Source organism: Halogranum amylolyticum, from assembly GCF_900110465.1.
GTDB classification, from domain to species: domain Archaea; phylum Halobacteriota; class Halobacteria; order Halobacteriales; family Haloferacaceae; genus Halogranum; species Halogranum amylolyticum.
Genome location: NZ_FODV01000023.1, coordinates 1 through 57,671, shown reverse-complemented (window position 1 = coordinate 57,671; position 57,671 = coordinate 1). Strand labels below are relative to the sequence as shown.

At 65.5% G+C, this 57,671-nt stretch carries 45 protein-coding genes and 4 pseudogenes (1 of these 49 running past the window's edge); 31 read left to right on the top strand and 18 right to left on the bottom strand.

The features are described from left to right. The 6 genes from BSG17_RS22220 to BSG17_RS22195 all read left to right on the top strand — a co-directional run. Positions 1 to 882, top strand: the 3' end of a protein-coding gene (locus tag BSG17_RS22220; protein WP_244531669.1) for a VWA domain-containing protein. Its footprint begins 1,524 nt before the window's first position; only the last 882 of its 2,406 coding nucleotides appear in the window; its start codon lies beyond the left edge, outside the window; the stop codon is at positions 880 to 882. After that, entirely contained in the window at positions 879 to 1,517 is a 639-nt protein-coding gene (locus BSG17_RS22215) for a hypothetical protein (RefSeq protein ID WP_089827581.1), read from the top strand. The genes BSG17_RS22220 and BSG17_RS22215 overlap by 4 nt, the downstream gene beginning before the upstream one ends. Next, positions 1,514 to 2,386, top strand: coding sequence for a DUF7502 family protein (locus BSG17_RS22210; protein WP_089827580.1), 873 nt, complete (start codon positions 1,514 to 1,516; stop codon positions 2,384 to 2,386). Before BSG17_RS22215 ends, BSG17_RS22210 begins: the two co-directional genes overlap by 4 nt. Before the next feature lie 140 nt (positions 2,387 to 2,526). Next, the gene (locus BSG17_RS22205; RefSeq protein ID WP_244531671.1) at positions 2,527 to 3,420 is read left to right on the top strand and encodes an AAA family ATPase; all 894 of its coding nucleotides are present in this window, start codon (positions 2,527 to 2,529) and stop codon (positions 3,418 to 3,420) included. A gap of 76 nt (positions 3,421 to 3,496) precedes the next feature. Then, entirely contained in the window at positions 3,497 to 4,354 is an 858-nt protein-coding gene (locus tag BSG17_RS22200; RefSeq protein ID WP_089827578.1) for a DUF58 domain-containing protein, read from the top strand. A 105-nt stretch (positions 4,355 to 4,459) separates the two neighbouring features. After that, positions 4,460 to 4,879, top strand: coding sequence for a DUF7344 domain-containing protein (locus tag BSG17_RS22195; protein WP_089827577.1), 420 nt, complete (start codon positions 4,460 to 4,462; stop codon positions 4,877 to 4,879). A gap of 102 nt (positions 4,880 to 4,981) precedes the next feature. Here BSG17_RS22195 and BSG17_RS22190 read toward each other — a convergent pair whose 3' ends face one another. Both BSG17_RS22190 and BSG17_RS22185 read right to left on the bottom strand, forming a co-directional pair. Beyond that, the gene (locus BSG17_RS22190) at positions 4,982 to 7,465 is read right to left on the bottom strand and encodes an efflux RND transporter permease subunit (RefSeq protein ID WP_089827576.1); all 2,484 of its coding nucleotides are present in this window, start codon (positions 7,463 to 7,465) and stop codon (positions 4,982 to 4,984) included. Further along, complete coding sequence (locus BSG17_RS22185) at positions 7,465 to 9,093, bottom strand: COG1361 S-layer family protein (protein WP_089827575.1); 1,629 nt, start codon at positions 9,091 to 9,093, stop codon at positions 7,465 to 7,467. The genes BSG17_RS22190 and BSG17_RS22185 overlap by 1 nt, the downstream gene beginning before the upstream one ends. A gap of 755 nt (positions 9,094 to 9,848) precedes the next feature. Here BSG17_RS22185 and BSG17_RS22180 point away from each other — a divergent pair. Continuing rightward, positions 9,849 to 10,124, top strand: coding sequence for a DUF7123 family protein (locus BSG17_RS22180; protein WP_394327982.1), 276 nt, complete (start codon positions 9,849 to 9,851; stop codon positions 10,122 to 10,124). A gap of 539 nt (positions 10,125 to 10,663) precedes the next feature. Here the strand turns inward: BSG17_RS22180 and BSG17_RS22175 are convergent. The 3 genes from BSG17_RS22175 to BSG17_RS28990 form a co-directional block, all read right to left on the bottom strand. Further along, a complete protein-coding gene (locus BSG17_RS22175) occupies positions 10,664 to 10,861 on the bottom strand; it encodes a DUF7576 family protein (protein ID WP_089827573.1) in 198 nt (65 codons plus the stop codon). Between the two features lie 301 nt (positions 10,862 to 11,162). Beyond that, positions 11,163 to 15,512, bottom strand: coding sequence for a PAS domain S-box protein (locus BSG17_RS22170; protein ID WP_170864916.1), 4,350 nt, complete (start codon positions 15,510 to 15,512; stop codon positions 11,163 to 11,165). A 277-nt stretch (positions 15,513 to 15,789) separates the two neighbouring features. Continuing rightward, positions 15,790 to 15,945 (bottom strand): DUF7563 family protein, encoded by a 156-nt coding sequence (locus BSG17_RS28990; protein ID WP_449271723.1) that lies wholly within the window; start codon positions 15,943 to 15,945, stop codon positions 15,790 to 15,792. A 199-nt stretch (positions 15,946 to 16,144) separates the two neighbouring features. Here BSG17_RS28990 and BSG17_RS22165 point away from each other — a divergent pair, with 199 nt between their 5' ends. From BSG17_RS22165 to BSG17_RS22155, 3 genes are all read left to right on the top strand, one after another. After that, positions 16,145 to 17,722, top strand: coding sequence for an ATPase domain-containing protein (locus BSG17_RS22165; RefSeq protein WP_089827571.1), 1,578 nt, complete (start codon positions 16,145 to 16,147; stop codon positions 17,720 to 17,722). A 116-nt stretch (positions 17,723 to 17,838) separates the two neighbouring features. Further along, entirely contained in the window at positions 17,839 to 19,809 is a 1,971-nt protein-coding gene (locus BSG17_RS22160) for a bacterio-opsin activator domain-containing protein (RefSeq protein WP_089827570.1), read from the top strand. A 49-nt stretch (positions 19,810 to 19,858) separates the two neighbouring features. Further along, positions 19,859 to 20,131 (top strand): ATP-binding protein, encoded by a 273-nt coding sequence (locus tag BSG17_RS22155; RefSeq protein WP_089827569.1) that lies wholly within the window; start codon positions 19,859 to 19,861, stop codon positions 20,129 to 20,131. Positions 20,132 to 20,228: 97 nt separating this feature from the next. On the opposite strand, the gene BSG17_RS22150 is transcribed toward BSG17_RS22155, so the two are convergent. The 5 genes from BSG17_RS22150 to BSG17_RS22135 all read right to left on the bottom strand — a co-directional run bounded on the left by BSG17_RS22150 (position 20,229) and on the right by BSG17_RS22135 (position 26,652). Next, the gene (locus tag BSG17_RS22150; RefSeq protein WP_089827568.1) at positions 20,229 to 21,857 is read right to left on the bottom strand and encodes an alkaline phosphatase family protein; all 1,629 of its coding nucleotides are present in this window, start codon (positions 21,855 to 21,857) and stop codon (positions 20,229 to 20,231) included. After that, entirely contained in the window at positions 21,854 to 21,976 is a 123-nt protein-coding gene (locus tag BSG17_RS28400; protein WP_280141211.1) for a hypothetical protein, read from the bottom strand. Before BSG17_RS28400 ends, BSG17_RS22150 begins: the two co-directional genes overlap by 4 nt. A 79-nt stretch (positions 21,977 to 22,055) precedes the next feature. Beyond that, a complete protein-coding gene (locus tag BSG17_RS22145; protein WP_089827567.1) occupies positions 22,056 to 24,041 on the bottom strand; it encodes a glycosyltransferase family 39 protein in 1,986 nt (661 codons plus the stop codon). Positions 24,042 to 24,075: 34 nt separating this feature from the next. Further along, positions 24,076 to 25,167 carry a glycosyltransferase family 2 protein gene (locus BSG17_RS22140; protein WP_089827566.1) on the bottom strand — a complete coding sequence of 364 codons (1,092 nt, stop codon included), beginning with the start codon at positions 25,165 to 25,167 and terminating at the stop codon, positions 24,076 to 24,078. Between the two features lie 177 nt (positions 25,168 to 25,344). Beyond that, positions 25,345 to 26,652, bottom strand: coding sequence for a hypothetical protein (locus tag BSG17_RS22135; RefSeq protein WP_089827565.1), 1,308 nt, complete (start codon positions 26,650 to 26,652; stop codon positions 25,345 to 25,347). A gap of 198 nt (positions 26,653 to 26,850) precedes the next feature. On the opposite strand from BSG17_RS22135, the gene BSG17_RS22130 reads away from it, so the two are divergent. Continuing rightward, positions 26,851 to 27,747, top strand: a complete 897-nt coding sequence (locus BSG17_RS22130; protein ID WP_244531668.1) for a winged helix-turn-helix transcriptional regulator — start codon at positions 26,851 to 26,853, stop codon at positions 27,745 to 27,747. 28 nt (positions 27,748 to 27,775) lie between these two features. Here the strand turns inward: BSG17_RS22130 and BSG17_RS28075 are convergent, their stop codons facing one another. Further along, complete coding sequence (locus tag BSG17_RS28075; protein WP_244531667.1) at positions 27,776 to 28,426, bottom strand: hypothetical protein; 651 nt, start codon at positions 28,424 to 28,426, stop codon at positions 27,776 to 27,778. Between BSG17_RS28075 and BSG17_RS28780 the strand changes: the two are divergent. From BSG17_RS28780 to BSG17_RS22120, 3 genes and pseudogenes are all read left to right on the top strand, one after another. Next, a pseudogene (locus tag BSG17_RS28780) lies at positions 28,331 to 28,531 on the top strand (response regulator); the annotation flags it as partial. The gene BSG17_RS28075 and the pseudogene BSG17_RS28780 sit on opposite strands and share 96 nt — an antisense overlap. Before the next feature lie 581 nt (positions 28,532 to 29,112). Beyond that, positions 29,113 to 29,295: an ATP-binding protein gene (locus tag BSG17_RS28775; protein ID WP_394327983.1), complete on the top strand. Its 183-nt coding sequence runs from the start codon at positions 29,113 to 29,115 to the stop codon at positions 29,293 to 29,295. 114 nt (positions 29,296 to 29,409) lie between these two features. Beyond that, a complete protein-coding gene (locus BSG17_RS22120; RefSeq protein WP_089827585.1) occupies positions 29,410 to 30,669 on the top strand; it encodes a glycosyltransferase family 4 protein in 1,260 nt (419 codons plus the stop codon). Positions 30,670 to 30,794: 125 nt separating this feature from the next. Here BSG17_RS22120 and BSG17_RS22115 read toward each other — a convergent pair whose 3' ends face one another. The 4 genes from BSG17_RS22115 to BSG17_RS22100 all read right to left on the bottom strand — a co-directional run bounded on the left by BSG17_RS22115 (position 30,795) and on the right by BSG17_RS22100 (position 35,689). Then, positions 30,795 to 32,318 (bottom strand): right-handed parallel beta-helix repeat-containing protein, encoded by a 1,524-nt coding sequence (locus BSG17_RS22115; RefSeq protein ID WP_089827564.1) that lies wholly within the window; start codon positions 32,316 to 32,318, stop codon positions 30,795 to 30,797. Positions 32,319 to 32,516: 198 nt separating this feature from the next. After that, positions 32,517 to 33,974: a pectate lyase family protein gene (locus tag BSG17_RS22110; protein ID WP_089827563.1), complete on the bottom strand. Its 1,458-nt coding sequence runs from the start codon at positions 33,972 to 33,974 to the stop codon at positions 32,517 to 32,519. A gap of 140 nt (positions 33,975 to 34,114) precedes the next feature. Beyond that, on the bottom strand, positions 34,115 to 34,690 hold the full coding sequence (locus tag BSG17_RS22105; RefSeq protein ID WP_089827562.1) for a metal-dependent hydrolase: 576 nt from the start codon (positions 34,688 to 34,690) through the stop codon (positions 34,115 to 34,117). Further along, on the bottom strand, positions 34,691 to 35,689 hold the full coding sequence (locus BSG17_RS22100) for a DUF1616 domain-containing protein (protein ID WP_089827561.1): 999 nt from the start codon (positions 35,687 to 35,689) through the stop codon (positions 34,691 to 34,693). A 324-nt stretch (positions 35,690 to 36,013) separates the two neighbouring features. Between BSG17_RS22100 and BSG17_RS22095 the strand changes: the two genes are divergently transcribed. The 17 genes and pseudogenes from BSG17_RS22095 to BSG17_RS28770 form a co-directional block, all read left to right on the top strand. Further along, positions 36,014 to 37,150, top strand: a complete 1,137-nt coding sequence (locus BSG17_RS22095) for a DegT/DnrJ/EryC1/StrS family aminotransferase (protein ID WP_089827560.1) — start codon at positions 36,014 to 36,016, stop codon at positions 37,148 to 37,150. Beyond that, on the top strand, positions 37,143 to 38,138 hold the full coding sequence (locus tag BSG17_RS22090) for a Gfo/Idh/MocA family protein (protein ID WP_089827559.1): 996 nt from the start codon (positions 37,143 to 37,145) through the stop codon (positions 38,136 to 38,138). The genes BSG17_RS22095 and BSG17_RS22090 overlap by 8 nt, the downstream gene beginning before the upstream one ends. A 246-nt stretch (positions 38,139 to 38,384) precedes the next feature. Next, positions 38,385 to 40,094, top strand: a complete 1,710-nt coding sequence (locus tag BSG17_RS22085; protein WP_089827558.1) for a glucosamine inositolphosphorylceramide transferase family protein — start codon at positions 38,385 to 38,387, stop codon at positions 40,092 to 40,094. Between the two features lie 59 nt (positions 40,095 to 40,153). After that, a complete protein-coding gene (locus BSG17_RS22080; protein ID WP_089827557.1) occupies positions 40,154 to 40,561 on the top strand; it encodes a DUF7522 family protein in 408 nt (135 codons plus the stop codon). Between the two features lie 158 nt (positions 40,562 to 40,719). Continuing rightward, positions 40,720 to 40,881 carry a hypothetical protein gene (locus BSG17_RS27310; protein WP_170864915.1) on the top strand — a complete coding sequence of 54 codons (162 nt, stop codon included), beginning with the start codon at positions 40,720 to 40,722 and terminating at the stop codon, positions 40,879 to 40,881. Position 40,882: 1 nt separating this feature from the next. Continuing rightward, positions 40,883 to 41,467, top strand: a complete 585-nt coding sequence (locus BSG17_RS22075) for an acyltransferase (RefSeq protein WP_089827556.1) — start codon at positions 40,883 to 40,885, stop codon at positions 41,465 to 41,467. Further along, complete coding sequence (locus BSG17_RS22070; RefSeq protein ID WP_089827555.1) at positions 41,464 to 42,852, top strand: nucleotide sugar dehydrogenase; 1,389 nt, start codon at positions 41,464 to 41,466, stop codon at positions 42,850 to 42,852. The genes BSG17_RS22075 and BSG17_RS22070 overlap by 4 nt, the downstream gene beginning before the upstream one ends. Next, the gene (locus tag BSG17_RS22065) at positions 42,845 to 44,167 is read left to right on the top strand and encodes a nucleotide sugar dehydrogenase (RefSeq protein ID WP_211609281.1); all 1,323 of its coding nucleotides are present in this window, start codon (positions 42,845 to 42,847) and stop codon (positions 44,165 to 44,167) included. Before BSG17_RS22070 ends, BSG17_RS22065 begins: the two co-directional genes overlap by 8 nt. Before the next feature lie 87 nt (positions 44,168 to 44,254). Beyond that, positions 44,255 to 45,286: a DUF354 domain-containing protein gene (locus BSG17_RS22060; protein ID WP_089827553.1), complete on the top strand. Its 1,032-nt coding sequence runs from the start codon at positions 44,255 to 44,257 to the stop codon at positions 45,284 to 45,286. Next, complete coding sequence (locus BSG17_RS22055) at positions 45,283 to 46,233, top strand: glycosyltransferase (RefSeq protein ID WP_089827552.1); 951 nt, start codon at positions 45,283 to 45,285, stop codon at positions 46,231 to 46,233. The genes BSG17_RS22060 and BSG17_RS22055 overlap by 4 nt, the downstream gene beginning before the upstream one ends. 163 nt (positions 46,234 to 46,396) lie before the next feature. Continuing rightward, positions 46,397 to 47,026, top strand: a complete 630-nt coding sequence (locus BSG17_RS22050) for a DUF7344 domain-containing protein (protein WP_394327981.1) — start codon at positions 46,397 to 46,399, stop codon at positions 47,024 to 47,026. Positions 47,027 to 47,341: 315 nt separating this feature from the next. Beyond that, a pseudogene (locus tag BSG17_RS22045) lies at positions 47,342 to 47,626 on the top strand (DUF7563 family protein); the annotation flags it as partial. 441 nt (positions 47,627 to 48,067) lie between these two features. Beyond that, entirely contained in the window at positions 48,068 to 49,876 is a 1,809-nt protein-coding gene (gene glmS / locus BSG17_RS22040) for a glutamine--fructose-6-phosphate transaminase (isomerizing) (protein WP_089827550.1), read from the top strand. Positions 49,877 to 49,909: 33 nt separating this feature from the next. Next, positions 49,910 to 51,601, top strand: coding sequence for an asparagine synthase-related protein (locus BSG17_RS22035; protein WP_089827549.1), 1,692 nt, complete (start codon positions 49,910 to 49,912; stop codon positions 51,599 to 51,601). A 59-nt stretch (positions 51,602 to 51,660) separates the two neighbouring features. Beyond that, on the top strand, positions 51,661 to 53,001 hold the full coding sequence (locus BSG17_RS22030) for a CapA family protein (protein WP_089827548.1): 1,341 nt from the start codon (positions 51,661 to 51,663) through the stop codon (positions 52,999 to 53,001). Positions 53,002 to 53,543: 542 nt separating this feature from the next. Then, positions 53,544 to 54,179 carry an AAA family ATPase gene (locus BSG17_RS28065; protein ID WP_244531666.1) on the top strand — a complete coding sequence of 212 codons (636 nt, stop codon included), beginning with the start codon at positions 53,544 to 53,546 and terminating at the stop codon, positions 54,177 to 54,179. Next, positions 54,176 to 54,274, top strand: a pseudogene (locus BSG17_RS28770) (hypothetical protein); the annotation flags it as partial. The gene BSG17_RS28065 and the pseudogene BSG17_RS28770, both read left to right, overlap by 4 nt. Positions 54,275 to 54,495: 221 nt before the next feature. Here BSG17_RS28770 and BSG17_RS28060 read toward each other — a convergent pair. The 3 genes and pseudogenes from BSG17_RS28060 to BSG17_RS27305 all read right to left on the bottom strand — a co-directional run. Further along, entirely contained in the window at positions 54,496 to 56,040 is a 1,545-nt protein-coding gene (locus BSG17_RS28060; protein ID WP_089827547.1) for a helix-turn-helix transcriptional regulator, read from the bottom strand. A gap of 133 nt (positions 56,041 to 56,173) precedes the next feature. Then, positions 56,174 to 56,803 (bottom strand): DUF7344 domain-containing protein, encoded by a 630-nt coding sequence (locus BSG17_RS22015; RefSeq protein ID WP_089827546.1) that lies wholly within the window; start codon positions 56,801 to 56,803, stop codon positions 56,174 to 56,176. A gap of 220 nt (positions 56,804 to 57,023) precedes the next feature. After that, positions 57,024 to 57,671 (bottom strand): annotated as a pseudogene (locus tag BSG17_RS27305) (hypothetical protein); the annotation flags it as partial.

Sequence of the window (57,671 nt, the reverse complement as noted above, 5' to 3'; positions counted from 1 at the left end):
CGAGTCGTCACCGTCGGCGTCGGCAGCGTCGTCGACGAGTCGCTGCTCCGCATCGTCGCCGAGACGACCGGTGGGACGTACGTCCGTGCCGACGAGACGAACCGACTCCGCCTCCTGTTCCAGGACGACTCCAGACCGTTCTCTGCGGACGTGCTCACCGTCGTCGACGACACCCACTTCGTCACGTCGGGCGTGACGCTGCAGTCGAACCCCACAGAGAGCCACGACGTCAGCGTCCGTCCGGGAGCGGACTACCTCGTCGCGTCCGGCTCCGGCGACCCGGCCGTCGCCACCTGGCGCTACGGGCTCGGGCGCGTGCTGACGGTGACGGCCTACGGGAGCGACGGGACGCTCGACGGACTGTTGGCCCGGCCGGACTCGCTGCTCCTGACGAAGGGCGTCAACTGGGCCGTCGGCGACCCCGAGCGGAAGGCGACGAACGTGCTCGACGTGCCGGACACTCGCGTCGGCGAGGCGGTCACGGCCACCTACGTCGGCGACGACCGCCCGACGTCGCCGGAGGTTCGGTTCGTCCGCGTGGGCGAGACGCGCTACGAGGCGACGGTCGTCCCCACCGAACCGGGGTTCGAGACGCTGCTCGACGCCGAGTACGCGGTCGACTACCCGGCGGAGTACGCCGCCTTCGGCCCGTCGCCGACGCTCGCGAGCGCGACCGAGACCACCGGCGGCCGGACGTTCGCCCCCGACGAGGGGCGGGCCATCGCGAACTTCGCCAAGCAACGGGCGACGAAGGTTCGGGTCGTCCGCGAGTCGCTCGCGTGGGCCTTCCTGACCGTCGCGCTCGTGGTCTACCTCCTCGACGTGGCAGTGCGTCGACTCAAGCTATACTACCGTGGCGCACCTACTGGAGGGGGACGATGACGTATATCGGCCGGACGATCAACCTTACGTTCGTGTTCCTCGTCGTTCTCGCCGTCGCAGGAACCGCCGGCGCGACGATGTACTATCAGCAGTCCGTCGACGACCTCGTCGAGCGCAACGAGCGACTGGAGGCGGAGAACGAGGCACTCCGGGAAGATCTGGCCGCCAGAGAGGACGAGATCAGCGGCGTGAGCGGTCAGCTCGCCGAGCTGAACGAGAGTCTCGAGACCCGACAGAGCGACATCCAGCAGGTCGGCGAGGAGCTCAGGGAGACCGAGGGAACGCTCGAGGAGACCCGCACGGAGTTGGAGTCGACGCGGGCCGAACTCGTCCGCGTGCGCTCGCAGGTGTCGGCGCTCGAGCGACGCGTCTCCGACCTCGAACGCCAGCGGCTCGAACTCGAACGCGAGAACAGCGACCTCGAGGACGTCAACGACGCGCTCTCGGACCGGAACGGCGATCTCGAGCGACAGAACGAGCTGCTCGACCGCGAGGTCGACCAGCTGGAGGGCGAGGTGAGTGCGCTCGAACAACAGAACGAGGACCTGCGCGACCGCATCCGCCAACTGGAGGACGCGCTCGCGGCCGCCCGTAGCGGGACGAGCCGACTCGCTGACGCGGAGGTGTCGCCGTGAGCGCCGGGAGCGACGGAGACGAGGGGACGGGACGGACGCGGTGGGGGAAACGGAAGGGACGCGACAGCGCGACCCGCATCGCCGCCGCGATCCGGCAGGTGCGCCGCGAGGGGCAGAAGGCGGCGTTCGTCCACGCCGTCACCGAGGCGGCGCTCGCCGGACTCGCTGTCAACCTCTTCGTAGGGACGCTCGGGCCGGTCGTCGATCGGGACGTCCGACTCGCCGTCGTCGCGGTCACGACCGTCGTCGCGTTCGTGCTGGGCGTCCGCCTGCGCACTCGACGGCCGGTCGTCGAACGGTTCGAACGGGCGAACCCCGCGGTCGACGAGGCGCTGCGGACGGCCCGCGACGTCCGGGTCCGCGACGAGCGCGGCCCGATGGCGCGGGCGCTGTACGACGACGTGCTGGCCCGACTGCGCGACACGTCGAGCGCGAAACTGGTCGACAGTCGTCGACTGGCCGTCGTCCTCGTGCTCCTGCTCGTCCTGTCGCTCGTGACCGCGCAGGTGACGATCGAAGGGCTCGACATCGACGACTTCGACGTCGACGCCCGGTTCGGCGGCGGTGGGGGCGACGGCGGACGCGGCGGGCCGACGTCCGAGGGCGGCGACGGCGGCGAGACGCTCCGCGACGGGTCGCTCGTGCTCGGCGAACCGGAGGACGTCGAGGCCGGCAGCGAGGAGTTGCCAGTCTCCGTCGACGTCGGCGGCGGTGCAGACGGCGTCGAGGAACGCGTCTACAACACCGGCGGCTTCGCCGGCGACACCGCAGTCGAGTCCCAGCGGGCGGGTTTCGCGCCGGACGAGGTGTTGGAGGACGCGGAGCTCATCCGCGAGTACAACCTGCGGATACGGGAGGAAGAAGCGTGACCGACGAGACCAGAGAGAACGGCGGCGAGACAGAGGTAGAGACCACGGGACGAGCGGGGACGGAGACCGAGGACGGGACAGAGCGGGAAGCGGCGGCCGAGGAGTTCGACCTCGAGACCGTCGCCCGGACGCTCGACCGGGTGCGCACGGAGGTCGGCAAGCGCATCGTCGGACAGGAGGCGGTGATAGAGCAACTGCTCGCCAGTCTGCTGTGTGACGGCAACGCTCTGCTGGAGTCGAACCCCGGGCTGGGCAAGACGCTCATGGTGCGGACGCTCGCGTCGGTGACGGATCTCTCCTTCTCGCGCATCCAGAACACGCCGGACCTGATGCCCTCCGACATCACGGGGACGGAGCTCATTCGCGAGACGGATCGAGGCCGAGAGTTCGTCTTCGAGCGCGGGCCGGTGTTCGCCAACGTCGTGTTGGCCGACGAGATCAACCGCGCGACGCCGAAGACGCAGGCGGCGCTGCTCGAGGCGATGCAGGAGAAGCAGGTGACCGTCGGCGGCGAGACGTACCAACTGCCGCGACCGTTCTTCCTCTTGGCGACGCAGAACCCCATCGACCAGGAGGGCACCTACCCGCTGCCGGAGGCACAGTCCGACCGCTTCCTGATGAAGATCCTCCTCGACTATCCGGCCCTCGACGAGGAGGAGGAGATCGTCAACCGCTACACGCGGAGTCTGAACCCGTCGATCCCCGTCGAGACGGTGCTGTCGGCGAGCGAGTTGCAGCGCGTCCAGGAGCTCACCCGACAGGTGCCCATCGCCGACGACCTCCAACTGTCGGCCATCGAGCTCGTCCGGCGGACCCGCGACGCCGAACACGTCGACTTCGGGGCGAGTCCGCGGGCGAGCATGGGGCTCGTCGTCGCCGCGAAGGCGCGCGCGCTGCTTGACGGGCGGACACACGTCAAGCGCGAGGACGTCGAGGCGATGGCCGCCCCGGTGCTCAGACACCGCCTCATCCTCGACTTCCGCGCCGAGCGGCAGGGGACGACGGCCGACGACGTCGTCGCCGAGTTGCTGTGAGCGAATCGAGCCCAGCGGGGACGAACGGGGGCGACGAGAGGAGACGGATGGAGACGACGGAAGGAGACGACCCGCCATGATCACCCCGGAGTTCCTCGACGAGATCGAGGCGTTCGCGACCGCCCGAAAGCGCCGCATCAGCAGCATCTTCCAGGGCGAGCAGGTCGCCCAGACGGTCGGCGAGGGGTTGACGTTCAAAGACTACCGCCCGTACGCGCCGGGCGACGACACGCGCCTCATCGACTGGAAGGTGTATGCCCGCACCGACGACCTGTTCATCAAGCAGTACGAGGCCGAGCGCAACCTGACGGTCCACGTCCTCTTAGACGAGAGCGCGTCGATGGCGTTCGGCGAGGGCGAGACGAACAAGTACGAGTACGGCGCGAAACTCGGGCTCGGCTTCGCCTACCTGACCGCAGCGGAAGGCAACGACTTCCGCTTCGCCGCCTTCGGCGAGACCGCGGAGCGACTCGACAGCGGGCGGTCGAACCGGGGGACGGTGCTCGAACTCATCGAACTGCTCAACGAGCGGACGCCGACTTCGAGTACCGACTTCGTGCGGTCGTTCGAGGAGTACGCCGCCACCATCCACACGAAGTCGTTGGTGCTCGTCGCCAGCGACTGTCTGACCGACCCTGCCACCTTCGGCGAGGCGCTGGACGCGCTGGCGGACCACCATCTCGTCGTCGCGGGGGTGTTGACGCCCGACGAGTGGGACCCGCCCGCCGCCGGCGACACCCGGTTCGAGGACGTCGAGTCGCCCCAGCAGCTCCGGACGTACTTCGGGTCGCGCCTCCGCGAGCGCTACCGCGAGCGACTGACGGACCACGTCACCGCCGTCGCCGACGAGTGTCAGGACAGAGGTGCCGCGTACGTCCCCGTCGACACCGGCGACGGCTTCTTCGAGTCGTTCACGCGGGTGTGGACCGAGTGAACGAGAGCGTAACATATCAGAACGTCTGAGTGTGTGTCGAGCCAACAGACCGCAGAAAGACCATGTAGCCACGCGTAGTACCAACATGTCAAGAGGAATCCCGAGATGAACGAAACACTGACCGAGAGCCAAATCTACCGACTCCTCGGGAACGATCGGCGGCGTGCAGTTCTCAAGGTTCTCGACGGGACGGACGAGGTGACGCTCGAAGCGCTCGTCGACAGCCTCGTCGACGGGACGAGTCCGGAGGCGGTCCACGACGGTCTCGCCCGCAGTTTCTACGTCTCGCTCCAGCAGACGCATCTACCGAAACTCGCCGGCTGTGGAGTCGTCGAGTTCGACGGTGGAAACGGGCCGGTCCGTCGCGGGCCACAGTTCGAGCAGGTCCGCCGCCACCTCGGAGCCACGTACGACGACCACTGGACCCGGCTGACGGAACTGGTCTCTCGGCCCGCTGCCGTGTTGCTACTGTCGGTGACCTGTTTCACCCTCGGTGTCGCCGTCGGAACCGCGCTGTTTTTCTGAACGTTCCCCTCGGCAGTTTGCTGGTTTTGCCAGTAGTTGAAGTCGCGGGTGCGACCGATCCCACCACCCACGTGGCGAACGTGACACGGTGACGCCAGGTAGTTAACTCTCGGTCGTCACCTGCCCAGCGGCAGTCGTCTCCCGGCCTACGAACCGAGACCACAGCAGCAGCGCTGCCGGGAGCACGAGCATCGACGAGAAAAAAGAGTAGACGACGCTGGTGGCCGCCAGAACGCCGAACTGGCCGATGGCGGGGAAGACGGCGAGCACCAGCACGCCGATACCGAAGACGGTGGTGAGCATGCTGCCGGCGAGCGCGCCGCCGGTCCCGACGACCGTTGCCGTCGCCGCCGTGACGGGGTCGCTACCGGCGTCGAGTTCGTCGACGAACCGGTGGACGACGTGGACCGAGTAGTCGATGCCTAGACCGATGGTCATGGCGAGTACGGTGGCGGTGAAGGCGTTCAGCGAGTAGCCGACGAGTCGCATCGTCGCCGCGACGAAGGTGACGGTCAGCACGATGGGTAGGAGGTTCACGAGCCCCAGCGAGGGTCGTCCCTCCAGCGCCGCGAAGGCGACGACGAGGAAGACCCCGGTGCCGACGAGTGCGAGCGCGAGGCTGAGGATCGCCGACTCGAAGATGAGATCCGCGATCGCTTGGAAGACGACGATCTCGCCCGTCGCCGTCGCCCTGTATCGATACTTGTCGGCGACGGCGCGGGCATCGGCGGTGATCTCGGCGTCGACGGCGTCGCCCTGCACCGTGTAGAGGACGCGGGCGCTCCGGCGGTCGTCGGTGAGATACGTCTCGGCCGCGTCGCCGACCGGCGAGGCGAACAGCGCGTCGTAGACTCGGTCGAGGTTCTCGTCGGGGATTCCGTTTCTGTCGGCGTCGTTGCGTTCGACGAGCGCGGCGAACGCAGGGTCACGGGCGGCGTGGAACCGGACGAGCGTCACGATGCTCTCCTCCTCGGCGCGGCGGCCGTCGCGGACGAACGTCGACGGCGGGTCGTCGCCGGCGCGAGCCATCGACTCGAGCGCGCCGTCGCGCGTCATCGGTCCCTCGACGTAGACGACGACCTGGTCGCCTTCGCTCGCCTCGAAGCTGTCCTCGAGGAAGTTGATGTCGCGCGTGATGGTGTACTCGCTCGGCCTGAACGGTTCAGGGAGCGACGCGAGGTACGCCGGCGTCTCCTCCGGTGGGAGGAACTGCTCCTGGGTGAACGTGGTGTCGACGCCGGTGGCGTAGACGCCGGCGCCGGCGGCAGTCACGAGCGCGACGGCGACGACCGCAAGCGGGGCGCGACGACCGACGACGACGCCGACGCGCAGCACGCCGCCGACCGTCGACTCCGCGGAGGCCAGCGGCGCCTGGCTGAACGTCGGGACGCCCGGGTACCGCTCTCGCAGGTCGTCGGTGTACATCTTCAGCGCGGGGAGGAAGACGCCGAAGACGAGGAAGGCGAAGACGATGCCGACCGAGGCGACGACGCCGAACTCCCGGATCGGCGGGAGACCGCTGACGAGGTTGGCGGCGAAGCCGACGACGCTGGTGGCCGTCACGAGAAAGAAGGCGACGAGCAGTTGGTCGGTGGTGCGACGCATCGCCGTCTCGCGGTCGGCTCCCGTCGTTTTCTCCTCGCGGAAGCGATTGATGGCGTGGATGCCGAAGTCGATCCCGACCGCCAAGAGCAGCGGCGGGACGGCGATGAGGATCTGGCTGAACGGGATGCCGACGAGCCCCATGAAGCCGAGCGTCCAGACGATCGTCGTCCCGAGCGCGACCATCCCGAGCAGGAGATCGACGAGATCGCGGTACGCGAGAAGCAGGAAGCCGACGAGGAGGACGACTGCGGCCGGAATCACCACGAGCAGCGAGTCGCCGATGACCGTCGAGAACTCGTCGTTGATAATGCCCGCCCCGAACACGCGGATATCGCCGCCGACGGTCGCGACGACGCGCTGGCTCGTCCGCTGGATGCGAGTGAGCTCCCCCGTCTCTCCCTGTTCGGCGGGGTCGCCCGGGACGTCGTGTTCGACGACGGCGACGGTGGCCGACGCCGTCGCGCTCCGTCGGTTGAAATCCCTGCTCAGCAGACGGACGAACGCGGGGTTCTCGGCAGCCGTCTCACGGACCGCCTGCCTGACGGCGTCCGGCGGCGCTCGGCGGAGCACGTCACGTTGAGCCTCCAACGTCGTCGCCGCGGGATCAAGCCGGGTCGCGACCGTCGAGGCGGCGCTCCGGGTCGAGACGACCCGCAGGTCGGGACGCTCCGCGAGGCGGTACTGCGCCTCGGCCATCCGGACGAGCCCGGGTTTCGAGACGACGTTCTCGCCGGACTGGATCAGCTGCGTCGTCTGCGGGTCCGGGTCGAAGGGGTCCTCGAACCGGTCGGTGACGGCGTCGAGCGCCCGTTGCTCGGGGAGGTCCTCGGAGAACGACTCGGTGCCGGTCTCGGTCGAGACGTTCGCCAGACCGACGCCGAAGACGGCAGTCACGAGGAGGAAGGCGAGGACGACCCGACCGGGGCGGTCGACGATCCACGCGTCGCCGCGGTCGACGAGTCGCTGGAGCCTCGGGCGCATCAGCGTCGCCGCCAGATCCAGACGCCCGCGACGACGGCGACGAGGAGACCGACGCCGACGAGCGAGGCCGGAGCGTCGAGGCCGACACCGCGCCGCTCGGCGGCGGTCACCGCGACGGGGACGCGGTACGCCTCGGAGATCTCCGTGTCACCGTCGGGCGTGTCGTACTCGAAGTCGACTGAGACCGGGTAGACCTTGCTCGCGGCACCGCGCGCCACGCTCGCGCGGAAGGTGACGTTCGTCGACTCGCCGGGGTCGAGCGCCGCGACGAACGCCTCGTCGTCGTCGCTGTCGAGCGGGTCGTCGAAGAACGCCTTCGCCGTGACGTCGGTCACTCGTTCGCGACCGTCGTTGGTGACGCGGAAGACGAGCGTGTCGCTCCCGCCCGCAGGGACGGGGTCCGAGAGCGGGTCGACGCGGAACACCGGCCGCTTGGGGGCGATCTCGACGCGGGCGGGCAGCGGATCGCTCGTCCGCACGTCGCCGCGGGCCGTCCGGTAGCGGACGTCGAAGGTGAACTCGCGGAAGCCGGCGGTGGCGGCGTCGCTGACGTCGACGTCGAAGGCGAAGCCGGCCGACTCGCCGGGAGCGAGGTCGGGAAGCGCGAACTCCGGTTCGGGGACGTCGAGATACTCGCTGCCGACGGCGAGCCCGACGACTGGCGAGGAGACCGGTTCGGGGCCGTCGTTGTAGACGGTTCCGGTGACCGTCCCCTCCTGACCGACGCTGAGCGTCGTAGCGACGCCGCCGAGCGAGAACGCCTGTTCGACGCCGGCGCGGACGCTCGCCGACAGCGGCAGCCCCTCGCGGCGGATGCCGTCGACGTCGGTGTAGGTGACGGCGACGTCGACGGGGTAGTCGCGGTCGACGACGTCGCCCGCGACGCTGACGGTGTAGCGGAGCGAGGCGGTCTCGCCGGGTTCCAGACGGGTGACGAAGCCTCCTGCCGTCGCCGTCTCGGTGCCGAACTGGAGTTCGTCGCTCGTCGACGTCAGCGCCACGCGGAGGTCACGGGCAGGCTCCGTGCCGACGTTGCGGAGCGTCAGGTCGAACGTCCCGCGGTCGCCGACGAGCACGTCGGTGCTGACGTCGACGACAGTGAACCGGGCGGTGTCCTCGACGACGAACTCGACGTACTGTCGCTCGGTCACCTCGATGTCGAGATACCGGGGGGAGGGGTCGGCGGAACCCTCGTCGACGGTGACGATCCGGGTGTAGACGTACTCGACGTCGACCGGGAGACGGTAGCGTCCCGGCGGGGCGGACTCGCCGACGACGAGCGAGACGCCGAACGGGCCGGCCGTCCCGGTGGAGACCTCGCCGACGGGGACGCGCCCGCTCGTCACCTCGACCGGCGCGTCACCAGCGCGGAGGCGAACCGTCGCCGCACGGGCGGTCGTCACCCGCTCGACGTACTGTGCCGGGCCACCCTTCCGGACGTCGCCCTCGTTGACGACGTAAAGGTCGAGCGTCACCTCCTGTCCGGGCGTGAACCGGTAGGTCGGGCTGACCACCCGCAGATCCGGTTCGCCGATGACCTGCGTGGTGTCGACCTGTGCGGCGACGGGAGCGGCGAACACTGTCGCGAGGACGAGACTCAGGACGACGACTGCGGGGAGGGAGTTCATGTGGACCGGAAGCGGCACTACCGAAGATGGGCTTCTCGTTGGGAGACGAGAGGTCTCCCGCACGCAAAAGTCCATCGTGCACTCGGACGGACAGTCGGGAACGCTGTCAGAGACCGCCGTCGACGGGCGAGAAGTCCGACTCGCCTCGTGCGCGGAACGTGGACCACGGAGCGCGGGATGCGTTCGATTCGATCGAGTCTACGCTGCATGAAACTGCCCCCGGAGACAGCACCGGTTCGAACCGTGTTTCACGATGTCACAGTCGCTCGAGGCGACAGGTCCGCGCGGCGAGCGCTCGACGTGTCGGAGAGACAGAACCGAAGAACGTGACGTTGCACGACGTGTCGGCGGGACGGTCCGTCGCAACGGATTGTTTGGCCGACGGCCGCCAGAAACCGCGTGCCGGCACCGTACCGTTCGGAGAGACCGTTCGAGCAGAGACTCCGCCGAACCGAACGGGAAACTGGAAGGCAGCCGTTTCCGTCGAGGACGTCGAGTGATCCGTCGCCGTAACGGGCCGTTGACGTTTTACGGGGACTGTCCAGTGACCAGGAGAGTCACGCGGGACGGACGGACGTCCGCCCTCATTCGACCGTCGACGGCTGAACGAAATAAAGATTCGGACCGTGTCGAGAAACGTCTTCGAGCGAGCAGAGAGCGTCCCGTCGAAGGTGTCAATATGAAGCTACCCGAAGCGCTCCACAGCATCTTCCTGGTATAAGCAGGCCGCAAACGTTAGTGTCTGATAGAGGTGGATGAGAATGAGTGTCACAGACCCCGCTGATGCCCCGAACGAAAAACGACTCGAGCAGTTCCTCCTAGAGAAGGCTCGCGACGGCGAGTTCTACTTCAAGAGCAAGTTCATCGCCGACGACGTCGGCCTGTCGCCGAAACAGATCGGCGCGCTGATGTCGAAACTCCGCGACTCGACGACCGAACTAGAGATCGAACGCTGGTCCTACACGGGTGCGACCACGTGGCACATCGCCCCGGCCGGGACGACCGAGACCGCTCCCCCCCTCCCCGCCTGACCTCCCCTTCGGCCCTCCGACACCGCCCCCTCGACCATATAACACATTTCTTCTATATATTTTATTTTGATACATTCTGCAAAAGAGAATAGTCTATCCGGCGAGACTGTACATCAGGATGAGTCTCCACCCCGATGGGCGAACGAGCGAGGAGTGTTGCTCGACAGACGTCTGTATCTGCCGTTCTGCGGGGTTTTCAGACGAAACACCCGGGAACGACGCCGGTTCGGACGGCGATCCGACGCGCGAGCGGTGATTGAGACGAGGGCAGACTACAGATGGCCTGTTCGCGCCGATATCGGACGACGCTTCCTGTTGGGCCGACGCCTGCGGACGGGTCGGTCTTGAAGCGCAGATGGCGAGGCGAGTTCGTGCGCTGTACACCGATTGGTAATAGACAGATATATTATGGTTTTCCGAAATAGTAACGTGCGAAATATATCGTCTCGTAGATGGTCTCGGGTCGATGGCTCGACCGGAGACGTGGAGAGCGTCGGGACTCGGAGTCCGGCGTCTCGGGAGAGTCTCGGGCGGCCCGGTCAGTCGTGTGCCCAGCCGTCGCGACAGTCCGCGTCGCAGAAGACGTACACTTGATACTGGCCCGTCTCGTCTCGACCGGTCGTCGCAGGTCGCCACCGGGTCGTGTCGATGCGGCGGCCGCAGGTCGAGCACGTGTCGGAGCCGAACTCCTTCGGTTCGTGAGATGCGTTCGTGGTCGTCGTGTCCTGTTTGCTCATGGGGGATCGGGGTTGTTGTCTGGGTCGTTCGCACGGACGTTCGGACGTCGCGACCGCGTCGGTCGACGGGGTCACGAGGAGTCCCGATCGTGACGCCGTCGCAGCGGCGCGGGACACCGAACGCGAGGGAGCGAGGGGGCGAGACGGCGAACGTCCCCGTCCGACCGCAGACGAGTTCGTTCGGCGTCGCGCTCCATGCTGACTAGACATAGTCGCCACACGTCAATAGGGATTGACGCTATACTGCTACCTCCCCCGGTTGGAAAGGGGGTTAACAGTATAGATTAGCACGGAGAGTGGTTCACTCGTCGAACAAGAGCGAGAACAGTTTCCGCTCGCCGGCCCGGACGTGGCGGTGGACAGTCGGCTGTGAGACGTCGAGGATGTCGGCGACCTCCTCGCCTGTGCTCTCGCGGGGCCACTCGAAGAACCCCGCGAAGTGGGCCGTCCGGAGCACCTCCTCCTGTCTGTCGGTGAGATTGTTCTCGAACGCCGAGTGGAGTTCCTGTCTCGTCCAGACGGGGTCGTCGTGTTCGCGACGGGCAGCGAGCTCTGCCTGCTCGAACCGCCGTTCGAGCAGTTCGATCATCGATCGCGGCTCGACGTTCTGCGGACACCGGACGACGACCCGCCCCGTCGACCCCTCCATCGAGACCGTCTGCGGGAGCGCGCCGCGTTCGAGGAGGTTCGCGAACAGCGTCTCCTCGGCGACGGTGCACTCGAACAGCAGTTCCTCGTCGCGGTCGGCGACGAGCGTGAGGTCGCTGACGTCGAGAGCCGTCGACCCGGCGTCCAGCACCGCCTCGGCGCTCGCACCGCGGACGACGAAGAAGAGGTGAAGGTGGCCGTCGCTCCGCTGGACGACGTTCTGGTACTCGAACGTCGCCCCCAGATCTGCGACGAGCCGGAGCGGTTGGTCCAGCGGGTCGGCCACCTCGAAGTCGAGTTCGACCGAGCGTTCGCTTATCAGCGCTTGTTTCCGCTCGAGAGCGTTCAACGCGTGGCCGATGATCTCGCCGAGTTCGCCGAGCACCGTCTGCTCCATCCGGTTGAACACGTTCGGTTCGGAGGCGTAGAGACAGAGGACGCCGTAGAGCGTGTCCCGGTGGACGATCGGGACGGCGATACACGACCGGAACCCGCGTTTGAGCGCCGCCTCGCGCCACGGTTCGAACGGCGGCGTGCCGTGGATCGTGTTCTGGACCACGGGTTCGAGCGTGTCGACGGCGAGAGCGGCCGGTCGGCTCCCGTCGGCTTCGCTGTCCGCCGCGTTCAGCGTCGAGACGAACCCCTGCTCGTCGCCGGCAGAGACCCGCGGAGACAGTTCGCCGGAGACGACGTCTCTCGACCCGATCCACGCGAGCCGGTACGGGTCGGTCGCCGCCAACCGGTCACAGACCGCCTCCTCGATCTCTTCGCGCGTGGACGCCTGCGTGAGCGTCCCGGTGATCTCGCGGATGACGCCGTTGACGCGGCGGAGACGGTCGAGCGACTCGTTCTGTTCCTCCAGCGTGTCGCGCCGGTCGCGCAGCGTCGCCTCGCGGTCGGCCCGATCCAACGCCGACTGGACGCTGGCGCTGAGGATGTCGATGAGCGAGAGGTCGTTTTCCGAGAAGGCCGCCGGTTCGGCGTCGGCAGCGAGGAGAACGCCGTGCCGTCCCATCGGGACGAGCACCACGCTCTCGACAGTCGTCTCGCGGCCCAGTTCCGCCGACAGCGAGTCGTACACGCGCGGTTCGTTCTCGACGAACACCTGCCACGCGATGGCGTCGTCGCCGTCGACGAGCGCGTCGTCGATCGCCACCGCCTCGTCGGCGGTCTGTTCGCCGAAATAAAGCCGTCCCGACGGCTCGTCGTACCGGAGGATGATCGACGTCGACAGCGCCAGCACGTCGCGTGCGGCCTCGACGCCGATGTCGACGACCTCCTCGGGGGTCGTCGTGTCCAACAGCGTCTGCATCGTCCGGTTGAGCGCGGAGAGTTGCGCCTCGCGCTGCTTGCGCTCCGTCACGTCCCGGAAGTACACTGAGAGTCCGGTCTCGGAGGGGTAGGCGTGGACGCTGAACCACGTCTCGAGCGGCGGGAAGTACTCCTCGAAGCTCACCGGCTGCTGGGTCTCCATCGCGCGGCGGTACTCGGTCTCGAACGCCGTCCCGACCGTCTCCGGATACTTCTCCCAGAGCGACTTTCCGACGAGTTCCTCCGATGGGTTCGCGATGAGTTCCTCGGCCCGTTCGTTGACGAAGGTGAACTGCCAGTCAGTGTCGAGCCCGAAGAACCCGTCTGTGACGCGGTGGAGCACCTCGTCGAGTTCGGACCGGAGCCGTTCCCGTTCGGTGATGTCGCGGACAACACCGACACTGCCCTCCGATCCGTCTTCGAACGTGAACGGGGCGAACCGGAACTCGAGTTCGACCGTCCGGCCGTCCGCAGTCTCCATCGCGCTTCGAATCGTCCCGTCTTCGCCGGCGTCGAGCGACGCCTGCCGCTCGGTAGCCAACTCGTAGACGACCTCGGAGACCGTCGTCGCGTGCGCGCCGAGCAACTCCTCGCGTTCGTAGCCCGTGATGTCGGCGTACGCCTCGTTGACGGAGACGAACCGCCCGTCGCTGTCGAGGACGTAGACGCCGTCTTTCACCGTCTCGAACATCGACTCGTACTGTCGGAGCTCGTGCTGACGCCGCATCCGATCGATGGCGGTCGCCAGCACGTTGGCGACGCTCTGGACGAAGCTGACGTCGTGATCGGAGAACTCGCGGCGTTCCATGTCGTGGACGCCGAGGATCCCCCAGGGATCCGACATCGGGCCGATGAGGACGCTGATTCCGCTCTGGACGTCGTGGGAGGTCAGCAGTTCGGGACCGTCGATACGAGGATCGTTCTCGAAGTCGTCGACGACGATCGGTTCCTCGGACTGGAGCGTGTGTCCCGCCTGCGACGCCCGTTCGGTGCTCCCGACGGTGGCCTCGCCGACGAGTCCTTCGCGCCACCCGACGCCCGAGCGCAACAGCAGTTCCTCGCCGCTTGGCTGGAGGTCGAGCACCTTACAGTAGTCCGCGCCGAGCGTCTCCGCGACGACCTCGACCGCCTCGTCGAACAGCGTGTCGATGTCGTCGCCTTCGAGCACGAGTTGTCCGAGTTCGGCCGTGACCGTCTGTTGACGAATTCGCGCGCTCAACTCCTCCTCTCGCCGAATCCGCTCTGTGACGTCACGGACGACGCCGACGCGCTCACCGCTCGCCTCGGACGGCAACAGCGCGAACGTCCCCTCGACCGGGACGCGCTCTCCGTCGGCGGCCGTGAGACGGGTCTCGACGGTCGCCGTCTCCACGTTGCCGGCCCGGAGTTCGTCACCGGCCGCTCTGGCCACCTTGATCGTCTCGTCGTCGGTGACGAGCGAGACGTGTTCACCGAGCAGTTCCTCGCGCTCGTAGCCGACCAGTGACGCGTACGCGTCGTTGACGAAGGTGAACGTGCCGTCTCGGTCGACCGTGTAGATACCGTCCTGGACGGTCTCGACGATGGTCCGGTACTGTTCTAGTTCATGTCCGCGCTGTCTGCGCTCGGTGATGTCTTGGAAGTAGATAGAGAGGCCCGTCTCGGACGGATACGCGCTGATGCGGAACCACTCGTCGCCGACGCTCGACTGGGTCTGGAACGACACCGGTTCTTGCGTCTCCATCGCCTCCCGGAGTTTCGTCTCGATAGGGGTTCCGACAGCCTCCTCGTAGACGTCCCACATGACCTCGCCGAGATGGTCCTCCCTGCTCCCTTGGAGGTACTGCTCGGCCTGTTCGTTGATGTAGGTGTAGCGCCAGTCAGTGTCGACAGAGACGAGCACGTCAGTCACGCGGTCGTTGAACTGGTCGAGTTCCGACTTCAGATGCTCGCGTTCGGTCACGTCGCGGACGACGCCGACGCGACCGCACTCGCCGTCGCCGAGCGGGAGCAACGAGAGGTGTGCCTCGACCTGAATCGTGGTCCCGTCGGGTCGGGTGAGCTCGGTTCTGAACGTCGGCACCTCCTCGCCGCGTTCGAGCGCCGCCTGTACCTCCTCGGCCTCGGTGTGGACAGCGTCGTTCGTCACCGTCGTCGCGTGCGCACCGACGAGTTCCTCGCGGTCGTAACCGGTCAGTCGCTCGTAAGCTTCGTTGACCGCGAGGAACCGTCCGTCGGCGTCCAACGCGTACAGCCCGTCGTCGACCGCCTCCACCATCGCCTCGACGACGGACTGCCGGGCAGGTTCGACGGACCCCCCGTCCGGCGCGGGTGTCGGCACGGCGGGCGTCGCCGCGACGAGCGAACGGATCCGTGCGCCGAGTCGGTAGGGACCGCCACTCTCGGAACGGAACACGACGTCCGTGCCGGTGTCTCGAGCGGTCCGGACGGCGTCGGCGGTGTCTGCGGCGGTGTACAGCACGGCCGGGACCTCCGTGACACCCGCCAGGAAGTCGACGCCGGCGACGCCGCCCGCGTCGTCCTCGGCGACGATGCAGTCGACGTCGTCGCGGTCGAGTCGGTCTCTCGCGCTCTCGACAGACGTGGTGACGTCGACCGACAGCGACGGAAACTCCGCTGTGACGACCTCGAGGAAGGGGGCGGCGGTCTCCCTGTCCGCCGCGATGTAGAGGACGCTAGTCGAGAGATTCATCTCTACCATCGTCGAAGTGCTCACCCTATAACACAATTACGTCCCCAGGGAGCAACCGGAGCACATCCAGCCAAGAGCGCCCACGTAATGGACGCCCCGTGGTCGCGTGGACGGCCAACATGCCGGAATGCTGCGGTTCGCACGCAGGGTGTGAACCGCACGTCCGCCTTCGAAGGGAGAAAATACAGCTGTGCTGGGAGAAGATATCTGTCGAGAGAACGGACGGCGAAAGCGAACGGGGAGAGACGACGGTCGGCCGACGCGCCGCCGGCCGCCGTCAGTGTCGGCGGCTACGCGCCTCTCTGATCTCGGATCCGTCTCGGAGTTTGTCTTCACAGTGTGGACAGACGCGCGGATGCTCTGACCCGTTCGGCGCGAACACCCGGACGTAGCTCTCAGTGACAAACGAACCACAGTTCTGGCATTCCGGCATGGCGAGTACAGTCTTACGTAGGTTACACGTTAAGAGTTATGACCGTTTCACTCGCTTCCGATCGTTTCGACCCATACTGTTTTGGGTCTATAGTAGATATCTGATAAGACGGGTTCGAAATTACGACGCAGTCCATTGATTCTCCTCACCGTCTATTGGGACACAAACTACATAATGGGCCGTCGTGTTTATCAAGCCAATGAGTCGGGAACAGGACCGAGTCTCGACCGGCGTTGCAGGTCTCGACGAGGTCCTCAACGGTGGTTTCGTTCCGAATCGAACCTACATGGTACGTGGCGAGCCGGGAGCGGGAAAGAGCATCCTCGGGATGCACTTTCTCACGGCGGGTGTCAAGAACGACGAGAACGCGCTGTATGTCAACCTCGAGGAACCGACCGACGAGATCAAGCAGAACGCGAACTCGCTCGGCATCGACGTCTCGGGGGTCGACTTCCTCGACCTGAGTCCGGACTCGGAGTTCTTCGTCGACAACCTCTCGTACGACATCTTCGCACCCGACGAGGTCGAAGACGAGTCGCTCACGAGTCGCATCTCCGAGCAAGTCCAGGACGTCGCCCCGGACCGTATCTTCGTCGATCCGATCACCCAACTGCGGTATCTGTCGCCCGACGAGTACCAGTTCCGCAAGGAGGTGCTCTCGTTCATGCAGTTCCTCAAAGAGCAGGGCGCGACGGTGCTCTTCACCTCACAGGACACCCCCTCCGCACCGGACGACGACCTGCAGTTCATGAGCGACGGTATCGTCCACCTCCGTCGCGTCGAGAAGGGTCGGGTCGTCTCCGTCCCGAAGTTCCGCGGGTCGAGCATCAAAGACGGCGACCACTCGCTGCGCATCGACGAGGGGGGGATCAGCGTGTTCCCGAAACTGCTCCCCGAGATGTACGACAAGGAGTTCGCCAACGAGTCGATCACCTCCGGCGTCCCCGAACTCGACAAACTGCTCAACGGCGGGCTCGAACGCGGAACGGTCACCATCGTCTCCGGGTCGCCCGGTGTCGGGAAGACGACGACGGGCGTCCAGTTCATGAAGGAGGCCGCTGGCCGCGGCGAGCGCTCCGTCGTCTACTCCTTCGAAGAGGCGAAGAACACGCTCGTCCACCGGTGTGAATCGATCAACATGCCCGTCAGCGAGATGACGGACAAGGGGACGCTCGCCATCGAAGAGGTGGAGGCGCTCCAGCTGTCGGCGACGGAGTTCGCCCACCGCGTCCGCGAGGAGGTCGAAGAGAACGACACCCGTATCGTCATGATCGACGGCGTAGAGGGGTATCGGCTCGCACTCCGCGACGAGGACGAGGACATCATCAACGAGCTGCACTCGCTGTGCCGCTATCTGAAGAACATGGGCGTGACGGTGATCCTCATGAACGAGATGCAGACCATCGTCGGCGAGTTCCAGCTCACACAGGAGGGGCTCAGCTACCTCTCGGACAACATCGTCTTCATCCAGCACATCGAGATGGAGTCGGAGATGCGAAAGGTGATCGGCGTGTTGAAGAAGCGCACCAGCGACTTCGAGCGACACGTCCGCGAGTTCCGCATCACCGAGTACGGCCTCCAGATCGGGGAACCGCTGCTCGGACTGACGGGGATCCTCAGCGGTAACCCGACGTGGGTCGACCTCGAGGACAGAGCGGACAACCAACAGTTGACCGAGCGCCAGCAGCGAGGACGGACGGGCGGTCGGTCGCCACCGTTCAGATCAAACCACTCGTCGGGGATGGAGCACCGACGTGACGGTTGGGACGCAGAGTAACCAATGACCGACATCCGGGCACGGAGTGCGGTCGGAAGCGAAGGTGACCTCACGGGGGTCGCCGACCTCCCCCGAAACTGGGTGACGGGACGGAGGCAGTCGCGACTGGAGGGTGAATGAGTCGCATCCTCCTGTTCATCGGGAAAGCAGAGAACCGGCGACTCCTCGCGGAGTGGCTGGCCACGGAGTACGACGTCGTCGAAGGACGTCGACCCTCGGACCTCGATCAGCCGTTCGACCTCTGTCTGATGGATCGCGTCGCGATGGAAGAACACGACGAGGCGCTGATGGAGCGGAAGCAGCGGGAGAAACCCGTCTTGTTGCCGTATCTCCTCGTCATTCCAGAGCGACAGCTCGAACGGTACGGCTCGAACGTCTGGCAACAGATGGACGGCGTCGTCCGCGACCGCGTCGACGAGCTCATCACCACGCCGATCAAGAAGGCCGAACTCGAAGGGCGGCTCAAGAACCTGCTGAGCTCCCGCGAGCTGTCGCTGCAGCTACGCGAACAGCGCGAACAGTACCGACGGCTGCTCGAGGTCGCCCCGGAGACCATCGCGACGGTGAACAAGCGGGGCGAGATCGCCTACCTCAACAGCCGTGGTGCGGAGCTGTTCCACGTCGACAACCCCGAGGCGGTGTACGGCGAGTCGCTGTTCCAGTACATCCACGAGGAGGACCGCGACTCCCTGGAGACGATGGTCGCCGGCGTCGACACCGCCCAGGAGCAGGCCGGCTTCATGGAGGGACGGTTCCTCGCCGACGGCGACGTCCGGTACGTCGAGGTGGGGGCTGCACCCATCACCTACGAGCAGAAGCCGGCGGTGCAGCTCATCATCCGCGACGTCACCAACCGTCGCCGTCGCGAGAAGGAGGTCGAACGCCAGCGCGACCAGCTCGAGAAGCTCAACCGGTTGAACGCCGTCATCCGGGACATCGACCAGGCGCTGGTGCAGGCGTCGAGTCGGGAAGAGATCGAACAGACGGTGTGCGAACGGCTCGTCGCCGCCGACCGTTACGTCTCGGCGTGGATCGGCAACGATCAGGCGACGAGTCGGGAGATCACGCCGCGAGCCTCCGCCGGGAGCGTCGACGACTACCTCGAACAGATCGAGGTGACGGTCGGCGGCGGTGCGACCGGCGAGGGACCGGCGGGGAAGGCGCTGTCGACGCGGGAGGCGTACGTCATCCAGGACATCGAGAGCGACCCGACGTTCGACCCGTGGCGCGAGGCGGCGATCGAGCGCGGCTACCGCTCCTCCATCGCCGTCCCGCTCGTCTACGGCGAGACGACGTACGGTGCGTTGAACATCTACGCCGACGAGTCGTACGCGTTCGACGCCGACGAACAGACGGTGCTCCGCGAACTCGGCGAGACGATCGGTCACGCCATCAACGCCGCCGAGAACAAGAAGGCGCTCTTGACCGACCGGCTGAACGAGCTCGACTTCCAGATCAGAGACGCGGATCCCTTCCTCGGCAGCGTCTCCGAGCGACTCGGCTGTACGTTCACCTACGAGGGGATCGTCTCCGAGCCCGGCGGATCGTATCTGGAGTACTTCTCGACGCCCTGCGAGGACACCGACGGCATCCTGGCGATGGCGACGGCGTCGGACCACGTCGACCACGTCCGTCTCGTCGGCGAACACGACGAGGAGGCGCTGTTCGAGTTCGTCTTCACGCACGATCTCATCGTTCGTCTGTTCGGCGAGCTCGGCGGGAAGGTGACGGAGCTCACCGTGGAGGACGGGATGCACGTGGTCACCGTCGAGTTTCCCTACAACGCGGAGCTCCACACCATCGTCGAGTCGCTCGACGCCACGTACGACGAGGTCGAACTCCTCGCGCAGCGCGAGACCGAGCGGCCGATGGAGTCGCGACAGGAGCTGTGGGCGACGTTCCGCGAGAGCCTGACCGAACGCCAGTGGAGTGCGCTACAGACGGCGTTCTACGCCGGCTTCTTCGAGTGGCCGCGCGCCAGCACGGGCGAGGAGGTCGCCGAGTCGCTGGGTATCTCACCGGCGACCTTCCACGAACATCTCCGGGCCGCCCAGCGAAAGCTGCTCTCGGTGTTGCTCACCGAGTGAGGAGCCAAACTGTTTGGGCATTCTTCTTTTGATGATAGTCCGTATCTAGATGATGATGGACCCTGCGTTCGAATCCGGGCAGCAGGACGGCGCGGCGGTGTCGGCTGGGACCACACCGGACGATCTCTCCGCGGACGTCCTCGATCGACTGTTCGACATCTTCGCCGGCGAGGGGGGACAGAGCGGGAGCGGTATCGGCCTCGCTATCTGCGAGAAGATCGTCGACCACCACGGCGGCAACATCTGGGTCGAGTCGACCGTCGAGGAAGGGTCGACGTTCTACTTCACGCTCCCCGAGGACGAGGAGTCGCCCGCGGGGTGACGCTCACCCCGGCGGACCGGCCGCTGACGGGTGAGGCGACAGAGCGGGGCGAGAACGGACGGGACTGGGAGCTACCGCGCTGTGAAACGGCGACGGATTACAGGTAGCCGAGGTCGGCGAGACGGTCCTCGACGCCGTCGTCGGCGAGCGCCGTCGTATCCGAGGACTCGTACTCGGGGTAGGTGTCCGGGTCGACGTCGTCGACGGCGGGGAGGACGCGACCGTCCATCCGGTCGCTGTAGGGGATCCCCATCGCGGCCATGATCGTCGGCGCGACGTCGAACAGGTGGGCGTCGGAGACGTCGGCTGTCGCGTCGATCCCTTCGCCCGTCGCGGCGAAGATGCCGGCGAGTTTGTGGTTCCACGTCTCCGTCGGCGGCGCGAAGTAGCCGCCGAGTACGTGTGCCGAGAGGAACTGCTCGAAGTCGTTCGGGACGAGCACGATGTCGACCGCCTTGTCGTCGTAGGGGCCGTGGAAGTACTCCTCGCGCGGGGCGACGTCCTCGAACATCGGATCGCCGTCGGGCGTCGACACGCCGCGGAGCAGCTCGATGAGCTCCGCGCGCACCTCGTCGTACTCCGCCTCGGAGACGACGCCGTTCGGTTCGCGGCCTTCGAGGTTGATGCGGACGCCGAGTTCGGTTCGGGCGCGCATGTACGCCTTCGAGTTCGGGAAGTCGACCTGTTCGGAGGCCGTGCGTGTGATGTTCTCCGGGGCGTACTGTTTGACGATGGAGTCGAGGCCGAGTTTGCGGAGGCCGTGGCCGACGCGGTCGGCGGTGAGACCGAACTTGGCCGCGCTGGCGGCGATGCGTTCGGTCGTCGACGGCTCCCACGTGTCCTCGTCTTCGCCTTCGCGCAGTTGGTTGCGGATCGGGTTCCACGAGGGCATCCCCTTGCCGCCTTTCGTCGTCTTCACGAACCCCTTGTCGCGGAGATACTCGTTGGCGCGGAACTCGTACTTCTCGTAGGGGCCCATGCCGTGGTCGCTGGCGACGAAGATCCGTTTGGGGTCGAACTCCTCGATGATCTTCCCGATCTCGTCGTCGGTGGCGCGGTAGACGCGCTCGACTTTCTCCTCGTCGCCCTCGAACTCGTGGAAGACGGTGTCGGTCTTCTGGAACTGGACGAATCCGAAGTCCGGCTCGTGCTTCTCGGCGAGGTAGCGGAACGCACCGCCGCGCATCCGGACGAGCGTCTCGTACTCGTCCATCTTCGCTTCGTCCGACAGCGAGTCGTCGCCGCGGGCGTACTTCGGGTAGACCCGGTACTCGCCGAGCTCCTCGCGGAGTTCGTCGAGCGTCCCCTCGGGGTGACACTGCGGGTCCTCGGGGCCGATGAACCCCGGGACGACCGCGCCGTCGATCTCCTCGGGCGGGTGCGTCACCGGGACGTTGACGACGACGCTGGACTTGCCGTGCTGGTCGAGCAGCGACCAGATGGAGTGTTCCTTGACGTCCTCGCCGCCGACGACGCGCCAGTCGTAGCCGTCGTAGTCGACGAAGCCGTAGACGCCGTGTTTGCCGGGGTTGACACCGGTGTACATCGACGGCCACGCGCTCGGCGTCCACGGCGGGATCTGTGACTCCAGCGGTCCGCTCGCGCCGGACTCACAGAGTTCACGGATGTTCGGAATCGCCTCTTCCTCGTACAGACGCTCGAACACGGGTAGACAGCCGGCGTCGATGCCGACGAGCAGCGCGTCCATCCTGTCGTCGTCGGTCATCGACGCTCACCTCGCTCGGTCGTTGTCGGTTGCTTCGACCCGACGTCAGCGAGCGTGTCCTGCCGCGCCGTAGGCGTCCCCTCCGCTATCATCATGTCTGTCGTATGTATGTCACTCATTTAATTATGCCTCCGATAAGCCGGAGACCGCTGTCTGGCGTGTGATACACCGAACCGGTAGGCAGTCGTTTCGACGGCATCAGGAGCCACCACCGCTCGAACCCGCGGTCGTACACATCGTCACCTCGCCGTTGGTGTAGGTGACGTCGCGCGACCCACTACAGGCCTGTTGTTCGGAGAGCGACGGCTGGTAGGAGAAGCCGAAGCCGTCTCTGACGTAGGCCGCCCCCTGCTGTTGGTAGTCGCGGTAGACGACAGTCTCGTTCGCCGTCGACGCCGACCCGTTGGCGACGGTCATCGGCTTCGTCGGGACGTCCTCGCGTCTGTCGAACACCGTCTGATACGGGTGGTCGGTGTGGAGCGGCCGTTCGGTGGTCGCGGGCTGGATGTCACCGATGGTGCTCGTGGCCGCTAGTTCCGCGTCGGTGTAGCTGTAGCGCGTCTGCGTGTCGGCGAACGGCGGGGAGTCGAGCGTCCCGTGGCTCGCGACCGCGGTCACCGTCGGGAACGCCACGGTGAAGATGAGCAGCACGATCACGGCCGTCCGCGGCGTGAGGTTCTTCACGAGGAACGCGACGCCGAGTGCGGCGATCACCGCCATCGGAGCCGCGAGGAACGCGAACCAGCGCCCGGGAACGAACGTCCGGATGCCGAAGAGCGGGAAGCCGAAGACGAACACCAGCATCGCGACGGTGGCGACGACGCCCGTGAACGTCGCGTGGGAGGCGTTCTCCCGCCGGAGCACGTACATGCTACCGACGATCGTCAACAGGAGCAACAGTAGGAAGCCCGCCACGTCGATGTACTGGACGAGCTCCTGCATGAGCGTCATCCCGCGGTCGGGACCGGCGGCCGCGCCACCGGTCCCCCCGTCGGGGCCGGCGAGTGCGAGGAAGCCGGCCGAGGAGTCGATCGTGTTCTGCAGGTAGCTGAAGATGGTCGCGAGGAACGTCCCGCCCTGATACGGCGTCAGCGACCACATGAAGGTGATGAGTCCGAGGTCGAACGCGATGAGCCCCGAGAGGTTCACCGTGTCCTGCGGGCTGAAGTCGAGTGCGTTCGACATCCGGGGGTTGAACAGCCCGAAGCTCAGGGCGAACTGCGCGAGCAGCCCCGCCCCCGTGAACACCAGCATGATGAACGCCGATATCTGGTGGGTCAGGATGACCGCGACGCTGAACACCACCACGAGGACGAAGTCACGGAGCTTGTAGTCGAGATGGAGGACGCGGGTGAGGCTGTAGAGGATCGCGAGGAAGAAGATCAGCCCCAGACTCGTCGGGATGAGGTGGATCCCCCACTCGACGACGTGGCCGATCATCGCGTATGCGGCCGCCGCGAAGACGGCCCAACGGACGCCGACGAGCAGTTTGGTCGTCGAGTAGACGAACAGCACCGAGATGGGCATCGCGACCGCAAGCGAGAGGAACAGCGCCTCCCTGACGCCGAGATCGAACAGCAGCGCCGCGCTGGCGACGAGGAGGTGGAACAGCGGCGACGCGAAGTACTTCCGGTTGGCGATCGGGTCGAGCGACTGCGTCTGGTAGATGGCCGTCGTCCAGTTCGAGACGTGCGACCAGACGTCGATCCCGACGTAGCCCGGCGACGTCATGAGCGCAGTGAGCCGGACGACGAGCCCCAGAAGCACGACCTGGGTGAGGATGAGCGTCGGCGAAAACTCCCCGTCGTCGGTGAAGAACACCTGTGCCATGATCAGCATCCCGGTCATCGCGGCGACGTCGTAGTAGAGCAGCGTCCGGTTGCCCTGGAACGTCGCCAGCGCGACGAGCACCGCTATCCCGACGACCGACAGCGACGGCAACAGTCGTGCGGCCTTCGGTGTCAGCGTGGCGATGGTGCTCTCGCTCTCGGTCCGCGAGGCGAGCAAGTACAGGACGGAGGCGACGCCGAGCACGAGCGGCAGCGTCTGGATGTACACCTGCGAGGCGAGGAGCTGGAGCGGCAGCATCAACACCGCGGCGAGCAGCCCGCCGACGGCGCCGATGATGTCGAGTCGGCCGCTCTTCAGCATCCCCAGCAGCGAGTTCGGTGTCTTGTGGCTCATGGTGAGATGGGGTTAGTCGGTCGGCGTGCGTCGCTCAGTCATCGTCCGCCGTCGCGGCGTCCGCGGCGCCGTCTCGCTGTCCGGCGGGGACGTCCGCGTCGGACGCGACGTCGTTGACGGCCATGCTACCCGCGACCGCCTGGTCGTCGATCAGCACCTCGTTGTCGCTGTTGGCCTCCATGTCGAATACCATCGCGAACAGCAGGAGGGCGACGCCGAGGAACAGCGACAACGCCCAGCTGCCGGACTCCGCCTTCCGCTTGCGGAGCGAGGCGACCGCGCCGCCGACGGAGACCGCAGAGACGCCGGCACCGAAGTAGTAGAGGAACGCGGTCGGGTTGAAGTCCTTCAAGAGGTACTTGCGGTTCAACCGCCAGAGGAAGTTCCGCAGGAGCATGAGCGACACCTTCGGGATGTACTCGTCGTACTCGATATGGCTCTTCCAGTCCTCCTCGTCGTAGACGCTGTCGGCGGAGTGAGCGACGTCGGCGACCCGGAGGTTCTCCACGTTGAGCTTCACCAGCAGGTCGTTGCAGTAGCCGTAGTACTCGTACATGTCCTCGATGGGGGCCTGCTGGAGCGCCTCCTTCGAGATGGCAGTGTAGCCGTTCTGGGGGTCGGCGATCTTCCAGTACCCGCTGGCGATCTTCGTCAGCAGCGACAGCACGGAGTTACCGACGAGTCGGAACCGCGGCATGGCGTCGAGGTCCTCCTCGCGCATGAAGCGGTTCCCTTTCGTGTAATCTGCCACGTCGTCGACGATGGGGTCGATGAACTTCGTCAGCACGTCGGGGTCCATCTGCCCGTCGCCGCCCATCACGGTCACGACGTCGACGTCGTCGTCCAGCGCCGCGAGGTAGCCCGTCTTGATGCCGCCGCCGACACCGCGGTTCTCCTCGTGCTGGATCGGGACGACGACGTCCTCGAAGTTCGCCGCTTCGGCGGCGTGTTCGTCGTTGTACGCCGCCGCATGTTCCTGTATCTCCTTCCACGTGTCGTCCGTCGACCCGTCTTCGACGACGTACGCACGGTCGACGAAGTCGGGGAACGTGTCGATGACGCCGCCTACGTAGCCTTCCTCGTTGTACGCGGGGACGACAATGCCGATGGTGTGTTCTCGGTACATGGTGATGCGTGGCTCTCGTAGGTCCGTCTGCTCTCCCTATGTGCTTTATAATACACCGCCTAAGTATCGAAACCGGGCGATAAGAACTCCATAGTGCCGTCAGACCGTTGCAGAGTCCGTGTGAACGGATGACAGAGACGCGTTTCCGAGCCGTCGGTCCCGACCGTCTCACTCCCCTCAGATGACGTCCGGTTGCACCACGCTGATCCACTCGCGGCCGTTCCAGACGGCCGGCCCCCAGAGTGCGTCGCCCGACCCGTCATGGATCCCCATGTCGCCCCGGTGGGCACCTTCGACGGCGCGGAGGTCGTCCTCCTGGACGTAGCCGTCGCTACGGAGCCGCTCGCAGTCGTCGAACTCGAGGAACGTCGTGTCGTCGAGCGCACAGTTCGAGGGACGGTGGACGTCGACGTCGCGAGCGTCGCGGACGAGGAGGAAGCAGCTCTCGTAGTTGCGGTACGTGCAGTTCGAGACCGAGGCCTGCGGCGCACCGTTGACCGCGACGCCGATCGTAGAGCGGTCGAGGCCGTTGGCGAAGTTGCGGGCGAAGTTCCCCTGGAAGTAGCAGGTGTCGCAGGTGAACCCGGGTGCGGACGCGGAGACGTACACCTCGATCGGGTACTCCATCGCAGTTCCGTTCCCCTCGAAGTAGACGCCGCTGAGGAGTTGGCTACAGCCGCTGCGGGCGTCGACGCCGTGATTCCCGTTGTTCTGGACGGTCCCCCCGATCCACCGGCAGGAGTAGCCGCGCAGTTGGACGCCGTAGGCGTCGTTGAACTCCGAGTGACAGCCGAAGAACGACATGCTGTGCGAGCGAGCGTCGGTGTTGAGGCGGAACCCCGTGCCGCCACAGCCCCACACCATCACGTTGCGGAAGGTGGCACCGAACGTCCCCTTGAAGCCGGTGTCGTCGGTGTACCCCTCGACGGAGACGCCGTGGGAGTTCGTCCCGTAGACGACGATGTCCTTGTACGACGAGTAGGGGGCGGCGCGGATTCTGAGGCCGACGTTGCCGCCGACGATCTTGAGGTTCTGGACGATCGGGTTGTTCCGGTAGTCGTTCATCCCGCGGCCGAGCACCTCGACGACGTTCTCGTCGACGTCGCCGGCGTCGATCACCGACCCCGAGGGGTGGCCGCCAGTGAGCAGCACCTCCTTCTCCTCGTAGTTCAGGACGATCGGAAACTCCTCGCCGGCCTGCTGTGCGTCGTACGACGAGTGGACGTAGACGACGTCGCCGCTCCGGGCGTCGTCCCACGCCTCCTGGATCGTCCGGTAGCCGCCGCGGCCGACGACGAGTTTCCCGCCGAGGTTCGCGATACCCGTCACCGAGTCGATCCCCGCCGCGTCGCCGAGCGCCATCGGCGCGTCGGACGTCGCGCTTGCTCGTCCGCCGACCGAACCGAGTAGCGTTGCCGCACCCGCCGCGCTCATGAACGTCCGGCGGTCGATTCCGTTCTCTCGTGTCTGCTGTCTGGTTCCCATTCGGGTTCTATCTTCCCAGAACTCCTGTCAACGTGTCAGTGAAAACTAACAGAACGGTTAGCGGGAGAGTCACCCGAGAGTAACTCGCTTAGGTGGCTGGTAAGCCGCGAGCGGAGCTCTCGCTCTCGGGAGTACGGTGACCTTATCAAGCCTATAACAATACCTATCAGGCTCTCAGTGTACGTAAGAAAAACCGTGGTGAGGCGCAACGACGACGACGTCGAGACGATGGTCGCGGCAGTGAACCTCATCTCGAAGAAGTGGCATCCGGTCATCATCCAGTCGCTCCTTCGGGACGGCCCCCTCCGGTTCAGCGAGCTGAAGCAACGTCTCGACATCTCGGCAAAAGTGTTGACGGACAGTCTCGACGACCTCGTCGAGAACGAACTCGTCAACCGTAACGAGGTGAACGAACTCGTCAACCGTAACGAGGTCAGTGAATCGCCCCGCCGCGTCGAGTACGACCTGACCCGACACGGTCGAGACATGCAGTCGGTCATCGACGCGTTGTCCGACTGGGGAGCGGAGCATCTGGGAGAGGACACCCGGCCGGTGGTGTTGGTCGTCGACAACGATCCACGGCTGGTGACGATGCACGCCAGTTGGTTGGAAGACGAGTGCCAGATCGAACGCGCCTACGACGGCGAGGAGGCGCTCAGAAAGCTCACCGACGAGATCGACGTCGTCCTGCTCGACCGGCGGATGCCCGGACTGTCGGGCGAGGAGGTGCTCGACCGCATCCGCGATCTCAGACTGGGGTGTCAGGTCATCATGCTCAGCGCGGTCGAACCGGACTTCGACATCCTCGAGATGGGGTTCGACGCCTACATCGTCAAGCCGGGGGCCAAAGAGGAGCTGAAGGAGGTCATCGCCGACGTGCTGGCACGGAACGCCTACGACAGCGAGGTACAGGAGTATCTCGCGTTGAGCGCGAAGCGGGCGGTGCTCCAGGCCGAGAAGACCGAGGGGGCGCTCCAGCGCGACGACCGCTACCGGCGCGTCGAGGCTCGGCTGCGCGAACTCGAGTCGAGCGTCGACGACGCCGACGAGGAGTCGGCGGTCCGCGACGTACAGGCACTGTTGAACATCTCCTGAACACCGAGAGGGTCCAGAGCTACCGATGTCATCCGACACCGAAGTCGACGTCCTGTTGTTCACCGCGACCGGCGACGGAGCGCTCGCGAACGCGTTCGACCGCGCCGACCGCTTCGACCTCGCCGTCGCCACCCCGACCGACGCCACACTCGATCGACTGCAGAACGGGGAGGTGCCACCGCCGCAGTTGCTGCTCGTCGAGTTCGAGGGCGACGGCGACGGGATGGAGCTGCTCCAGTTGGTGAACGCCGACGAAACGCTGCGACGACTCCCCATCATCACCATCGGCGACACGCCGAACGCCCGTGAACTGTCGTACGACCAGCGCGCGAACGCTCACGTCGAACGGCCCTCCGACCCCGATGAGTTCGACGAGGCCGTCGAGCGAATCGAGTCTTTTTGGGTCCGCGCCGCAACACTGCCGCCACTCACCGATGATTCCTGACGACATCACCTCCTCCTCGTCGAGGACAACCCGGGAGACGCCCGCCTGCTCCAGGAACACTTCCGGGACGCGGAACACCCCGTCACCGTCGTCGACGACCCGGACGACCACGCCGAGCCGTCGAACGAGGGTGTCACGCTGTACCACTGCGACCGCATCACCGACGTCGAACCGCGGCTGGCGGCCGTCGAGTTCGACGTCGTCCTGCTGGATCTGAACCTCCCAGGGATCCACGGGCTGGAGACCGTCGACTACGTCCGCGAACGGACGGAGACGACCCCCATCATCGTGCTGACTGGGGTCCCCGAGGAGCGACTCGGCATCGACGCCGTCTCTCACGGCGCACAGGACTACCTCGTGAAAGACGAGGTGACGCCGGAGGTGCTCATGCAGGCCATCCGGTACGCCATCGAACGGAAGAAGACCGAGGAGACGCTCCGGCAGCAGGCCGAGGAGCTGCGCATCCTCAACCAGCTGACCCGCCACGACATCCGTAACGAGATGACGCTCGTGGTCGGCCGGGCGCGGGAGCTGTCCGAGCACGTCGACCACCACGGCGAGTCCCAGTTGGAGGAGATCGTCCGGACGAGCAACCAAATCCTCCAGCTGACCCGCGGCATCGGCGACATCGTCTCCTCGGTCACCGGCAGCGAGGCGGCCGACCTCGCCGACGTCTCGCTGCAGTCGGTGCTCGAGTCGGAGATCGAGAGCGCCAGACAGCTGTACGGCGGAATCGTCGTCGACGTCGACGGCGAGATCCCGCCGGTGGAGGTCCGGGCGAACGACCTGCTGTCGTCGGTGTTCGCGAACCTGCTGTCGAACGCCATCCTCTACAACGACAAGGAGACGCCCGAGGTGACCGTCCCGTCGAGACCGACGAGAGCCGCGTCGTCGTCTCCGTCGCCGACAACGGCCCGGGTATCCCCGACCGACGGAAGGAGACAGTGTTCGGCGAGGGCGAGCAGGGGGCCGAGAGCAGCGGGACCGGGATCGGCCTCTACCTCGTCAAACAACTCGTCTCACAGTACGGCGGCGACGTCGGGGTCGAGGACAACCACCCCGAGGGGGCGGTATTCTACGTCGAACTCGAACGGGTCGAGTGACGACGAACGGACGGGACGACTCCCGGACCGCTTTACGCGGGCGATAATAAAGCCGCCCCAGCGTCTACTACCGTGTATGAACGCGCGAGCACGACGAACGACGGGGTGGACCGCGTGAGCGAGCGACTCGACGTCGGCTTCGTCCCGGCGGAGTGTCCCGGTGCGCCCGGGTCGGGCGCGGTCGAGACGTCGACGCTCCTCATCGAGCGACTGTCCGAACACCACGACCTGACGGTCTACGTGTCGAGTCAGATGGACTCGGCCGACGCGGAGCTGCCCGCCGAAGACCGCGTCGAGTACGTGCTACACGACAACCTCTCGAAGCTCCCCCACCCCATCGCCGCGAAACACGAGGCGCTCCGCGAGGAGCTCCCCGCGATGGAGCGCCACGACCTCGTTCACTCCTACTCGTCGGCGTTCATCCCGCTGCTCGCCGAACTCGACGTGCAGACGCTGTCGACGCTGAACTCCTATGTGCCGGTCTGTCCGAAGGGCGACATGATGTACCACGGCGAACGGAAGTGTTCCGGCCCGTCGCCCGGCAAGTGTGCGAGCTGTATCGCCACGACGGCGGTCAAGCGCCGGCAGGGCGTCGAGCGCGAACTCCGCGCCAGCTACTCCTCGCTGGGGAAGATCGACCTCGTCCGGAAATCGATCGAGCGGGCGAACGAGATCGACGCCTACCACGCGCTGTCGCCGCATCTCAAGGAAGACTACGACGCGCTCGGGTTCCCGGGCGAGCGGACGACCGTCATCCCGCACTTCTACGACGAGGCGTTCCACCGCGAGGAGCCGGACCCCGACGCCGGCGTCGACGACGGCGACCCCGTCACGCTGCTCTACGTCGGTGCGTTGCAGGACATCAAGGGGCTGCACGTGCTCATCCCCGGCCTGGCCGAGATGCGCAAGCGCGGCCACGACGTCGAACTCGAGATCGTCGGCGCGGGACCGTACGAGACGCGGCTGAAGGAACTGGCCGACGAGGAGGGTGTCGCCGACGCCGTCGACTGGCTCGGCTACGTCGACCACGACGACCTCCCCGACGTCTACGACGAGGCCGACGCGTTCGTCTACCCGGGACTCATCGACGAACCGTTCGGGCGCGTCGTGCTGGAGGCGCTGTCGATGCGAACGCCGCTTCTCGTCTCCGACGTCGGCAGCATGGACTTCATCGTCGGTGACGCCGGCGAACCGTTCGAGGCGGGGAACCCCGCGGCGCTCGCCGACGCCTTCGAGCGACTCGTCGCCGACTACGACAACCACTACGCCGCTATCGACGAGGAGCTCCCGCGGTTCGCCCCGGAGACGATCATCGACAAGTACTCTGAGCTGTACCGCGAGGTCGCACGCGAGAAGCGCGTCGTCACGCGGTAACGACGACGGACGAGAAAGAGAGCGGGAGAGCAGTTCGGATCACGTCTCGCGACGCGGGGGCGTCAGACGCACGGGCGGGGCGTGGACGGACGGAACGGTGAGCTGAGGGAACGAAGCCGACCGCGTCAGCTGGGGAACTCGTTGCCGTAGCCGTCGTAGGAACCGGCGACACCCTCGTAGACGGTGCTCCAGTAGAGATCGACGTCGCCGCTGGCGACTTTGAGTCCGTCGTAACCGTCGTAGGAGCGGGCGGTGGTCTTCGAGACGACGTTGCCGTTACCGTCGTCGACGATCGGGTGGTGCGTCGACTCGTAGCTCCCCTTCGAGACGACGCAGTCGTCGGCGACGAGCGCGAGCGCGCGGCGGTAGCTCGGTCCGGGCTGTTCGACCGTGTTGCTGTAGAACCGCGAGCCGTCGCGTTCACAGCGGATGGCGTTTCGCCCGCCGGTCGCGCCGGAGGCCTCGCCCGTGACGGTGCACCCCTCGACGAGCACGTCGCCGTCACCGGGTTCGATGTCGATCGCCTGTCCCGGACAGTGCATCTCGATGTGGACGTCTTCGATCTCGACGTCGCCGCAGCCCTCCGAGACCATGATGGCGGCGTCGTTCGACTCGTCGCTGGCTCCGAGCGTGATGGAGGTGTTCTCGATCTTCGCCGAGGTACACCCCGGCATCACGGTGATGGCGTGGCCGTTCGGCTCCGCGAGGATGATCTCGCAGTTCTCGATCCAACAGTTGGAGCCACCGTCGAGACGGATGCCGCGCTGGTTGTTGTCTCGGCTCCGAGCGTGGTCGACGACGACGGTCGCGTCCTGGACCGTACTTCGGTGGCCGTCGAGACGGATGTTCGCGGAGTTGCTGTTCTCGAACCGACCGCCACGGACGACGACGCGCCCGTCTTCGCCGGAGTCGTAGAGCCCGTTGTCGGGGAAGCCGCCGATGACGCAGTCACGCACCCAGAGCTTGCCACTGTGGTACGGGCTGACGATGAAGCCGGTGGGACCCCACCTGACGTCGGGGTTGCCGTCCTGCTCGGTGTCCTTCGTCCACGCCCCGCCGTCGGGCATCCGGACGCGGTCGACCGCGCCGATGCTATCCTCGTCGACGATGTCGACGAGCATCGGGCCGTGAGTGCCGGCGTCGTGCTCGCCGACGAAGTCGATGTCGTGGATGTAACAGTCGTTGACCTGCGCTTGAATCGCGCGGAGTCCGGTGTTGTGCGCACGGAAGTCGAAGGTGAAGTAGCCGATACGGAGCCAATCGCCCGGTGCGTAGTGGGTGCCGAGTTTGAAGATGCGATGTTCGCCTTCGAACTCGTCGGCGGGAGCGGGGACGATGGTCGCGTCGTCACCGATCAGCCAGAGTTTGTCGAAGCCGGTGAACCGGATCCCCTCGTCGATGTAGTACTCGCCGGGCGGGAAGTAGATCTTCCTGTTGTCGTCGAGAACGTCGTCGAGAATCGGAGTGATAGAGTCGCCACCGGTGTTGTCCGCACCGGCGTCGACGATGTTGATCGTTTCGTAGGAGCTGTAGCTCGCCGAAGCGCGTTCGGAGAAGACTGCAGCACCGAGTGCCGTCGCTCCGACCGTGCCAAGGAAGGATCGACGACCGAGCGTTCGAGTTGAGGTCTGTTCTGAGGTCTCAGGCATAACGCAGTTCTGAGACAGTAGCTTTTATTGATAAGTATTTTGAAATTGAATTTCTGTTTAACCATAAAATATAAATAAGTCGGCCAGAAAGATTATACCCTTCGAGAAATCGACAGCATAGTTACTCAGGATCGAGTAAAAAATGTCAGAGGAACGAGTCGGGTGTGACGACCGGCGTGTCGGCGGCGTCGGTCGCGTTTAGAAGTCGTTGTCGACGAGTCGGAGTCCGCTCCCGCCGTCGACGTCGACAGCGTCGTAGCCACCGTAGGAGCTGGCCGTGACGTTCTCGATGGTCGCGTCGTCACCCTCGACGACGAGCGGGTAGTGCGTCGCCTCGTAGCGACCACCGGAGACGGTGATGTCGTCGCCGCGGATCACGACGCCGCGGCGGTAGTCAGGCCCGGAGTGTTCGACCGTGTTCGAGCGGAGCAGCGATCCGTCGCGGTCGCAGATGATGGTCTCGCGACCGCCGGTCGCACCGGAGCCGTCGCCGGTGACGGTCGTGTTCTTGATCACACAGGGTTCGTCGCCGGAGCGGAGTTCGATGGCCTGTCCAGTGGCGTCCAGGTCGACGGAACAGTCGTCGATCACCGTCCGACCGGCGTCCTCTTCGACCATGATGGCGGCGTTCACGTAGCCGTCCGTGACGTCGATGGTGGTCCCTTCGATCTTCGCGGAGTCGACGCCGGAGCGGACGGTGATCCCGTTGGCGGTGGGTTCCTCGAGGACGATCTCCGAGTTCTTCACGGCACAGCCGCTGCCGCCGTCGAGACGGATCGCCTGCTGGGCGGCGTCGTCGTTGCGTGCGCCGTCGACGGTGATGGTGGCACCGTCGATCATGCTTCGGTAGCCGTCGAGGCGGATGCTCGCCGTGTTGCTGTTCTCGAACTGGCCGCCTTTGACGACGACGGTGCCGTCCTTGCCAGAGTCGTAGAGCCCGTTATCGGGGAAGCCGCCGATGACGCAGTCGCGTACCCAGAGGGTCCCGTTGTGATACGGGCTGACGATGAAGCCGGTGGGGCCCCAGCGGACGACGGGGTCGCCGTCCTGCTCGGTGTTCTCCGTCCACGCGCCGCCGTCGGGCATCCGGACACGGTCCACCGCGGCGATGCTGTCTTCGTCGATGATGTCGACGAGCATCGGACCGTGGGTGCCGGCGTCGTGTTCGCCGACGAAGTCGACGTCGTGGATGTAACAGTCGTTGACCTGCGCCTGGATGGCTCGCACTCCCGTGTTCTCGGCGGTGAAGTCGAAGGTGAGATCGCCGATGTGGAGCCAGTCACCCGGTGCGTAGTCGGTTCCGAGCTTGAAGATGTGGTCCGCCCCGTCGAACTCGTCGGCGGGGGCCGGGACGATGGTGGCGTCCTCACCGTAGAGCCAGAGTTTCTCGAAGTCGGTGAACCGGATACCTTCGTCGACGTAGTACTCGCCGGGCGGGAAGTAGATCTTCCTGTTGTCGTCGAGAACGTCGTCGAGAATCGGAGTGATAGAGTCGCCACCGGTGTTGTCCGCGCCGGCGTCGACGATGTTGATCGTCTCGTAAGAGTCGTGACTTGCAGAGGCGCGACCGGAGAGGGCCGTCGCGCCGAGTGCCGCCGCCCCGACCGTGCCAAGGACGGAACGTCGACTGAACGTCTTGTCTGGGGTCTCAGGCATTTGCAATTTCTCCACAATCGGGTTTGCTGATAAGAGTTGTGAAACAGAACTAACAAACGGCCACAAGATACAAATGGGAAGGAAATACCTCTCTAGAATTAATAAATAAACAGATCGGGCCAAAAGAGTTCTATGTAAAGCTAGATGTCCGCCAGCTCCCGGAGCTTCCGCACTCCGGGAGCGCCGTCGACGAGCCAGAGGACGAACGCGACGAAGAACGGTCCGAAGTAGACGGCGAGCAGGCCGACCTGCTGGGTCGTCGACAGCGCGGTCAGGAACTCGCCGAGGTACTCGAGGACCCGTTCGAGTGCGACCTGCTGGTCGTCGTACGGCGGGAACGTCGCGACCGGCCAGAGAACGCGCATGAGTGCGAACTCCGTCCCGTAGCCGTAGAGCAACGCCGTCGCGACGTCGCCGAGGAGATGCGACCACCAACCGACGGTGAACGCCACGCCGACCTCCAGCCGGCGGAGTTGGGCCGCGGCCGCGACGGCGAGGAGACCGAGCGGGACGGCGACGAACACCGAGTGGGCGACCGAGACACCTTGCGGAAAGAGATGGAACACCCACGACAGCGGCTTGTCGACGAGATCCGGCAGTTGGGTCGCGACGAGCAGGGCGAAGACGGCCGCACCGCTCGGGGGTCTACCGCGCGTCAGCCGCGATCCGAGAGAGACGAGGACGTAGCCGAAGGCGGCGTGTCCCCACGGCCACATCTACACTGCCCCCGAAGACGACGGCGCGGCGAGCGCCTGTTGTCCGTTCGGGGAGGAGAGCCAGACGTGGACGACGCGGTAGGCGTTGTCACGGGAGGGGTCAGACGGCGGGTCGCCCTTGTAGACGAGGAACGCCAAGCGACTGTTGTCGCCGCCGGACTGCTCGACCTGATACGGCGTCCGTTCCGTCTGGCCGGCGGCGACGGCGGTGCTGAACGAGTCGACCCGCTCGGCGTTCGTCACCTGCCCGTTCTGCACCTGCTCGAGCTGGACGACGGTCGTGTAGCTCACGTCCTGGCCCTCCTGGTTCGTGATAGCGAGCTGGACGGTTCCACCGTTGCGGGCCGTTTCACCGACGTTCTCTGTAGTAACGTTGCCGTTCTGTTCGGTGACGAGGTACGTCTCGGTGAACTGATCCTGTGCAGGCGAGGCGAGACCGGCGACGCCGGCGCTCGCGGCGAGCACGAGGAGACTCGCGACGAACAGGAGACTGTACGTCCCACCTCCGAGCCCAGCGAACATCCCGCTCGGGAGGAGACTGCCGACCGTGAACCGCTCGTCGGCGGCGACGAATCCCCGGCGGACGGCCGCCAGTATGGAGAACAGCACCGTCAGGCCAGAGAGGATCGCGACGAGCGGCAGCGTGGCGATACCGAACGGCGTGAAGTGGAGCGCGTACGCCGTCATCGGGAGCACGACGAGGCTGAGCGCCAGTGCGAGCACCACCCGTTCGGTCGGACCGATGCGCCGGTAGCTCACACCGGTCGGATCGTCGAGTTCGGCCCGGTTGAGAGCGCGAACCGAGCGTGAACGCAACCGCGGCATCCCCTCGGGGTAGAGTGCCGAAACTATCGCGTACCCGGGAAGGAACAACACGATCGGGAGGAGTGCGAGGATACGGATCGGTCCCGACAGACCGACGTAGACCGCTCCCGCCGCCGCCAGCGCGGCGACGGTAGCGAGAAACAGGTCGGCTATCCACTCGTACACGGCTGTCATTGACGCTGGCTACTGGCTCCGCGACTAAAAAGCCCGAGTACCGTTCACGCCTAAACTCCCGAATTCTCCGTCATAGAGGGTGCCTAAGTCCGAATATCCCTCTCGTCGGTCGGCGCGGTTGCAACGTTTACGCGGGTCGTAGCGTCACACAGAAACCGACGGAAATGGCCCGTGACACCGCTTAGTCGACCGATAATAAAGCCACTCTCTCTTCTCTACTCTGGTGATGCGACGACTGGGCCACAAGGGCGCTCCGACAGTCACGCCGGTCGACAGATCGGACGGGACGCACGTCCGTCGGAGCGAACAGACGGAGGGAGCCAGATGAGTATTCCGATCGCCGACCCCGAGGTGGGGGACGCCGAACTGAAGGGAGTCGTCGACGTCCTCGAGTCCGGCCAGCTCGCCGCGGGCGACGCCGTCGAGGAGTTCGAGGACCGCTTCGCCGACTACTGTGACGCGGAGCACGCCGTCGCCACGACGAACGGCACAACCGCGCTACACGCGGCGCTGACCGCGGCGGGCGTCGAACGCGGGGACACCGTCGTTACGACGCCGTTCTCGTTCGTCGCGACGGCGAACACGATCAGATTCGCGGGCGCGGAGCCCGCCTTCGCCGACGTCGACCCCGAGACGTTCAACCTTGACCCGCACGCGGTCGAAGAGCTGATCCGCGAGCGCGACGGCGACGTCGACGCCATCATGCCGGTCCACCTCTACGGCCTGTCGGCCGAGATGGACCACCTGCGCGAGATCGCCGCCGAGTACGACGTCCCGCTCGTCGAGGACGCCGCGCAGGCACACGGCGCAGACTACCACGACGAGACCGCCGGCTCGATGGGCGACGTCGCCTGCTTCTCGTTCTACCCGACCAAGAACATGACGACCGGCGAGGGCGGGATGATCACGACGAACGACGAGGACGTCGCCGACGCCGCTCGGCGCTTCATCAACCACGGTCGGAGTCAGTCCGGCTACGAGCACGTCGAGGTCGGCCACAACTTCCGGATGACGAACCTCTGTGCCGCCATCGGCGTCGCACAGATGGACCGCATCCGCGAGTTCAACGAGGCCCGCCGCGAACACGCGGCGTTCCTCACCGACGGGCTCGAGGACATCGCAGCCGTCACCCCGACGGAGCCGGAGGGGCTGCGCCACGTCTACCACCAGTACACGATCCGGGTGGGCAACCGCGAGGAACTCGTCGACCAACTCGACGACCACGGTGTCGGCAGCGGCGTCTACTACCCGAACCCGATCCACGAACTCGAGGCGTACGACGACTACTCGGGTCCGACCGACCTCGACGTCGCCGAGACCGTCGCCGAACAGGCGCTCTCGCTGCCGGTCCACCCGAACCTGACGCAGGAAGACCTCGAGACCATCGTCGACGTGATGCACGAGGTCGACGTCGAACCGGTCGACGAACTCGCCCGCAGAGAGGAGGTAACCCATGTCTAACTCAGAGACAGTCAAAGCCGGAGTAATCGGCGTCGGCAGTATGGGACAGAACCACGTCCGGATCTATCAGGATCTGCCGGGCGTCGAACTGGTCGGCGTCTACGACGCCGCGATGGAGCGCGCCGAGGAGGTCGCCGGCGACTTCGACACGCGAGCGCTCACGATGGACGAGCTGCTCGAGGAGGCCGACGCAGTCTCCATCGCCGTCCCGACGCAGTACCACTTCGACGCCGCCCGCGAGTGTATCGACGCCGGCGTCAACGTGCTCGTCGAGAAGCCGTTCGTCGAGGACCCCAAGAAGGGCCAGACGCTCATCGACTTCGCCGAGAAGCGCGACGTCGTGCTACAGGTCGGTCACGTCGAGCGGTTCAACCCGGCCGTACGGACGCTGATGGACCTCGTCGACGACCTCGACGTCATCGCGGTGACGGCCGAACGACTCGGCCCGCCGCTGAACCGCGAGATCGACGACAGCGCCGTGATGGATCTGATGATCCACGACATCGACATCGTGCTCGCCATCGTCGGCGAGGAGGTCAGCTCGGTCAACGCCGTCGGCACGCAGAAGGGAGCGTACGGTGCCGCCAACCTCCAGTTCGACGACGGGACGGTCGCCGAGCTGACCGCGAGTCGTATCACTCAGGAGAAGGTCCGGCAGCTCACCATCTCGGCGGCCGAGGCGCGCGTGAAAGTCGACTACATCGACCAGAGCATCGAGATCCACCGCCAGTCGGCGCCCGAGTACGTCGAGGACGGCGACGTCCGCTACCGCCACGAGAACGTCGTCGAGAAGCTCACCGTCGACCAGGGCGAACCCCTGAAGAAGGAGCTCGCCGCCTTCACCGACGCGGTCCGCACCGGCTCCGAGCCGGTCGTCACCGGCGCTGACGGCCTCCGCGCACTCGAGGTCACCCGCGAACTCGACGAGCTCGCGGCGGACGAGCCGGCGACGCGGACCGAACACTCGCCGGTCACGCAGGACGACTGACCCCTCAGATCGGCCCAGTCTACTTTTCGTGACGGCTGTTTTCGAAGTAATCTCCCCCAACTACACCGTCGCCGACGGACTGAGACAGCGACGTGTCGATACTGTCAGTTCGCGGTGTTGGCGAACGGCGTTCGGGGTTAGTACACAGACAAGACCGCCTTAACCGGGCGTTTTGTCCGTTCTCAGTATCTCTGATCTCAGTGAACAGTCTATCTCATTTACACCATCGGGAGCGGAAGTCGGGGTATGGAACAGAAACGGCGTACGTTCCTCTGGTCCCTCTCGGCTGCCGCGGCGGGGCTGGCTGGATGTATCGGACAGTCCACCGAACCGGCACAGACGCCGACGGAGACGGGATCCCCCTCTCACACGCCGACCGACACCGAGACGACGACACCGGAGAGCCAGTTCGTCCACAGCGGCGACACCATCCCCCCGTGGCCGACGGAGACGCCCGGCACCCTCCCGTTGGTCGCCGGTCCGAGCGTCGAGGCCGACAACCCCGTGTTGACCGCCGCCGACGTGACCGACTACGGTGACGTCGACTACGTCGCCGACCCGTTCATGTTCGTCGAGGAAGGCGAGTGGCACATGTTCTTCGAGATCGTCAACCACGACCGACGACCGGACGCTCCTATCGGTCACGCCACTAGCGACGACGGGCTGGAGTGGGAGTACGACCAGGTCGTCCTCCAGAAGGACGAACACACCTCGTTCCCGCTGATCTGGAAGTACGACGGCGAGTACTACATGTGTCCGCCGACGGGAAAGCGAGTCGAACTGTGGAAGGCCGAGGAGTTCCCCACCGAGTGGTCGAAGGTCGGCAACGCCATCGACGTCGACTACTACTCGCACGACCCGGTGTTCTTCCGCTACGACGGCCGTTGGTGGCTCGCGACCGACAAGGACAACGACAAGGTGATGCTCTATCACTCGACGGAGCTCGAGGCGACCGACTGGACGCCCCACGAGAACAACCCCGTAGTGACGGGACGTCGGGAGGCGGCCCGACAGGGCGGTCGCCCGCTCGTCGTCGACGACGAGATCTACTTCTTCTTCCAGGATCTCGAGGACCAGTACGGCGACAAGACCCGTGCCTACCGCGTGACCGACCTCACGACGAGCAGCTACGCCGACGAGGAGGTCGCCTCCTCGCCGGTGCTCTCGGAGTTCGGCGTCGGCTGGAACGCGACGACGATGCACACGTTCGACCCGTGGTCGCTGGGCGACGGGAAGGGGTGGCGGTGTGCGGTCGACGGGACGGCGTCGACGGAGGACTACAGCATCGGTATCTACGACGTCCCCACCGTCGACCCGACGCACGCCCCGAAGAATCTCGTCGACGAGTACGGCGCGACCGCGTGGTACGACTTCAGCCACGGCCTCGACGGCGTCGTCTTCGACCGCTGCGGGTCGCATCACGGGACGATCCGCGGGACGTCGGCGACGAGGGACACGACGCTGGGTGCGGGCCGGGTGTTCGCCGGGACCGACGAGGACCGCGTGCTCGTCCCCCACGAGTTTCCCGAGCTGCTCAAGAGTCGCTCGTTCACGCTCCTGCTCTCGGTCGCGCCGGGCGACGGTGAGGACGCCCGCGTGCTCGACTACGGCAAGCGGAGCAAGACGCGGGGGATGCGAGTCGACGTCCGCGACGGCGAGTGGGCGGTGACCGTCGACAGCGGCGGAACCGAGAGCACCGTCAGGGGTGGCGACGCGACGACGCCGACGACGCTCGCGATCGTCCGTGACGGCGGGTACACGGTGTACGCCGACGGGGAGATGCTGGAGTCGATCGACAGCGTCGGCACGTTCCACTTCAACAACTCCTACACCGTGTTCGGCGGGGCGATGACCGGTGGGGAGAACTTCACGGGGTCGGTCCACGGCTACTGGCTGCTCGACGACGTGCTCACCGCCGACGAACTCGGGGCGTTCGCGGAGACAGTACACGAGTAGTCGACGAGTGGGCGGACGCCTCGTCGACAAGGAAACAGCTAACAGCACGGACCTCACCGTTGTTCTCGAAGCAGACGGAACGGGCACAACGGCTTGCGGAGTTGCTGCAGCGAGAGATCGGAGACGAGCTCCGGGCGGTCGTCTACTACTCGACCGACACGGAACTGTTTCAGGACTCGGGGACGTACGAACTCGTCTACCTGCGGGGCGACGAGACGGTTCCGACAGAGCAGACCGAGCTGAAGACGGTGATGGAGGCAACGGGAATGGAGTCGCTCGGACGCACCATCCGTCACCAACACGGGGACCACGACACGCTGAACTTCGTGGTGAAGAACTACGACACGGTCACGGAGACGTTCTTCTTCCTCAGCGCGTGTGAGGGCGTCGCGGTGTCGCTGGAGCCGTCGGTGTTCATCTCGAAGAACCCCCTCATGGACGACTGTCTGGCCGCACTGGTGCTCTGAGCACAGTCTCTCGCGTGGGATGTCAACGAGAGTCACTCAGAGGGAGGAAATCCGGTTTTCAGTGACGATTATGACCCTAACGCACGCCTAAGCGCGGCCTTACTCCGCCCATAATAAAACGCCTTTGAGGACACAGAGACGGTGAGAGCAACCTAGAGATGACCCGCAAACTCCTCATCGGGCTGGCACTCCTCGGCATCACCCTGGCGGCGCTCGGCATCGCCGCCCGGAGGGTCGCTGCGCCAGCGGACGACGACACGGACACCGCCACCGACGACCGAATCGACTTCGAGACGGCCACCGCCAGCGTGGAGGGTTGAGATGGGCTGGTACCACGCCGGCGACTGCTGCGAGATCGACGACGGCGCGACGGTCGGCTACATGCACGGCGACGACGTGTCGCCGACGACGCTGGGCGACCGAGCGCGCATCCGGGAAGGGACGATCGTCTACGCCGACGTCGACGTCGGCGACGACTTCGTCACCGGCCACAACGCCCTCGTCCGCGAGAACACCACCATCGGCGACGAGGTCGTCGTCGGCACCGAGACGGTCATCGACGGGACCTGTGAAATCGGCTCGAACGTCAGCCTGCAGACGGGCGTCTACATCCCGACGCACACCACCGTCGGCTCGAACGTCTTCATCGGGCCGAAGGCGACGCTGACGAACGACCCCTACCCGGTCCGACAGGACGTCGAGATGCAGGGACCGACCATCGAGGACGGCGTCTCAATCGGTGCGAACGCGACGATCCTCCCCGGTGTCACCATCGGTGAGGGTGCGTTCGTCGCCGCCGGGTCGACAGTGACAGAGGACGTACCGCCGGAGACGCTCGCAGTCGGCTCCCCCGCAGAACACCGCTCCCTCCCCGACGAACTCGACACGGAGAACGAACTCGCATGAGTGAGGCAGTCAACACAGGGACCCCCCTGTACGGCAGTGAGGCATCGGCGGACGACCAACAGACGGCGTTCACGAACGGCGAAGTTCCCGTGGCAGTCTACGGCCTCGGCAAGATGGGCCTGCCGCTGGCGAGCGTCTACGCCGAGGTGACGGGCAACGTCACCGGCGCGGACGTCGACCCCGACGTGGTCGCCGGGCTCAACGCCGGCGAGAACCACATCGCGGGCGAACCGGGGCTGGACGAACTCGTCGACGATCTCGTCTCTCGCGACGCCTTCCGCGCGGTTGCCGACCCGAAAGAGGCGGCCACCGACGCCCGCGTCCACGTCGTCATCGTCCCGACGCTCATCGACGACAACGGCGCACCCGACCTCTCTATCGTCGAGTCGGTGATGCGCGACATCGCCAGCGGACTCGAGGAGGGTGACATGGTCATCGCCGAGTCGACGCTGCCGCCGCGCTCCTGCGTCGACCGCCTGCTTCCCATCCTCGAAGACGAGTCCGGACTCGAACTGGGCGAGTTCGGCCTCGCGTTCTGCCCGGAGCGGACCTCCAGCGGGCGGGCGCTGGAAGACATCCGCGGTGCCTACCCGAAGATCGTCGGCGGCGCCGACGAGGAGAGCACGCGGGTCGCAGAACTCATCTACGGTCATCTCAACACCAACGAGATCATCACCGTCTCCGACACGACGACCGCAGAGGCGGTCAAGGTGTTCGAGGGCGTCTACCGCGACGTCAACATCGGGCTGGCCAACGAACTGGCACAGCACACTGAGGCGTTCGACATCGACGTGACGGAGGCCATCGAAGCGGCCAACACCCAGCCGTTCTGTGAGATTCACGCACCGGGTGCGGGCGTCGGCGGCCACTGTATCCCGTACTACCCGCGGTTCATCATGAAGGAGTTCGACACGGAGACGCCCGTCATGCGGGCCGCCCGCGACACGAACGACGAGATGCCGCTCTACACCGCCGACCACGCCGTCGACGGCCTGCACGCCGAGGGCGTCGACCCCGCCGAGTCGACGGCGCTGGTACTCGGACTCACGTACCGACCCGGCGTCGACGAGATCCGCGCGACCCCCGCGCTGCCGCTCGTCGAGCGACTGGTCGAGGAGGGCGTCGACGTCGACGCGGTCGACCCCGTCAACACCCACACCGAGCCGTTCGAGGCGGCCGGCGCGAACCTGGTCGACCTCGACGGTGTCGCCGAGACGTACGACGCGGTCGTGCTCGTGACGCCGCAGGAGGCGTTCGACGACCTCGATCTCACGAGTCTCGCACCGCAGGACGGACGGCTGGTCGTCGTGGACGGCCGTCAGTCGCTGACCGAACTGCGTGGCCACGACGCGGTCCACTACCGAGGAGTTGGTGTCAATGTCTGAAGCAACAACGGAAGCACGCGACACGAGAGCCGAGAACAAGAGAATCTGTGTGGTTGGCCAGGGCTACGTCGGCCTGCCGCTGGCGGTCGCCTTCGACGAAGAGGGCCACGACGTCACCGGGTTCGACATCGACGAGGACAAGATCGCCGCGCTCGACGACGGGGTCGACACGACCGAGGGCGACCTCGGCGACGACACCATCGTCGAGAGCGACGTCGAGTTCACGACCGACGCCGCGAAGATCGCGGAGGCCGACTACGCCATCATTACGGTGCCGACGCCGGTCGACGAGATGAACAACCCGAACCTCGACTTCATCAAGGCCGCCGCCCGCACGGTCGGGAAGAATCTGACCGAGGACACGACGGTCGTGCTCGAATCGACCGTCTATCCCGGCGTCACCCGCGACGTGCTCGGGCCGATTCTGGCCGAGGAGTCGGGACTCACGCTCGACGAAGAGTTCTACCTCGGCTACTCGCCGGAGCGACTCGCACCGGGGACCGAACGGACGCTCCAGGAGGTCGTGAAGATCGTCAGCGGGTCGACCGACGAGGTGCTCGCCGACCTCGCGGAGCTGTACGGCTCCGTCGTCGACGCGGGTATCCACGAGGCGCCCAACCTCGAAACAGCCGAGGCGGCGAAGGTGACCGAGAACGTCCAGCGCGACCTCAACATCGCGCTGATGAACGAGCTCTCGATCATCTGTGACCACCTCGACATCGACACCAACGACGTGCTCGAGGCGGCGGGGACGAAGTGGAACTTCCACGACTACCACCCCGGTCTCGTCGGCGGCCACTGCATCCCGGTGGACCCGAACTACCTCGCACACGGCTCCGAGCGGAAAGGGTACCAGCCGAAGCTCATCTTGCAGGCCCGCGAGGTCAACGAGTACATGCCGAAGCACACCGCCGAGTTGACGCTGAAGGCGCTCAACGACCAGAAGAAGGTGCTCTCCGACGCCCGCCTGCTCGTACTCGGCCTCGCCTACAAGCCGAACGTCGGCGACATCCGCACCTCCGAGGTGCGCGGCGTCATCAGCGAACTGCAGGAGTACGGCGTCGAACTCGTCGGCTACGACCCGCGAGCGGACGACGAGGCCAGCGCGGAGTACTTCGGTATCGAGATGACCGACGAGATAGCGTTCGACGGCTACGACGGGGTCATCCTCGCGACGCCGCACGACGAGTTCGCCGACCTCGACGCCGATGCGATGGCCGCCGACCTCAACGACGCGCCGGTGCTCATCGACGTCGAGAACACGATGAACGAAGACGAGGTGACGGCCGCCGGCTTCGTCTACGACAACCTGTAAGCCGACCGTGATTCAGGAGGACCCTACGATGATTCAGGACGCACGCACGTCGACGCAGGCTGGGGACGCGACAGCTGGAGGCGACCGATGAAGTACGTCATCACCATCCAGCATCCGGCACACGTCCACTTCTTCAAACACGCCATCGGGGAGTTGGAGGACGAGGGTCACGAGGTGTACGTGTTCGCCCGCGACAAGGAGGTCGCCGTCGACCTGCTGGACGCCTACGACATCGACCACGAGGTGCTGCTCGACGGGCAGGGCAGCGGCGTGCTCGGCGGCGTCGGCGGGATGGCGACCTCGCAGCTGCAGTACGAGTACAAACTGCTGAAGCGGGCCCGCGAGATTCAGCCGGACGTGATGGCCGCAATCGGCGGCACCGCGGTGGCGCACGTCGCCGCGCTCGTCGGCGCGCGCAGCGTCGTCTTCACCGACACCGAGCACGCCCCGGCGAACAAGATCACGTTCCCCGTCGCCGACGAGGTGTGGACGCCCGAGTGCTTCCACGACGACGCCGGGAGCAGTCAGCGGGAGTACGCCGGCTACCACGAACTGGCCTACCTCCACCCCGATCGGTTCGACCCGGACCCGAGCGTGCTGGAGGAGCTCGGGGTCGACCCCGAGGAGAAGTTGGTCGTGCTCCGACTCGTCTCGTGGGACGCCTCCCACGACGTCGGCGAGGCCGGCTTCGACGACATCGGCGACGTGGTCGAGCAGTTGGAGGCGACGGGCGCGCAGGTGATCATCACGTCGGAGGCGTCCCTCCCCGAGGAGTTGGAGGACCGCCGCGCCACCGTCGCACCGCACCGTATCCACCACGTGCTGGCGTACGCCGACCTGTTCGTCGGCGAGGGGGCGACGATGGCCGTCGAGAGCGCGGTGCTGGGCACACCCGCCGTCTACGTCAACACGCTGCGGATGGGGTACACCGACGAGATCGAGGCCCGCTACGGGCTGCTCTACAACTGTCAGGGGGCGTACCGCCACGCCAACGCGCTCGAGACGGCCGTCGACGTCCTCGACGGCGAGGAGGGCGACGACTGGGACGTCCGTCGCGAGCGACTCCTCGACGAGAAGGGCGATACGACCGAGACGGTGCTGGACGCACTCCGGCAATGAGTCCGGAATCGGAGCCGACGGCGACAGCCGACGAGGAGACCGACGGCGTCGACCTCCGCGTCCTGCAGCTGACGACGTCCGAGCGGTCGTTCTTCCGGAAGCAGGTCGAGGTGCTGGAGGAGCGCGGCGTCGAATGCGTGACGGTCGTCGTCCCGCGTGCGGGCGAGGGTCGCGGGCCGCGGGAGTATCTCGCCTTCTACCTGCAGACGCTCGGCCGGAGTTTGGAGGAGTTCGACCTCGTCCACGCCAACTACGGGCTGACCGCGCCGATGGCGCTGGCACAACCGGTGCGTCCGATCGTCCTCTCACTGTGGGGGTCGGACGTGCTGGGTCCGTCGTGGCTCGCGACGCTCAGCGAGCTCTGTGGCGAGCGGTTCGACGCCGTCGTCTCGCCATCAAAACCGCTGTCCGAGGAGCTGTCGGTGCCGCACCACCGCATCCCGTATGGGGTCGACACCGACCTGTTCCGCCCCATCGACCGGACGGAGGCACGCGAGCGCGTCGGCTGGCCAGTTGGGGAGAAGATCGCGCTGTTCCCCTACGACACCGAGCGGCCGGTGAAGGACTACGCGCGCGCCGAGCGCGTGGCCGACGAAGCCGGCGTCGACCTCCGGACGGTGTCGGGCGTCGACTACGAGGAGATGCCGTACTACTTCAACGCGGCCGACGCGTTGCTAGTCACCTCCGAGTACGAGAGCGGGCCGATGGTCGTCCGCGAGGCGGCCGCCTGTAACGTCCCCGTCGTCTCGACGTCCGTCGGGTTCGCCCCCGATGTGCTCGACGACGTGACGAACTCGGTCGTCGCCGACGACGACGCCGCGTTGGCCGCCGGACTGGCCGACGTCGTCGCTGGCGACGCCCGGTCGGACGGACGCGAGATGGTCGACGGGTTGTCCCTCGAGGAGATGGGCGACCGACTGCTCGACGTCTACCGATCTGTCGTATAAACCCCTGTGAGGCGCTGTCGGTGACGAGACGGCCGGATTCAACGTGTTTTGGGATCTGGAGGCCGTCCCCGGTTACCTCGGTTCGAGCGACTCTCGTCGATACTAAACTGTTTGGGAGAGACGTTGATGGAGAAAACGTCCGTCTACTGAAACGAGAACAGCGATGAGCACGGCACAGACAGTCGAGGTCGAGATGGAGCATCGAGACGAGATCACGACCGACGACGAACCGGCGGTCGCCGACCTCTCGAAGGACGACCTGTTTCACATCCTGCAGAACCAGCGTCGTCGCCGCGTGCTGAAGTACCTCCAGGCGACCGACAAGGAGCGCGTCGACATGCGCGACGTCGCCGAACAGGTGGCCGCGTGGGAGCACGACACGACCCTCCGGCAGCTCACCTCCGACGAACGCCAGCGCGTCTACATCGCGCTCTACCAGAGTCACCTGCCGAAGCTCGACGAGAAGGGAATCGTCGAATACAACCAGAGCCGCGGCGTCGTCGAACGAACCGCCCTCGCAGATCGGTTCGATCACTATCTGAACGGCGGTTCCCAGGAGGATACCGCGAGTGACTCGGGCGAGGCAGACGCCGCCACCTCGGCAGCGTCCGTCGTCGAACCGACGGCCGACTCGACGCGCTACTACGGCAGTGCGACGGCGATCGGCGTCGCACTCACCGCCGCGTCTTGGGTCGGCGTCGCGCCGACGGCGCTGTCGAGCTCTCTCGCGACGTTCATCACCGGGATGTTCTTGTTCGTCACGGTGGGCCTCGCCTACCGGAACCGTAACTGAGCCGCCGTCGACGGACTGTACTCGCTGCGACGACAGACCTATCTAGTATCCGAGATGTCGAGTTCGCTGGAGAGCCACAGCGACGGCGGTGGAGCGACCACTGGTCAATCGACGCCGACGTGTCGGCTACGGTGGATCGGGGACGGCGTTCCGTCGCCCGGATCGAGCGGAGCCAGTACAACTGTTGTTACGGCACACGAATCGTGCTACTGTCCGGTTACGTAGACTCACCAGCGAGATAACAAAGAGGCGTCGTCGGGAGCTGGGAGACGAGCCACGAGTACACACCAGTCCGGTGCCCAGAGTGCGTGCGGCCGATGTGGCGCGTTCGCCACCCCACAGTTCGCGCGGGTGTTCGGGAACAACGACGACGAGGTCTACGGCTGTCAGCGGACCCGCGACCTGCGCGAGGCGACTCAGCTCCAGACAGAACACAAACGCGTCACCTGGCCGGCGTCGCCGCCGTCGGTGAACCGCCTGTTTCCGACTCGCGAGAGCGACGCTTCGTCGACTCACGACCGGCGACGTTCGCACCACGCCAGTATCGAGGCGGATATCGGTCCGCGGACCGCCCCGTGGGCCGCGTCGCCGGAGCGGTGACCGCCGATCGACGAGTAAGTTATTGTTATCTTAGCAACAGATTCGGGCGATCGACGAGTTCTCCAGGCGTCCGGACCCAGACAGCGGGTGTGCCGAATTCGGCTGTTCGAGGCCGTTTACCCCTGTCCTAAGCGCGATACGGCCCGAAATTCGGTGTATGAGCGGGTAGTCGCAACGGGGGCTGTTGTCGACGGTTGCACCCTCATCGGCACCTAAACGCGACGGCGAAAATCGGCGTATGGAGGGCTCAGACTGTTAGCCCACGTATAATAATGGGCCTTTCAGCCAAAGCAGCAGTCACAGAGCCGCGTCATCTCCTGCACTGGGAGACTGCGCGGGAGGAGACACACACAACATGAACCGACCGGGCACGTTCGACCGGAACCACGGTGGTTGGACCGCGCAGAAAACTGACCGAAACAGCACAAAGGGAGCCCACTGATGTGTGGGATCATCGCGTGCGTCGGCTCGGACGACGCAGTCGGCGAGCTGCTCACCGGTCTCGAGAACCTGGAGTATCGCGGCTACGACTCGGCGGGGATCGCCGTCCAGAACGGCAGCGGGATCGCCGTCCGGAAGAAGGCCGGCAAGATCAGCGACCTGAAGGATACCATCGCGAGCGACGTGCCGAACGGGAGCGTCGGCATCGGCCACACCCGCTGGAGTACCCACGGACCGCCGACCGACGACAACGCTCACCCGCACACGAGTCACACCGACGAAGTCGTCGTCGTCCACAACGGCATCGTCGAGAACTACGAGTCCATCCGCCGGCAGTTGGAAGCCGAGGGCTACGAGTTCCAGAGCGAGACCGACACGGAGGTAATCCCTCATCTCGTCGAACACCACCTCGACCGCGGAATGGACGTGGAGGAAGCGTTCAAGACCGCCGTCGACGAACTCGACGGGAGCTACGCGGTCGCGCTGATGGTCGACGGCGAGGACAAAGTGTACGCCGCGCGGCAGGACTCGCCGCTCGTCGTCGGCGTCGACGACGACCGCTTCTATCTCGCGAGCGACGTCCCCGCGTTCCTCGACTTCACCGACGAGGTCATGTACATCCAGAACGGCGACTTCGCGGAGGTCACACCCGAGAACCTCGTGCTGACCGACCGCGAGGGGAACGTCGTCGAGCGCGACGTCGAGGAGGTCGAGTGGAACGCAGAGGAGACCGGCAAGGGGAAGTACGATCACTACATGCTCAAGGAGATCAACGAGCAGGCCGACTCCCTCTCGAACACGCTCGGTGGCCGCATCACCGACGACGGCGACGTCGATCTCGAGGAGTTCCCGCGGGGGACGTTCGACGACGTCGACCACGTGGAGTTCATCGCGTGCGGGACCTCCTACCACGCCGCGCTCTACGGGGCACAACAGCTCCAGCGGACGGGAATCCGCGCGACGGCGACCATCGCCAGCGAGTACGACACGGCGACGGTGACGGAGGACACGCTCACTATCGCAGTCACGCAGAGCGGTGAGACCGCAGACACCATCTCGGCGCTCCGCGCCGCACAGGACGCCGGCGCCGAGACCGTCGCGGTGACGAACGTCGTCGGGTCGAGCGCCGCTCGCGAGGCCGACCACGCCCTGTACATCCGCGCCGGTCCCGAGATTGGCGTCGCCGCGACCAAGACGTTCTCCTCGCAGGTCGCGACGCTGACGCTGCTCGCACACCGACTCTCCCAGGACCTCGAGCAGGGGACGGCGCGGGAGGACAACGAGGAGTTCTTCGCAGAACTCCAGAACCTCCCCGAGTACATCGACGAGGTGCTGGAGACGTCGACGGCCGAAGCGGTCGGCGAGAAGTATCTCGACAAGAACTCGTACTTCTTCATCGGTCGCGACAACGAGTACCCCGTCGCACTCGAGGGCGCACTGAAGTTCAAGGAGATCACCTACGAGCACGCAGAAGGGTTCGCCTCGGGTGAGCTGAAGCACGGGCCGCTCGCGCTCGTGACGCCGAAGTCGGTCGTGTTCTCGATGTTCACGGGCGAAAACGGCGAGAAGACGCGGAAGAACGCCGAGGAGGCGCACACCCGCGGCGCCGACATCGTCGCCGTCACCGACGACGCCGACAGCGTCCACGAGTTCGCCGACACGGTGCTCCACATTCCGGAGACACACCCCGACATCGCTGGGCTCCTCGCGAACGTCCAGCTCCAGCTCGTCTCCTACTACACCGCCGACCTGCTCGACCGCGAGATCGACAAGCCACGGAACCTCGCGAAGAGCGTAACGGTGGAATAGCGCATCGACACACCTCTCGTGACATCATCGACGATGCAGAACGAACTGTTCGGCGTCTTCGGAGAGCGAGCCGACTTCGAGCGCTTCTGTAACCCGGCACGCTTCAACGCGGTCGTCGAGACCGAGCAGGTGACCATCGGTGTCCGCGATCTGGGCTACGGACTCCCAGGTCGAACCGTCGCGCACGACGGCGAGGCGGGGACCTGCGTCATCTGGGGCGAGGTCGTCTCGGAGACCGGCGTCTCGCCGGCCAAGGAGCTGTTGGCACGCTACGCCGAAGTCGGCGACGACGCGTTCGACGTCCTGAACGGTTCGTATCTCGCCTACGTGGAACACGGCGGCGACGCCCAACTCGTCACCGACGCGATCCGCTCGTGGGAGTGTTACTTCACCGACGCACCGGGGGTTCGTGTGTTCGGGACCGACGCGGCGAACGTCGCACAGGCGGTGCCGAACGCGTCGCTCGACAGACAGGCACTCACCGAGGTGACTCACTTCGGGGTCGCCTTCGACGAGGCGACGGTGTTCGACGAACTTCACCGAGTGCCGTTCGACGGCTATCTCACCCCCGAGGCGACGGGCGAGCTGTCGCGGTTCGTCTACGACCCACAGCCCCCGGAGACGTTCGACTACGCGGCGGAGTTGGCCGAGCGACTGGAGCGGGCCATCCAGCGACGGATCGACCTACCCGGACGGAAGGGGATGCTCCTCAGCGCCGGCTACGACTCGCGTGCGATCCTCTCGCAGCACCCGAATCTCGACGTCGGTTACACGCTCGGGACGCCCGACTCCGACGAGGTGACGGTCGCGGAGCGACTCGCCGAACAGTACGGTATCGACCACGAGACGCTGGAGGTGACCGAGCGATATCTCGACGTCCGCCCGGAGGTCATCCAGTACTCACAGGGGATCCGCGAGTCGCTGCACATCCACCACCGCGGCAACAACGACGAGATCGAGGTCGACACCATCTACCACGGGATGCTGTTCGACACGCTGTTCCGGGGGTTCTTCCTCCCGGGCAAGGGACTCGAACTGTTCGACCGTACCTTCCCGCTGCAGGGGTTGGAACCGGAACCGGACGTCTCACAGCACTTCGCCGAGAAACTGGGATTTCTCGGCGACGACACGCTCCCCGACTGCGGGGGGCTCGACAGTCGCTCGGCGGACGAGTTCGCCCGCAACGTCATCGAACCCCGCTACGAGGCGTGTTTCGACCGCGCGGACGACCCGCACAACGCGATGGATCTGCTCGGCGTCAAACAGAAGCCGACGCTTCCGTTCCGCGGCCACCTCGCGGACCACTACGTCGAGAGCTTCGTCGCCGTCGACCGCGAACTGCTCGACTGGCACCTGAAGACGCCGCCGGAACGCCGCAACACCGAGACGTTCCTGCAGGCGCTCCGGCGGCTCGACCCCGACATCCTGCGCCACCAGCCGCCGGACAGACCGCACCACTCGTTCCGGATGAACCAGATCGAGAAGTTCCTCCGCGAGAAACTCCCCGTCGTCCGGTCCTTCGAGAACCCGTGGCCGGACCGCAAGGAGCTCTACGAGCGGAACAACCTCGATCAGAAACTGTTCCCCGGCTACGAGGAGGTCCACAGCCTGCCGCCGCGAGTGAAGCTCCGGATGAACGATCTGACGACGTGGATCGAGTTCGCGACGGGCGAGTCGCGCTGCACACCGGACCAACTACTGCGCCCACCGTCCACCTCGACGTGAGACAGATTCGACTTCCCGTCCCCGAACGCACCACTACGACTCACTTCTGACTCGACTCCATGACAACCACACCAGCAGACCGACTCAACCTCGTCGACGTCGACCTCGACGACGGTGACAGCATCGACGACTCGCCCGAGCGCCGACTGTTCTTCGCCGGCGACTGTATCTACCGGGACAACCTCGCCGACGACCCCATCGGCGACGACCTCCGCGAGCGCATCGCGGCGGCCGACCACGCGCTCGTCAATCTGGAGGCACCGATCCCCGGCGACGGCGACCCGATCGCGAAGTCGGGACCGGCGAAGGCGTCGGACCCGGCCGCACCACAGCTCCTCGCCGATACAGGCTTCGACGTCGCCTGTCTCGCCAACAACCACATCATGGACCACGGCGAGGGCGGGTTGACCGCGACGCTGGACGCCTGTAACGACGCCGGTCTGCAGACCGTCGGCGCGGGCGAGAGCCAGCAGGCAGCGCTCGACCCGCTCGAACTCTCTCTCGAAAACACCTCCGTCGCAGTGGTGAACGTCTGCGAACGGGAGTTCGGCGTCGCCGAACGCGACACGCCGGGGACGGCGTGGGCCTCCCACCGCAGCACCGAGCGTCGGATCGCCGAGGCGAACGCCGACACCGACGTCGTGGTCGTCGTCGCCCACGGCGGCGTGGAGTTCACCCCGCTGCCGCCTCAGCAGCGACAGGCGCAGCTCCGTGGGTTCGTCGACGCCGGCGCGGACGCCGTCGTCGGCCACCACCCCCACGTCGCACAGGGGTGGGAGGAGTACGACGGCAGCCCCGTCTACTACAGTCTCGGCAACTTCCTGTTCGACCAGTCGAACCGCCCGAACACGAAGTGGGGACTCTGCGTCGAACTGACGCTCCGCGGCGACACGATCACCGGCGTCGATCTGCTCCCGACGGAACTGGTCGACGGCGTCGTCGACGTGATGGGTCGCGACCGCGACGTCGACGATCATCTCGATTACCTGCACCGCGTCTCGGAGATCACGGCCGACCGCGAACGCCTACACGCCTACTGGCAGGAGATCGCCGTCCGCCTGTTCGAACAGCGGTACAGCAACTGGCTCCGTGCCGGCACCGCCTCCGGGCCGCTCCAACTGCTCAAGGACCCGAAGGCGGCGCTCGGCGACGACGTGTGGGGCGCCGAGGAGCGACGGACCGAACTGCTGACGCTCCTGAACGTCGTCCGCAACGAGTCCCACCGCGACGCCATCGAGACGGCGCTCGCCGTGCAGACCGGCGACGTCCGGGACCGCCGGACGCCGGAGATCCGTCGCGACGTCCGCGAGCTGTTCGCCTGGACCGAGGACCAACAGCTGTACGACCTGCCGTCGTCGAGACAGCGGACGGTGAAGGCGGTGCTCGGGCAGTTTCGGTAGTCGGTGAGAGTTTTGCGGTGTCCGACGACGTTCTCGGAGGTTGTCAGCAGGAGGCGTGATGGATATAGAACACCGAAGAGCACGTGTTTACTAAGCCTCATACAGATACTACAGAACCACCCACCACCACTTCCAGTGCCGCCAGTGTCCTTTTCCCAATATATTCTTTTTGGCTACACTCCCACCCCACATTTCCAGTGCTTCGCCTCGAACACATCCAGTTATTCTCTTCTCTCTAGAATCTACATTAGAATAGTATTGGTATAGGAAATTGTACTGATTCGAAAGACAGCAGTATACCACCCTACTGCAGTTTGACTCTCCGTAATATCGTCTGGGTTCTCATCATCTTTTCACTCTATTTTAAGTCTCAATCCGATTCTCCGTCGGGTATCGTTACACACTTTTGTCCAAAGACACTGGAACTCTGGGGTGAGAGTCTATTATAAAGGACCCCAGACATTGGAGGCACTGGAACAGTCGGTTTCCCAGACTTATGCTACCCGACTGAGAGACGCCGAACAATAGCTAATCTCGACTTCGTGCGGGACGACTCAATCTACCGCAACCGCGACGCTCTCCTCGACGACTACACCCCGGAAACCCTCGTCGGTCGCGACGACGAGCTTCAACAGTACCACTCTGCACTCCAACCCGCCATCTCTGGGGAGCAACCGAACAATATCTTCCTCTACGGTAAGGCTGGCGTCGGCAAAACCGCCGCCACTCGTTTTCTGCTCAACAGGCTGCAAAGTGACGCCGAACAGTATGACGATCTCCGCGTGAACTCTCAACTCGTCAACTGTGACGGTACAGACTCTTCGTATCAGGTAGCGGTCAATCTCGTCAACCGTCTTCGCCCCATCGAAGACCAGATCAGCGAATCCGGCTACTCTCGTTCACAAGTATACCACCTGATGTGGAACGAGTTCGATCAACTGAACGGAATCGTCCTCGTCGTCCTCGACGAAGTCGACCATCTCGAAGACGGTTCAATTCTTTATCAGCTCTCTCGTGCTCGGGAGAACCAACATTTGGAAAAAGCCGGGTTACCGTCATCGGCATCTCGAACGATCTCTCCTACCGCAAACGCCTCTCGCCCAAAGTTCGCTCCAGCCTCTGTGAACGCAGCATCTCATTTTCTACGTACAACGCCCAAGAACTACAAGAAGTATTGAGTCAGCGCCGCAACGTTGCATTCAAACCCGACACCGTCAGCGACGCTGTCATCAGACTGTGCGCTGCCTACGGCGCTCGCGAAAGCGGTGATGCCCGAAAATCCCTCGACCTCCTACTGAAAGCCGGTGACGTCGCCCGCGACCAGAGCGCCGAGCAGGAGCTATTCGAGTTCTCCACTGTGCGAATTCATCTGAAATCCGGGGAGAGGGTGTCGGACCGCTCGATACACTCCCACGAGACAGAATCGAGAGTGTCGACAATTCGGAGTGCTCGACAGTCACGTCGAGACCTGCTCCGACAGAGACGCGGATCCGACTACGAGTCGTCCTCGTCGAACGGCGACTCGGCGCTCTGCGGCACGCGGTCGGCCAGCGTCACGAGGTTCTCGCGGCCGATGGTGATCTTTCGGATCTTCCCCTCGTCTTCCATCCTGGAGAGCAACCGACTGACCTTCGACTTCGACCACTCCGTCGAGTTGTTGATCTCGCTCTGCCGGAGTCGACCGTCGGCCTCGTAGAGCAGTTTCAACACCTCGTCCTCGTCGGTGAGCGGGTCCGAGAGGTCGAACGGGAGTTCGTCGTCCGCCGCCTCCGCGTCGGTCGTTTCCATCGAGCCGTCGCCGGCAGCGGGGGCGGTGGAGGTGGTAGATTCGGCGGAGCCGACGGACGCAGGAGACGTCGAGGTCGTCGACGACCCGTCGCTCGTCGAGACGTCCGAACCGTTGGTAGCCGCGTCGGTGGCACTCAGGGTCGCCACGCGGGAGACGACGTCGCGCTCGGCGACCCAGGTGCGGACGTCGTCGGGACCGAACACGCGGAGGAACCCCACGAGCCCGACGACGAGGAAGCCGAGCCCGGCGAGGAGTACGAGGGGCGTGGTCGGGTCGGTCGGGTCGGTGCCGAGACGGACCTCCGTGGAGTCAGAGAGAAAGTCGCCGTCGGTGTCGGCCTTCGAGGCGTTCGTCCCGTGTTTGACTTCCTCGGTGTCGTCGAGACCGTCTTCGTCGCTGTCGGCCTCGTCGTTGGGGACCGTCCCCTGCACTACCTCGCGGTCGTCGCGGAGGCCGTCGCCGTCCGTGTCCGGGTCGGTCGGATCGGTTCCGTGCTGTTGCACCTCCTTGCCGTCGGGAAGACCGTCACCGTCCGTGTCGGTCTCCTTCGGGTCGGTTTCGAATTCGTTTATCTCCTCTCCGTCGGTGAGTCCATCGCCGTCCGTGTCCGGGTTCGTCGGGTCGGTCCCGATCTGTAGCTCTCGGCTGTCCAGAAGACCGTCACCGTCGCTGTCGTTGTCGGTCGGGTCGGTTTCGTACTCTCGTATCTCGGGACCGTCTTGTAGGCCGTCGCCGTCGGTGTCGGTTCCGTTCATCTCGGACCCGTATCGAACCTCCACCCGATTCTCCAGACCGTCGTCGTCGAAGTCGCCGTCTTTCGTGATGACGTAGACGGAGACCGAACGGTTGACCGTCGCGCTGCTGCTGTTGAACGACTCGGATGCAGAGACGTTCAGTTGCGTCTCTCCGGCGAGTTCGGTGTCGGAAACGTTCTGGACCGTGAACGACACCGACGTGGTCGTTCCCTCCTCGACCGACTGGGACTGACACGAGAGCCGCTCCGATCCGTTTTCGCTCTGTGCCTCGAGACAGAACTGATAGACACCGTCGGTGTCGGTGGCGAACGACGTGTTGACCGAGAACGGTTCGGACTGCCAGAGATACGTCTCGTTTGCGTCCGTCTGGACGACGGCGTCGCCCTCGACGGTGACCGCGCCGAGTTGGGCGGTGGCGGCAGCGACGGGGGCCGCAACGAGGCTGACAATGAGGACTAACGCGGCGAGTACCGCGGCGCGTGTACGGATGTGCATGGGTCGGGTCGGGACGGAACGGCTTGTCCGCTCTTCGTGTTCACAGAATTATGTCCTCACACGTAGAGTTCACGGTTATGACCAGCGGATCGTGCGCGAACCTACTAAATCGGGGAGCGTGACGCCGATATCGTTACCGAACTGACTGTGACAGCGAACGGGGAAGTCTGAGTGTCAGGAACGAACAGAGACACAGAACCACGCCAGCCACCGCGAGGTCCGGGATGCCGGCGAACACCGACACGTCGAGTGCGGTGAGCGCCGACAGCAGCGCCGCGACCGCGACGCCGCCGATCGCCATCCACTCCGAGGCGCCAGACTGCCGGCCCTCCCGTGCCGGCGTCGACTCGTCGTCGGCCTCCGACTCCTCCTCCTCTGTCAAGTCGTGGGTGTCGAGGTACGGATCGAGCTGGTTCGCCAACGGCGTCCGCTCGACGAAGCCACGCTGCTGGTTGTACTCGATGATCCCCTCGTCGTCGAGCTTCGGCAGGTGACACTGGTAGAGCGAGATGTACGCTCGCTGACGCTGGTTTGACGTGAGTTGCTGGACGGTCGTGTCGTGCTCCCACGCGGCGACCTGCTCGGCGACGTCGCGCATGTCCACGACGCCCTCGGTCCCTTGCAAGTACCGGAGGGCGTATCGTCGCCGCTGGTTCTGTAGGATGTGGAACAGTTTGTCCTTCGAGAGCGGTTCGAACTGCGCCACGTCGCCGCTTGCCTCGGCGGACGTGGGGGATGCACGGGTCGACTGCGTTGCGTTCATCGCTGGTCAAGCGGAATAACGGATTGATAATAAACCGGACCGACACTCCCGACTGTTGCACACAGTTGCAACGGCTGATTTCTGGCGTCTGAGCGTCCGACGCGCGTCCGACGAAATCGGTTTCGAACTGTTTAAACAGGTCGTACACCGTTCGTGACGGCCAGATTCACAAGATAAGTGAAATGTTCTGAGACGTGGTCACACACGTCGTGTGAACGAATCACTCCGTGGACGTAGACGTGTCATCTGACACACTCGTCGACGTCGCCGTGGTGGATTCTGCGGTCGACGTGTCATTCGTTGTACCTGACGTCGGCGTCTCGGTCGACGTAGAGGTCGCGGTCGACGTCGGTGTCGACGTGGAGGTCGTGGTCGACGTCGACGTTTCGGTTGACGTCTGAGTCGACGTCGATGTCTCGGTTCGCGTCGCCGTCTCAGTCGGGGTAGCGGTCGGCGTCGAAGAGTTCGTCGGCGTCGGTGACTGAGTTGGACTCTCTGTCGGTGAGTCTGTCGGAGAGTTCGTCGGCGTCGGTGACTGAGTTGGACTCTCTGTCGGCGAGTCCGTCGGCGAGTCTGTCGGCGAGTCTGTCGGCGAGTCCGTCGGCGAGTCTGTCGGCGAGTCTGTCGGCGAGTCCGTCGGCGAGTCTGTCGGCGAGTCCGTCGGCGAGTCCGTCGACGATCCGTCGTCGGTACTGCCGCCGTCACCACCGTTGGTGCTGTCGTCGTCGGTGTTGCTACCGCCGTCGTCAGTACCGTCTGCGTTTCCGTCGTCGCCGTCGTTCTCGCCGTCGCTGTCGTCGTCACTCCCGAACAGACCGCCGTCGCCGAACAGACCGCCGCCGCCGTCGTCGGTCTCGGTCTCCGTCTC

Excerpts from the sequence above, each read along its gene's own strand:
- BSG17_RS22140 (WP_089827566.1), bottom strand. The coding sequence starts at position 25,167 with ATGTACCGAGAACACACCATCGGCATTGTCGTCCCCGCGTACAACGAG.
- BSG17_RS22065 (WP_211609281.1), top strand. The coding sequence starts at position 42,845 with ATGTCTGAAGCAACAACGGAAGCACGCGACACGAGAGCCGAGAACAAG.
- BSG17_RS22050 (WP_394327981.1), top strand. The coding sequence starts at position 46,397 with ATGAGCACGGCACAGACAGTCGAGGTCGAGATGGAGCATCGAGACGAG.
- BSG17_RS22015 (WP_089827546.1), bottom strand. The coding sequence starts at position 56,803 with ATGAACGCAACGCAGTCGACCCGTGCATCCCCCACGTCCGCCGAGGCA.
- BSG17_RS22215 (WP_089827581.1), top strand. The coding sequence starts at position 879 with ATGACGTATATCGGCCGGACGATCAACCTTACGTTCGTGTTCCTCGTC.
- BSG17_RS22170 (WP_170864916.1), bottom strand. The coding sequence starts at position 15,512 with ATGAATCTCTCGACTAGCGTCCTCTACATCGCGGCGGACAGGGAGACC.
- BSG17_RS22105 (WP_089827562.1), bottom strand. The coding sequence starts at position 34,690 with ATGTGGCCGTGGGGACACGCCGCCTTCGGCTACGTCCTCGTCTCTCTC.
- BSG17_RS22160 (WP_089827570.1), top strand. The coding sequence starts at position 17,839 with ATGAGTCGCATCCTCCTGTTCATCGGGAAAGCAGAGAACCGGCGACTC.
- glmS (WP_089827550.1), top strand. The coding sequence starts at position 48,068 with ATGTGTGGGATCATCGCGTGCGTCGGCTCGGACGACGCAGTCGGCGAG.
- BSG17_RS28060 (WP_089827547.1), bottom strand. The coding sequence starts at position 56,040 with ATGCACATCCGTACACGCGCCGCGGTACTCGCCGCGTTAGTCCTCATT.
- BSG17_RS22030 (WP_089827548.1), top strand. The coding sequence starts at position 51,661 with ATGACAACCACACCAGCAGACCGACTCAACCTCGTCGACGTCGACCTC.
- BSG17_RS22135 (WP_089827565.1), bottom strand. The coding sequence starts at position 26,652 with ATGGGAACCAGACAGCAGACACGAGAGAACGGAATCGACCGCCGGACG.
- BSG17_RS22075 (WP_089827556.1), top strand. The coding sequence starts at position 40,883 with ATGGGCTGGTACCACGCCGGCGACTGCTGCGAGATCGACGACGGCGCG.
- BSG17_RS28400 (WP_280141211.1), bottom strand. The coding sequence starts at position 21,976 with ATGAGTGACATACATACGACAGACATGATGATAGCGGAGGGGACGCCT.
- BSG17_RS22180 (WP_394327982.1), top strand. The coding sequence starts at position 9,849 with ATGAGAATGAGTGTCACAGACCCCGCTGATGCCCCGAACGAAAAACGA.
- BSG17_RS22055 (WP_089827552.1), top strand. The coding sequence starts at position 45,283 with ATGAGTCCGGAATCGGAGCCGACGGCGACAGCCGACGAGGAGACCGAC.
- BSG17_RS22095 (WP_089827560.1), top strand. The coding sequence starts at position 36,014 with ATGAGTATTCCGATCGCCGACCCCGAGGTGGGGGACGCCGAACTGAAG.
- BSG17_RS22195 (WP_089827577.1), top strand. The coding sequence starts at position 4,460 with ATGAACGAAACACTGACCGAGAGCCAAATCTACCGACTCCTCGGGAAC.
- BSG17_RS22090 (WP_089827559.1), top strand. The coding sequence starts at position 37,143 with ATGTCTAACTCAGAGACAGTCAAAGCCGGAGTAATCGGCGTCGGCAGT.
- BSG17_RS22185 (WP_089827575.1), bottom strand. The coding sequence starts at position 9,093 with ATGAACTCCCTCCCCGCAGTCGTCGTCCTGAGTCTCGTCCTCGCGACA.
- BSG17_RS22100 (WP_089827561.1), bottom strand. The coding sequence starts at position 35,689 with ATGACAGCCGTGTACGAGTGGATAGCCGACCTGTTTCTCGCTACCGTC.
- BSG17_RS22060 (WP_089827553.1), top strand. The coding sequence starts at position 44,255 with ATGAAGTACGTCATCACCATCCAGCATCCGGCACACGTCCACTTCTTC.
- BSG17_RS22190 (WP_089827576.1), bottom strand. The coding sequence starts at position 7,465 with ATGCGCCCGAGGCTCCAGCGACTCGTCGACCGCGGCGACGCGTGGATC.
- BSG17_RS27310 (WP_170864915.1), top strand. The coding sequence starts at position 40,720 with ATGACCCGCAAACTCCTCATCGGGCTGGCACTCCTCGGCATCACCCTG.
- BSG17_RS22085 (WP_089827558.1), top strand. The coding sequence starts at position 38,385 with ATGGAACAGAAACGGCGTACGTTCCTCTGGTCCCTCTCGGCTGCCGCG.
- BSG17_RS28990 (WP_449271723.1), bottom strand. The coding sequence starts at position 15,945 with ATGCCGGAATGCCAGAACTGTGGTTCGTTTGTCACTGAGAGCTACGTC.
- BSG17_RS22165 (WP_089827571.1), top strand. The coding sequence starts at position 16,145 with ATGAGTCGGGAACAGGACCGAGTCTCGACCGGCGTTGCAGGTCTCGAC.
- BSG17_RS22035 (WP_089827549.1), top strand. The coding sequence starts at position 49,910 with ATGCAGAACGAACTGTTCGGCGTCTTCGGAGAGCGAGCCGACTTCGAG.
- BSG17_RS22200 (WP_089827578.1), top strand. The coding sequence starts at position 3,497 with ATGATCACCCCGGAGTTCCTCGACGAGATCGAGGCGTTCGCGACCGCC.
- BSG17_RS22145 (WP_089827567.1), bottom strand. The coding sequence starts at position 24,041 with ATGAGCCACAAGACACCGAACTCGCTGCTGGGGATGCTGAAGAGCGGC.
- BSG17_RS22115 (WP_089827564.1), bottom strand. The coding sequence starts at position 32,318 with ATGCCTGAGACCTCAGAACAGACCTCAACTCGAACGCTCGGTCGTCGA.
- BSG17_RS22070 (WP_089827555.1), top strand. The coding sequence starts at position 41,464 with ATGAGTGAGGCAGTCAACACAGGGACCCCCCTGTACGGCAGTGAGGCA.
- BSG17_RS22150 (WP_089827568.1), bottom strand. The coding sequence starts at position 21,857 with ATGACCGACGACGACAGGATGGACGCGCTGCTCGTCGGCATCGACGCC.
- BSG17_RS22155 (WP_089827569.1), top strand. The coding sequence starts at position 19,859 with ATGATGATGGACCCTGCGTTCGAATCCGGGCAGCAGGACGGCGCGGCG.
- BSG17_RS22110 (WP_089827563.1), bottom strand. The coding sequence starts at position 33,974 with ATGCCTGAGACCCCAGACAAGACGTTCAGTCGACGTTCCGTCCTTGGC.
- BSG17_RS22175 (WP_089827573.1), bottom strand. The coding sequence starts at position 10,861 with ATGAGCAAACAGGACACGACGACCACGAACGCATCTCACGAACCGAAG.